Source organism: Burkholderia sp. MSMB617WGS, from assembly GCF_001532025.2.
Classification (GTDB): domain Bacteria; phylum Pseudomonadota; class Gammaproteobacteria; order Burkholderiales; family Burkholderiaceae; genus Burkholderia; species Burkholderia savannae.
The window spans coordinates 2,804,708-2,861,264 of record NZ_CP013457.1 but is presented as its reverse complement, the minus strand read 5'-3'; the positions used below and the strand labels follow the sequence as shown (position 1 = coordinate 2,861,264).

At 64.6% G+C, this 56,557-nt stretch carries 48 protein-coding genes, 3 tRNA genes, 3 rRNA genes and 2 pseudogenes (2 of these 56 cut by a window edge); 41 read left to right on the top strand and 15 right to left on the bottom strand.

Translation table 11 applies throughout. The annotated features are described in order from the left end of the window. From WT60_RS14090 to WT60_RS14080, 3 genes are all read left to right on the top strand, one after another. Window positions 1-17: the end of a phosphatidylserine decarboxylase gene (locus WT60_RS14090; protein ID WP_038747292.1), read on the top strand. It extends 634 nt beyond the left edge of the window; only the last 17 of its 651 coding nucleotides appear in the window; the start codon falls outside the window, past its left edge; the stop codon is at window positions 15-17. A gap of 16 nt (window positions 18-33) precedes the next feature. Next, the gene (pssA, locus tag WT60_RS14085; RefSeq protein WP_038747289.1) at window positions 34-906 is read left to right on the top strand and encodes a CDP-diacylglycerol--serine O-phosphatidyltransferase; all 873 of its coding nucleotides are present in this window, start codon (window positions 34-36) and stop codon (window positions 904-906) included. Window positions 907-1,277: 371 nt separating this feature from the next. Then, window positions 1,278-2,825 (top strand): 2-isopropylmalate synthase, encoded by a 1,548-nt coding sequence (locus WT60_RS14080; protein ID WP_038747284.1) that lies wholly within the window; start codon window positions 1,278-1,280, stop codon window positions 2,823-2,825. Window positions 2,826-2,953: 128 nt separating this feature from the next. Here the strand turns inward: WT60_RS14080 and WT60_RS14075 are convergent, their stop codons facing one another. The 3 genes from WT60_RS14075 to WT60_RS14065 all read right to left on the bottom strand — a co-directional run bounded on the left by WT60_RS14075 (window position 2,954) and on the right by WT60_RS14065 (window position 6,129). Continuing rightward, entirely contained in the window at window positions 2,954-4,489 is a 1,536-nt protein-coding gene (locus WT60_RS14075; RefSeq protein ID WP_038747282.1) for a SulP family inorganic anion transporter, read from the bottom strand. Window positions 4,490-4,543: 54 nt separating this feature from the next. Beyond that, entirely contained in the window at window positions 4,544-5,179 is a 636-nt protein-coding gene (locus tag WT60_RS14070; protein WP_038747279.1) for a carbonic anhydrase, read from the bottom strand. A 437-nt stretch (window positions 5,180-5,616) separates the two neighbouring features. After that, the gene (locus WT60_RS14065) at window positions 5,617-6,129 is read right to left on the bottom strand and encodes a hypothetical protein (protein WP_038747277.1); all 513 of its coding nucleotides are present in this window, start codon (window positions 6,127-6,129) and stop codon (window positions 5,617-5,619) included. Between the two features lie 303 nt (window positions 6,130-6,432). Between WT60_RS14065 and WT60_RS14055 the strand changes: the two genes are divergently transcribed. From WT60_RS14055 to WT60_RS13910, 29 genes are all read left to right on the top strand, one after another. Continuing rightward, window positions 6,433-7,707 (top strand): branched-chain amino acid ABC transporter substrate-binding protein, encoded by a 1,275-nt coding sequence (locus tag WT60_RS14055; RefSeq protein WP_060355255.1) that lies wholly within the window; start codon window positions 6,433-6,435, stop codon window positions 7,705-7,707. 106 nt (window positions 7,708-7,813) lie between these two features. Then, on the top strand, window positions 7,814-8,083 hold the full coding sequence (gene rpsO / locus WT60_RS14050) for a 30S ribosomal protein S15 (protein WP_038747271.1): 270 nt from the start codon (window positions 7,814-7,816) through the stop codon (window positions 8,081-8,083). 299 nt (window positions 8,084-8,382) lie between these two features. After that, a complete protein-coding gene (pnp, locus tag WT60_RS14040; RefSeq protein ID WP_038747269.1) occupies window positions 8,383-10,524 on the top strand; it encodes a polyribonucleotide nucleotidyltransferase in 2,142 nt (713 codons plus the stop codon). A gap of 115 nt (window positions 10,525-10,639) precedes the next feature. Beyond that, complete coding sequence (locus WT60_RS14035; RefSeq protein ID WP_038747266.1) at window positions 10,640-11,659, top strand: NAD(P)H-quinone oxidoreductase; 1,020 nt, start codon at window positions 10,640-10,642, stop codon at window positions 11,657-11,659. A 59-nt stretch (window positions 11,660-11,718) separates the two neighbouring features. After that, the gene (gene tpiA, locus WT60_RS14030; protein WP_186448538.1) at window positions 11,719-12,519 is read left to right on the top strand and encodes a triose-phosphate isomerase; all 801 of its coding nucleotides are present in this window, start codon (window positions 11,719-11,721) and stop codon (window positions 12,517-12,519) included. 84 nt (window positions 12,520-12,603) lie between these two features. After that, complete coding sequence (secG, locus tag WT60_RS14025; RefSeq protein WP_038747374.1) at window positions 12,604-12,981, top strand: preprotein translocase subunit SecG; 378 nt, start codon at window positions 12,604-12,606, stop codon at window positions 12,979-12,981. A gap of 107 nt (window positions 12,982-13,088) precedes the next feature. Then, a tRNA-Leu gene (locus WT60_RS14020) sits at window positions 13,089-13,173 on the top strand. 155 nt (window positions 13,174-13,328) lie between these two features. Further along, complete coding sequence (locus tag WT60_RS14015; RefSeq protein WP_004186624.1) at window positions 13,329-13,688, top strand: NADH-quinone oxidoreductase subunit A; 360 nt, start codon at window positions 13,329-13,331, stop codon at window positions 13,686-13,688. A gap of 62 nt (window positions 13,689-13,750) precedes the next feature. Continuing rightward, on the top strand, window positions 13,751-14,230 hold the full coding sequence (locus tag WT60_RS14010; RefSeq protein WP_004186402.1) for an NADH-quinone oxidoreductase subunit B: 480 nt from the start codon (window positions 13,751-13,753) through the stop codon (window positions 14,228-14,230). Between the two features lie 20 nt (window positions 14,231-14,250). Further along, window positions 14,251-14,853: an NADH-quinone oxidoreductase subunit C gene (locus tag WT60_RS14005; protein WP_038747263.1), complete on the top strand. Its 603-nt coding sequence runs from the start codon at window positions 14,251-14,253 to the stop codon at window positions 14,851-14,853. A gap of 9 nt (window positions 14,854-14,862) precedes the next feature. Next, a complete protein-coding gene (locus tag WT60_RS14000) occupies window positions 14,863-16,116 on the top strand; it encodes an NADH-quinone oxidoreductase subunit D (RefSeq protein WP_060355254.1) in 1,254 nt (417 codons plus the stop codon). A 168-nt stretch (window positions 16,117-16,284) separates the two neighbouring features. Further along, window positions 16,285-16,770, top strand: a complete 486-nt coding sequence (nuoE, locus tag WT60_RS13995; RefSeq protein WP_038747259.1) for an NADH-quinone oxidoreductase subunit NuoE — start codon at window positions 16,285-16,287, stop codon at window positions 16,768-16,770. Further along, window positions 16,767-18,077 carry an NADH-quinone oxidoreductase subunit NuoF gene (nuoF, locus tag WT60_RS13990; RefSeq protein ID WP_038747256.1) on the top strand — a complete coding sequence of 437 codons (1,311 nt, stop codon included), beginning with the start codon at window positions 16,767-16,769 and terminating at the stop codon, window positions 18,075-18,077. The genes nuoE and nuoF overlap by 4 nt, the downstream gene beginning before the upstream one ends. Before the next feature lie 82 nt (window positions 18,078-18,159). Continuing rightward, window positions 18,160-20,490, top strand: a complete 2,331-nt coding sequence (gene nuoG, locus WT60_RS13985; RefSeq protein ID WP_038747253.1) for an NADH-quinone oxidoreductase subunit NuoG — start codon at window positions 18,160-18,162, stop codon at window positions 20,488-20,490. Further along, the gene (gene nuoH / locus WT60_RS13980) at window positions 20,491-21,555 is read left to right on the top strand and encodes an NADH-quinone oxidoreductase subunit NuoH (protein ID WP_038747250.1); all 1,065 of its coding nucleotides are present in this window, start codon (window positions 20,491-20,493) and stop codon (window positions 21,553-21,555) included. It abuts the gene before it with no gap. Window positions 21,556-21,570: 15 nt separating this feature from the next. Beyond that, the gene (gene nuoI / locus WT60_RS13975) at window positions 21,571-22,059 is read left to right on the top strand and encodes an NADH-quinone oxidoreductase subunit NuoI (protein WP_038747248.1); all 489 of its coding nucleotides are present in this window, start codon (window positions 21,571-21,573) and stop codon (window positions 22,057-22,059) included. Window positions 22,060-22,168: 109 nt separating this feature from the next. After that, window positions 22,169-22,825 (top strand): NADH-quinone oxidoreductase subunit J, encoded by a 657-nt coding sequence (locus tag WT60_RS13970; RefSeq protein ID WP_038747247.1) that lies wholly within the window; start codon window positions 22,169-22,171, stop codon window positions 22,823-22,825. Between the two features lie 17 nt (window positions 22,826-22,842). After that, the gene (nuoK, locus tag WT60_RS13965) at window positions 22,843-23,148 is read left to right on the top strand and encodes an NADH-quinone oxidoreductase subunit NuoK (RefSeq protein WP_004185739.1); all 306 of its coding nucleotides are present in this window, start codon (window positions 22,843-22,845) and stop codon (window positions 23,146-23,148) included. 17 nt (window positions 23,149-23,165) lie between these two features. Beyond that, window positions 23,166-25,214 (top strand): NADH-quinone oxidoreductase subunit L, encoded by a 2,049-nt coding sequence (gene nuoL, locus WT60_RS13960; protein WP_038747245.1) that lies wholly within the window; start codon window positions 23,166-23,168, stop codon window positions 25,212-25,214. Between the two features lie 14 nt (window positions 25,215-25,228). Next, window positions 25,229-26,719 (top strand): NADH-quinone oxidoreductase subunit M, encoded by a 1,491-nt coding sequence (locus tag WT60_RS13955; protein WP_038747244.1) that lies wholly within the window; start codon window positions 25,229-25,231, stop codon window positions 26,717-26,719. A 39-nt stretch (window positions 26,720-26,758) separates the two neighbouring features. Continuing rightward, window positions 26,759-28,216, top strand: coding sequence for an NADH-quinone oxidoreductase subunit NuoN (gene nuoN / locus WT60_RS13950; RefSeq protein ID WP_059669563.1), 1,458 nt, complete (start codon window positions 26,759-26,761; stop codon window positions 28,214-28,216). Beyond that, window positions 28,216-28,521, top strand: coding sequence for a DUF2818 family protein (locus tag WT60_RS13945; protein ID WP_059574616.1), 306 nt, complete (start codon window positions 28,216-28,218; stop codon window positions 28,519-28,521). Before nuoN ends, WT60_RS13945 begins: the two co-directional genes overlap by 1 nt. A 36-nt stretch (window positions 28,522-28,557) precedes the next feature. Next, window positions 28,558-29,148, top strand: a complete 591-nt coding sequence (locus tag WT60_RS13940; protein WP_038747238.1) for an NUDIX hydrolase — start codon at window positions 28,558-28,560, stop codon at window positions 29,146-29,148. Between the two features lie 142 nt (window positions 29,149-29,290). Next, window positions 29,291-29,713 (top strand): DUF1178 family protein, encoded by a 423-nt coding sequence (locus tag WT60_RS13935; RefSeq protein WP_038747235.1) that lies wholly within the window; start codon window positions 29,291-29,293, stop codon window positions 29,711-29,713. A gap of 62 nt (window positions 29,714-29,775) precedes the next feature. After that, the gene (locus WT60_RS13930; RefSeq protein ID WP_038747232.1) at window positions 29,776-30,972 is read left to right on the top strand and encodes an acyl-CoA dehydrogenase family protein; all 1,197 of its coding nucleotides are present in this window, start codon (window positions 29,776-29,778) and stop codon (window positions 30,970-30,972) included. Window positions 30,973-30,983: 11 nt separating this feature from the next. Beyond that, window positions 30,984-32,117 carry an acyl-CoA dehydrogenase gene (locus WT60_RS13925; RefSeq protein ID WP_038747229.1) on the top strand — a complete coding sequence of 378 codons (1,134 nt, stop codon included), beginning with the start codon at window positions 30,984-30,986 and terminating at the stop codon, window positions 32,115-32,117. A 43-nt stretch (window positions 32,118-32,160) separates the two neighbouring features. Next, window positions 32,161-32,619 (top strand): MaoC family dehydratase, encoded by a 459-nt coding sequence (locus tag WT60_RS13920; RefSeq protein ID WP_038747227.1) that lies wholly within the window; start codon window positions 32,161-32,163, stop codon window positions 32,617-32,619. Next, window positions 32,616-33,098 carry a MaoC family dehydratase gene (locus tag WT60_RS13915; protein WP_059574612.1) on the top strand — a complete coding sequence of 161 codons (483 nt, stop codon included), beginning with the start codon at window positions 32,616-32,618 and terminating at the stop codon, window positions 33,096-33,098. The genes WT60_RS13920 and WT60_RS13915 overlap by 4 nt, the downstream gene beginning before the upstream one ends. A 96-nt stretch (window positions 33,099-33,194) precedes the next feature. After that, the gene (locus tag WT60_RS13910) at window positions 33,195-34,472 is read left to right on the top strand and encodes a right-handed parallel beta-helix repeat-containing protein (protein ID WP_060355253.1); all 1,278 of its coding nucleotides are present in this window, start codon (window positions 33,195-33,197) and stop codon (window positions 34,470-34,472) included. A gap of 200 nt (window positions 34,473-34,672) precedes the next feature. Here the strand turns inward: WT60_RS13910 and WT60_RS13905 are convergent, their stop codons facing one another. From WT60_RS13905 to WT60_RS13890, 4 genes are read right to left on the bottom strand one after another with little or no spacing between them, the layout of a single operon-like run. Beyond that, the gene (locus tag WT60_RS13905; protein WP_038747221.1) at window positions 34,673-35,899 is read right to left on the bottom strand and encodes an acyl-CoA dehydrogenase family protein; all 1,227 of its coding nucleotides are present in this window, start codon (window positions 35,897-35,899) and stop codon (window positions 34,673-34,675) included. Between the two features lie 45 nt (window positions 35,900-35,944). After that, entirely contained in the window at window positions 35,945-37,051 is a 1,107-nt protein-coding gene (locus WT60_RS13900) for a phosphotransferase (protein WP_038747218.1), read from the bottom strand. 27 nt (window positions 37,052-37,078) lie between these two features. Then, entirely contained in the window at window positions 37,079-37,792 is a 714-nt protein-coding gene (locus WT60_RS13895) for a histidine phosphatase family protein (protein WP_038747216.1), read from the bottom strand. Between the two features lie 9 nt (window positions 37,793-37,801). After that, window positions 37,802-38,593: an enoyl-CoA hydratase gene (locus WT60_RS13890; RefSeq protein WP_038747368.1), complete on the bottom strand. Its 792-nt coding sequence runs from the start codon at window positions 38,591-38,593 to the stop codon at window positions 37,802-37,804. Between the two features lie 221 nt (window positions 38,594-38,814). Between WT60_RS13890 and WT60_RS13885 the strand changes: the two genes are divergently transcribed. Then, window positions 38,815-39,468 (top strand): glutathione S-transferase, encoded by a 654-nt coding sequence (locus tag WT60_RS13885; protein ID WP_060355264.1) that lies wholly within the window; start codon window positions 38,815-38,817, stop codon window positions 39,466-39,468. A gap of 189 nt (window positions 39,469-39,657) precedes the next feature. Here the strand turns inward: WT60_RS13885 and WT60_RS13880 are convergent, their stop codons facing one another. Beyond that, window positions 39,658-40,830 (bottom strand): pyridoxal phosphate-dependent aminotransferase, encoded by a 1,173-nt coding sequence (locus WT60_RS13880; RefSeq protein ID WP_059669562.1) that lies wholly within the window; start codon window positions 40,828-40,830, stop codon window positions 39,658-39,660. A 37-nt stretch (window positions 40,831-40,867) separates the two neighbouring features. Next, complete coding sequence (locus WT60_RS13875; protein ID WP_060821963.1) at window positions 40,868-41,545, bottom strand: PIN domain-containing protein; 678 nt, start codon at window positions 41,543-41,545, stop codon at window positions 40,868-40,870. 57 nt (window positions 41,546-41,602) lie between these two features. Here WT60_RS13875 and yaaA point away from each other — a divergent pair, with 57 nt between their 5' ends. Continuing rightward, window positions 41,603-42,385 carry a peroxide stress protein YaaA gene (yaaA, locus tag WT60_RS13870; RefSeq protein WP_059574600.1) on the top strand — a complete coding sequence of 261 codons (783 nt, stop codon included), beginning with the start codon at window positions 41,603-41,605 and terminating at the stop codon, window positions 42,383-42,385. Between the two features lie 75 nt (window positions 42,386-42,460). Beyond that, window positions 42,461-43,615, top strand: a complete 1,155-nt coding sequence (locus WT60_RS13865) for a M14-type cytosolic carboxypeptidase (RefSeq protein WP_060355252.1) — start codon at window positions 42,461-42,463, stop codon at window positions 43,613-43,615. Window positions 43,616-43,817: 202 nt separating this feature from the next. On the opposite strand, the gene WT60_RS13860 is transcribed toward WT60_RS13865, so the two are convergent. The 4 genes from WT60_RS13860 to WT60_RS13845 all read right to left on the bottom strand — a co-directional run bounded on the left by WT60_RS13860 (window position 43,818) and on the right by WT60_RS13845 (window position 47,595). Next, window positions 43,818-44,441 carry a hypothetical protein gene (locus tag WT60_RS13860; RefSeq protein ID WP_038747201.1) on the bottom strand — a complete coding sequence of 208 codons (624 nt, stop codon included), beginning with the start codon at window positions 44,439-44,441 and terminating at the stop codon, window positions 43,818-43,820. Between the two features lie 161 nt (window positions 44,442-44,602). Further along, window positions 44,603-45,277: an energy-coupling factor ABC transporter permease gene (locus WT60_RS13855; protein ID WP_060355251.1), complete on the bottom strand. Its 675-nt coding sequence runs from the start codon at window positions 45,275-45,277 to the stop codon at window positions 44,603-44,605. Between the two features lie 66 nt (window positions 45,278-45,343). Beyond that, entirely contained in the window at window positions 45,344-46,183 is an 840-nt protein-coding gene (locus WT60_RS13850; RefSeq protein WP_038747197.1) for a response regulator transcription factor, read from the bottom strand. 194 nt (window positions 46,184-46,377) lie between these two features. Continuing rightward, window positions 46,378-47,595: a DUF2863 family protein gene (locus WT60_RS13845; protein ID WP_038747194.1), complete on the bottom strand. Its 1,218-nt coding sequence runs from the start codon at window positions 47,593-47,595 to the stop codon at window positions 46,378-46,380. A 613-nt stretch (window positions 47,596-48,208) separates the two neighbouring features. On the opposite strand from WT60_RS13845, the gene WT60_RS13830 reads away from it, so the two are divergent. From WT60_RS13830 to rrf, 5 genes are all read left to right on the top strand, one after another. Continuing rightward, window positions 48,209-49,741 (top strand): 16S ribosomal RNA (locus WT60_RS13830). Window positions 49,742-49,804: 63 nt separating this feature from the next. Next, window positions 49,805-49,881 (top strand) — tRNA-Ile (locus tag WT60_RS13825). A gap of 38 nt (window positions 49,882-49,919) precedes the next feature. After that, window positions 49,920-49,995 (top strand) — tRNA-Ala (locus WT60_RS13820). Between the two features lie 408 nt (window positions 49,996-50,403). Then, window positions 50,404-53,283 (top strand): 23S ribosomal RNA (locus WT60_RS13815). Between the two features lie 189 nt (window positions 53,284-53,472). Continuing rightward, window positions 53,473-53,586: ribosomal RNA gene (rrf, locus tag WT60_RS13810) — 5S ribosomal RNA — on the top strand. Together the 16S, 23S and 5S rRNA genes with 2 tRNA genes alongside form the textbook arrangement of a ribosomal RNA operon. A gap of 257 nt (window positions 53,587-53,843) precedes the next feature. Here rrf and WT60_RS34490 read toward each other — a convergent pair. Both WT60_RS34490 and WT60_RS34485 read right to left on the bottom strand, forming a co-directional pair. Then, window positions 53,844-54,566, bottom strand: a pseudogene (locus WT60_RS34490) (IS3 family transposase); the annotation flags it as partial. Next, a pseudogene (locus WT60_RS34485) lies at window positions 54,567-55,280 on the bottom strand (IS3 family transposase); the annotation flags it as partial. It abuts the pseudogene before it with no gap. Window positions 55,281-55,959: 679 nt separating this feature from the next. Here WT60_RS34485 and WT60_RS13800 point away from each other — a divergent pair. Next, on the top strand, window positions 55,960-56,557 hold the beginning of the coding sequence (locus tag WT60_RS13800; RefSeq protein ID WP_269435060.1) for a Xaa-Pro peptidase family protein. 689 nt of this gene lie beyond the right edge of the window; 598 of the gene's 1,287 nt are visible here — the first part of the coding sequence; the start codon lies at window positions 55,960-55,962; its stop codon lies beyond the right edge, outside the window.

Below are 56,557 nucleotides of genomic sequence, written 5' to 3'. Positions count from 1 at the left end.
TGCCCGAACAACAGTAATCGGGAAGGCGTATCGATGGCCGCATTCAAACCGCGCCGGCCGCGCAACGGCAACGCTCCGTGGCCGAGGTCGTTTCGTCACAACAAATCGGTCGCGCAGGACGTCGCGCCCGTCGAGAGCCGGCGCGCCGCGCGCCAGCAGTTCCTGAGGACGCGCGGCATCTATCTGCTGCCGAACGCGTTCACGACGGCCGCGCTCTTCTGCGGCTTCTTCGCCGTCGTGCAGGCGATGAACGTGCGCTTCGAAACCGCGGCGATCGCGATCTTCGCCGCGATGGTGCTCGACGGGATGGACGGCCGCGTCGCGCGCATGACGCACACGCAGAGCGCGTTCGGCGAGCAGTTCGACAGCCTGTCCGACATGGTGTCGTTCGGCGTCGCGCCCGCGCTCGTGATGTACGAGTGGGTGCTGAAGGATCTGGGCCGCTGGGGCTGGCTCGCCGCGTTCGTCTACTGCTCGGGCGCCGCGCTGCGCCTCGCGCGCTTCAACACGAACATCGGCGTCGTCGACAAGCGCTTCTTCCAGGGGCTGCCGAGCCCGGCCGCCGCGGCGCTGATCGCGGGCTTCGTGTGGCTCGCGACCGACAACCGCGTGCCGATGAAGCTCGGCTGGCTGCCGTGGGTCGCGTTCGCGCTGACGGTCTACGCGGGCGTGACGATGGTGTCGAACGCGCCGTTCTACAGCGGCAAGGCGCTCGACGTGAGGCACCGGGTGCCGTTCGCGGCGATCCTGCTCGTCGTCGTCGCGTTCGTGCTCGTGTCGTCCGATCCGCCGCTGATGCTGTTCGGCCTGTTCGTGCTGTACGGATTGTCCGGCTACGTGTTCTGGGCCTATATGGCCGTGCGCGGCCGCGCCAATCCGGCGCGCTCGTCGCAGCGGGAGCACTGACGCGCGCTTGCGCGCCGGAATGAGCCCGGTTCGCGCCCGGTTCTTGCCGGAAGCGCACCCGAGACGGCGGCCCGCGGGGCCGCCGTTTTGTTGCGCGAGTCTTGCCCGGGCGGCGCGCGGCGCGGTGTTCCGGCCCTCGGAAAGCCGCCGATTGCGCGCGGCCGGGAATGCCGCTATATTCGACGCCATGACCGCATTTTCCCGCCTCTCCCTTCTTCTAGCCGGTGCGCCGCTACGCGCGCTAGCGCTAGCGCGCCTGCCGCGCTGACCGTTTTCGCCCTCCGTCGAGCTTCGTCTGTTGTCTAGCGTCGCCTGCGGTGGCGGCGCGAGCTTCATCACGTGTGTTTCCCCATTCGACACCTGGAGTCCCCATGACAGACAAGCTGATCATTTTCGACACGACGCTGCGCGACGGCGAGCAATCGCCCGGTGCGTCGATGACGAAGGAAGAGAAAATCCGCATCGCGAAGCAGCTCGAGCGCATGAAGGTCGACGTGATCGAAGCCGGCTTCGCGGCCAGCTCGAACGGCGATTTCGACGCGATCCAAGCGATCGCGTCGCAAGTGAAGGACAGCACGATCTGCTCGCTCGCGCGCGCGAACGACAAGGACATCCAGCGCGCGGCCGACGCGCTCAAGCCTGCGGACAGCTTCCGGATTCACACGTTCATCGCGACGTCGCCGCTGCACATGGAGAAGAAGCTGCGGATGACGCCCGACCAGGTGTACGAGCAGGCGCGTCTCGCGGTGCGCTTCGCGCGCAAGTTCACCGACAACATCGAGTTCTCGCCGGAAGACGGCAGCCGCTCCGACATGGATTTCCTCTGCCGCGTGCTCGAAGCGGTGATCGCCGAGGGCGCGACGACGATCAACATCGCGGATACGGTCGGCTACGGCGTGCCGGAGCTGTACGGCAACCTCGTGAAGACGCTGCGCGAGCGCATCCCGAACTCGGACAAGGCGATCTTCTCGGTGCACTGCCACAACGATCTGGGGATGGCGGTCGCGAACTCGCTCGCCGGCGTGAAGATCGGCGGCGCGCGCCAGGTCGAATGCACGATCAACGGCCTCGGCGAGCGCGCGGGCAACACGTCGCTCGAGGAAATCGTGATGGCCGTGAAGACCCGCAAGGACTATTTCGGTCTCGAGCTCGGCATCGACACGACGCAGATCGTGCCGGCGTCGAAGCTCGTGTCGCAGATCACCGGTTTCGTCGTGCAACCGAACAAGGCGGTCGTCGGCGCGAACGCGTTCGCGCACGCGTCGGGCATCCACCAGGACGGCGTGCTGAAGGCGCGCGACACGTACGAGATCATGCGTGCGGAAGACGTCGGCTGGACCGCGAACAAGATCGTGCTCGGCAAGCTGTCGGGCCGCAACGCGTTCAAGCAGCGCCTGCAGGAGCTCGGCGTGTCGCTCGACAGCGAAACCGAGTTGAACGCCGCGTTCGCCCGCTTCAAGGATCTCGCCGACCGCAAGGCCGAGATCTTCGACGAGGACATCATCGCGATCGTCACCGAGGAGGAATCGGCGCTCGCGCACGAGCACGAGCACTACAAGTTCGTGTCGCTCGCGCAGCGCTCGGAGACGGGCGAGCGGCCGCAGGCGAAGGTCGTGTTCGCGGTCGACGGCGACGAAGTGGCGGGCGAGGCGAGCGGCAACGGTCCCGTCGACGCGACGTTCAACGCGATCGAGACCGAAGTCGGCAGCGGCGCCGAGCTGCTGCTGTATTCGGTCAACGCGATCACGACGGGCACGCAGGCGCAGGGCGAAGTGACGGTGCGCCTGTCGAAGAGCGGGCGGATCGTCAACGGCGTCGGCACCGATCCGGACATCGTCGCGGCGTCGGCGAAGGCGTACATCGCCGCGCTCAACAAGCTGTATTCGAACGTCGACAAGCTGAATCCGCAGCGCGCGTGACGCGCGATACGCGAGCGCGGCGGCATCGCCGCCGTGCCGCGAACGAACGACGCCCCGCGGGCCGATGGCCTCGCGGGGCGTTTTTTTTACTGCGCGACGGGCCGGCGCATGCCGGCCGGCCCAGGCGCTTACTGCGTCGTCGGGCTGCGGAAGAACGAGCGCAAGCCGCCGCCGCGCGCGTGCTGAACCTGGCGCCGGTAATCGACCGTGATCTCGCGCAGCGGCGCTTCCGCAACGAACGCGTCGATCATCTCGCGCACGTCGTGGTCGATGTAGTCGGCGCGGGTCGCGTCGATGATGACGACCGCGCGATCCGGAATCTGCGCGAGATATTGCTTGATCTGCACCTTGCCGAGGAACGACACGTCCTTGCGGAACGACAGCAGATAGTGGTCGTCGTGCTGCGCGAGCGTCGCCGGGCTGCGCAGATTCGCGCACGCGACGGCCAGCACGCAGCACGCGAGGCCGAGCGCGATGCCGGCGAGGAGGTCGATCGCGAGCACGCCCGCGATCGTCACCGCGAAGGGCAGGAATGCACCCGGGCCCTGCTTCGCGACCGACGTGAAGAGCGCTGGCTTCGCGAGCTTGAAGCCCGTGTGGATCAGGATCGCCGCGAGGCTCGCGAGCGGGATCAGGTTCAGCAGCCCGGTGAGCGCGAACACGCTGACGACGAGCATCACGCCGTGCACGATCGCGGACATCCGGCTTTGCGCGCCTGCATTCACGTTGACCGAGCTGCGCACGATCACCGACGTGATCGGCAGGCCGCCGATCGCGCCCGCGACGAGGTTGCCGATGCCTTGCGCCTTCAGCTCGCGATTCGGCTGCGACGGCCGGCGTTTCGGATCGATCTGCTCGACCGCTTCGAGGCTGAGCAGCGTCTCGAGGCTTGCGACGACGGCAATCGTGATCGCGATGCGCCACACGTCCGGGCTCAGCAGGTACGCGAAGTTCGGGCCGAGGTCGACGGTCTTCAGCGCATTGCCGAGCGCGGCGAACGAAGCGAGCTCGGGCAGCGCGACCCGGTGCTCGGCGGGCGGCGCGAAATTCGGCGAGACGAAGCCGAGCAGAACCGTGGCGCCGATGCCGAGGATCACGACGGCGAGCGGCGCGGGCACAAGGCGCACGAACGCGAAGCGGCGCATCGCGCGGGTCTCCCACACGGCGAGGAGCGCGAGCGACGCGAACGCGATCGCGCTCGACGCGAGCACCGCGTGGCCCGGTGAGTCGCCGTCGCCCGACAGGCCGAGCGCGAACGGCATCTGCTTGACGATGAGCAGGATGCCGATGGCGGCGAGCATGCCTTTGATCACGGGCGACGGCACGTATGCGGCGAACCGGCCGGCCTTCAGGAGACCGAAGCCGAACTGGATCACGCCCGACAGCAGCACGGCGAGCAGGAACGCCTGGAAGCTGCCGAGCTGCGCGATGCCGTCGACGACGATCACGACGAGGCCCGCGGCGGGGCCGCTGACGGATAGCGGCGAGCCGCTCAGCACGGCGACGATGAGGCCGCCGACGATGCCGGACACGAGGCCCGCGAACGGCTCGACGCCGGATGCGTTGGCGATTCCGAGACAGAGCGGCAGCGCGACGAGGAACACGACGGTGCCGGCCACGAAGTCGCGCGGAAACGTGGAAAAGTAAGCGCGTAGATTCTTCATAGTGAACGGAGAAAAACGGGTTGAGGCTTGAGTGCGTGCGGCGGTGCGGGCCTATCAGGCGGCCGCCGCTTCTGCGCGTTCGGCTTGCGGCGCCGGTTCGGCGGCCGCGTAGCCGGACGCGAGTTCCTTGAGACGCCCGTCGGCGAGCGAGAAGATCCAGCCGTGCACGAGCGGGGCGGGATCGGCGTCGCGGATGATCGGCGAGCTGCGCAGCAGGCGGACCTGCTCGAGCACGTTGAGCTCGGCGAGCCGGTCGGCGGCCTGGTCGGGCGGCACGCCGTCGAGCTCCGCGCGATGGCGGCCGGCGAGCGCGCACAGCGGCGCGATCCGGCGGTTCACGTGCGGCAGCTCGTGCGACGGCGGCAGCAGCGACGCGCGCACGCCGCCGCAGCCGTAGTGCCCGCAGACGATCACGTGATCGACCTTCAGCACCTTGACCGCGTACTCGAGCACGCTCGCGCAGTTGTCGTCGTCGGGCTGGAAGATGTTCGCGATGTTTCGGTGAACGAATAGTTCGCCTGGCGCGCTCTGCGTGATGGTTTCGGCCGGCACGCGGCTGTCGGCGCAGCCGATCCACAGCACGCGCGGATTCTGGCCGCGCGACAGCGTGTCGAAGAAGTCGGGCGAGCGCTCGGACGTCTCGCTGGCCCAGGCGATATTGGCGACGAGCATGCTTTTCGGGCGATTCATTGAGGATTCCTTCTTATGCGTGCGGTAGCGGCGACGCAAACATGCATCGGCGCGGAACCATTGGCTTTCTAAATTGAAAGGTTGTTGTGTGTGATATTAGGGGGAACTTGTAATCGGAAGTTCAATTTGAAATATTCTGTTGCAATTTATTTTCAGGGATAGGGCGATTGCACCAACCGTGAAAAGCAAACGGCTGGAAAGAGTGCATGTCGCACCGAAATGGGCGTGAGACGCCCGTCCAGCGGGGATGGGGCGGCAGGGGATTTTTGGGATTTTGATTTCATCGACGCGATAACCACGATATTGCCGCGTCATGAAAGATGACAAAAATTTTAAAAAGCTAATCTGAAAATGATAAAAAAGTCATTTAAGAGCCCGCGTGCATTAAATGACTTCCCGAAAGGGGGGGCGCCGGCCGGGCGGCCGGCGGCGGGGGATCAGAACAGCGAGCGGCGGTCGGGATCGTGCAGCGGATCGGGCGTCTTCTGCGTGAGGCGCAGGATGCCGTTGTCGTCGAAGTAGAAGCTGTAGAGCATGTACCAGACGTTGTCTTCGAGGTAGCGATAGGTCCAGACTTCGCGCTTCATCAGCGGAAAGTACGACGTCTCGACCGGACGGCCGAAGTTCACGAGCACGTCGGTCTTGGTCCACTTGCCGATCTCGGCGCGGTAGAACTCGAGCGGTTGCAGCACCTGCCGAACGTTGACGATCCTGCCGTGAGCGTCGATGTCGGCGGCCGTCGTGACCTCGCCCATCGGCTGGGTCGGCCACATCAGGCGTTTGCCGCCGTTCGGCAGATCGTAGACTTCGCGCGGCGGCCCCATCCGAGCGACGATCGCCGACGAATCCTCTCCGGCGCGAAACTGCTGCCACGGCTGCGCGCAGCCGGCGAGAAGCGCCGCCGCGCAAGCGAACAGAACCGGGAGACGAGCGAGCATACGTTTCTCCATGAGGCGGGGATGGCGACGTTTTATCACGGCGGGCCACCGCGTGCGCGTACCGGCCCGGAAAAGTTTGCGCGGCCCGGCATCCGCGGCGGAACGGCGCGGCGAAAGCGATGCCGCGGTTTCGGGCGGCCTCCGGAGCCGAGGGCGGGCGCGGCGGGCCGCGGCCGAGGCGTTGTCCAGCCGACCGTTCGGACGGTCGATGTCCGCCGGCATTCCTCGCGTCGTGCGCTCGTGCGGCTTGCCGGCCCGCCGGGCGCTCGCCTATGATCCAGCGCTCGACGAACCGACTGCGCAGGAAATCACGCAATGTCTTCCTATTGGATGCGTTTTGCCGCCGCCGCCTCGGCGGCGCTTTCATTGGCGATGCCGTTGCCCGCGTCGGCCGGCGCGACGGGCGAGCCGATCCGGATCGCGCTCGTCGAGGGGGTGTCGGGACCGTTCGCGAACGCGGGCGCGGCGGTCGAGCGCAATCTGCGCTTCGGCGTCGAACGCGTCAACGCGCAAGGCGGCGTGCGGCTGCGCGACGGCGTCCATCCGCTCGAGCTCGTCGTGCTGGACAGCAAGGGCGGCGTCGAGGAAGCGCTCGTCCAGCTGCGCGCCGCGACCGACAAGGGGATCGGTTTCGTCGCGCAGGGCAACGGCTCGGCCGTCGCGGCGGCGCTCGTCGCCGCGCTCGATAAGCACAACGCCCGCGATCCCGGGCATCGCGCGCTGTTCCTCGACTATTCGGCTGACGATCCCGCGCTGACGGGGCGCGATTGCAGCTTCTGGCACTTCCGCTTCGACGCGCATGCCGGTATGCGAATGGATGCGCTTGCCGACGTGCTCGCGCGCGACCGCGCGGTGGGGAAGGTTTATCTGCTGAATCAGGACTACAGTTTCGGGCGCGACGTCAGCGCGCTCGCGCGTGCCGCGTTGAGCGCGCGGCGTCCGGACATCGCGATCGTCGGCGACGAGTTTCATCCGATCGGGCGCGTGAAGGATTTTTCGCCGTACGTCGCGAAGATTCGTGCGAGCGGCGCGGACGCGGTCGTCACGGGCAACTGGGGCAACGATCTGACGCTGCTCGTGCGCGCGGCGCGCGAGCAGGGGCTCGCGACGAAGTTCTACACGTTCTACGGCAACAGCCTCGATGCGCCGGCCGCGCTCGGCGACGCGGGCGTGAAGCGCGTGCTCGCCGTGGCCGATTGGCACCCGAATGCGGGCGGCGCGCAGTCCGACGCGTTCTACCGGGCGTTCCGCGCGCGTTTCCCGGCGCCGCGGGACGACTATCCGGTGCGGCGGATGAGCGAGATGATCGAGATGCTGGCCGCGGCGATGACGCGCGCGGGCTCGGCCGATCCGGTCGCCGTCGCGAAGGCGCTCGAGGGAATGCGGTACGACGACGGATTCCATCCGGCGCAGATGCGCGCGGCCGATCATCAATTGATTCAACCCCTTTATGTGATCGAAATGGACCGCGTCGGCGCGCCGGGCGCGCGTTTCGACAACGCGGGCTCGGGCTACGGCTTCCGGACGGTGCTCGAGCTGCCGCCCACGCGGGGCGCGGCGTCCGCCGCATGCCGTATGAAACGCCCGTGAAAGGCGGGCTTCGCCGGCCGAGCGACCTGTGCTACAATTTGCGCCGGTTGTAAATCACGGCACGGCCTTTCTTCCGTGTCCGCCTGTTCAGTCGAAAGGAAATCAAATGTCTGTTGCTGATATCAAGAAGTCGGAAGTCGTTGCTCAGTTCGCGCGCGGCACCAACGATACGGGCTCGCCCGAAGTGCAGGTCGCGCTGTTGACGGCGCGCATCACGGAACTGACGGGTCACTTCAAGACCCACGCGAAGGATCACCACAGCCGCCGCGGCCTGCTGCGCATGGTGAGCCGCCGTCGCAAGCTGCTCGACTACCTCAAGGGCAAGGATGCCGACCGTTACCGCGCGCTGATCGAGAAGCTGGGTCTGCGTAAGTAATCGGGGCGTTGCTCGCCTCAGCAAGATGCCTGTGTCAGTCTGCTGATACAGGCATTTTGTTTTTTCGCGGCATGCACGATGCTTGCCGCCGGGCTGTCGAAGCCCACAACCGGCCAGGCGCACAAGGGTTGAGCTTTGTGTCATTCCAGCGCGCTGTTCGCGTCCCGCTCGACGCCGGGCGGCGAGCACGGCGCTGGAATGGCATAAAAAACACACCTCTTCCCATGTGGCCCGGTCGCGCTGCCGCCGTGCCGGCTTTGTCCGCGCACGGCGTCCGATAACGAACGAAAGGAGCGACCATGTCTCTGTTCAACAAAGTCGTGAAGGAATTCCAATGGGGCCAGCACAAGGTGCGCCTCGAAACCGGCGAGATCGCGCGCCAGGCTAGCGGCGCCGTGCTCGTCGATATCGAGGACACCGTCGTCCTCGCGACCGTCGTCGGCGCGAAGTCGGCGAAGCCGGGCCAGGATTTCTTCCCGCTCACCGTCGACTACATCGAGAAGACCTACTCGGCAGGCAAGATCCCGGGCGGCTTCTTCCGCCGCGAAGGCCGTCCTTCGGAGCACGAAACGCTGACCTCGCGCCTCATCGACCGTCCGCTGCGCCCGCTCTTCCCGGAAGGCTTCTATAACGAAGTGCAGGTCGTGATTCACGTGCTGTCGGTGAACCCGGAAATCCCGGCCGACATCCCGGCGCTGATCGGCGCATCGGCCGCGCTCGCCGTGTCCGGCCTGCCGTTCAACGGCCCGGTCGGCGCCGCGCGCGTCGCATACGTGAACAACGAATACGTGCTGAACCCGACGCGCGAGCAGATCAAGGCGTCGCGCCTCGACCTCGTCGTGGCGGGCACGGAGCGTGCGGTGCTGATGGTCGAATCGGAAGCGGAGCAACTGCCTGAAGACGTGATGCTCGGCGCGGTCGTGTTCGGCCATGAGCAGATGCAAACCGCGATCGACGCGATCCACGAGCTCGTGCGCGAAGGCGGCAAGGCCGAGTGGGACTGGCAGCCGGTGCCGAAGGACGAGGCGCTCAACGCACGCGTGACCGAGCTCGCCCAGCCGGAACTGCTCGCCGCTTACCAGATCCGCGACAAGCAGGCGCGTTCGACGAAGCTGAAGGAAGTGTACGCAGCGACGTCGGCGAAGCTGGAAGAAGAAGCGACGGCGGCCGGCACGGTCGCGGCCGACAAGGCAACGGTCGGCAACATCCTGTTCGACCTCGAGGCGAAGATCGTTCGCGGCCAGATCCTGAGCGGCGAGCCGCGCATCGACGGCCGCGACACGCGCACCGTGCGCCCGATCGAGATCCGCACGGGCGTGCTGCCGCGCACGCACGGCTCGGCGCTGTTCACGCGCGGCGAGACGCAGGCGCTCGTCGTCGCTACGCTCGGCACGAAGGGTGACGAGCAGATCATCGACGCGCTCGAAGGCGAGTATCGCGAGCGCTTCATGCTCCACTACAACATGCCCCCGTTCGCGACCGGCGAAACGGGCCGCGTCGGCTCGCCGAAGCGCCGCGAAATCGGCCACGGCCGCCTCGCGAAGCGCGCGCTCGTCGCGTGTCTGCCGAGCGCCGACGAATTCGGCTACTCGATCCGCGTCGTGTCGGAAATCACCGAATCGAACGGTTCGTCGTCGATGGCGTCGGTGTGCGGCGGCTGCCTCGCGCTGATGGACGCCGGCGTGCCGATGAAGGCGCACGTCGCGGGCATCGCGATGGGCCTGATCCTCGAAGGCAACAAGTTCGCGGTGCTCACCGACATCCTCGGCGACGAAGATCACCTCGGCGACATGGACTTCAAGGTGGCCGGCACGGCCGACGGCGTGACCGCGCTGCAGATGGACATCAAGATCCAGGGCATCACGAAGGAAATCATGCAGGTCGCGCTCGCGCAGGCGAAGGAAGGCCGCATGCACATCCTCGGCAAGATGAAGGAAGCGGTCGCCGGAGCGAACACGCAGCTGTCGGAATTCGCGCCGCGCATGATCACGATCAAGATCAACCCGGAAAAGATCCGCGACGTGATCGGCAAGGGCGGCTCGGTGATCCGCGCGCTGACCGAAGAGACCGGCACGACGATCGACATCTCGGATGACGGCGTCGTGACGATCGCGAGCACGAACAGCGAAGGCATGGCCGAAGCGAAGAAGCGCATCGAGAACATCACGGCCGAGATCGAAGTCGGTCAGGTGTACGAAGGCACCGTGCTGAAGCTGCTCGATTTCGGCGCGATCGTGAACCTGCTGCCGGGCAAGGACGGTCTGCTGCACATCTCGGAGATCGTCAACGAGCGCGTGAAGGACATCAACGACTACCTGAAGGAAGGCCAGCAGGTGAAGGTCAAGGTGATCCAGACGGACGAAAAGGGTCGCGTGCGTCTGTCGGCCAAGGCGCTGCTGAACGAGGCGGCGGCTCAGACGGACACGCCGCCGCAGCAGTAAGCGGCGACGCAACGGCCGGCAGCGCGAAGGCGCGCCGGCCGTTTTTCATAGGATGGACCGGTTTGCGGAGCGCGCATCGCGTGCGCAAACCCGTCACGATCTTGGAGCGACGTGCATGAAAGCGATCGAAATCACCGAATTCGGCGCGCCCGACGTGCTGAAGCTGACGGAGCGGCCGCAGCCGGAGCCGAGGCGCGGCGAGGTGCTGATCAAGGTGGCGGCGTCCGGCGTCAACCGTCCGGACGTGTTCCAGAGAAAGGGCGCTTATGCGCCGCCTCCCGGCGCATCGGATCTGCCGGGCCTCGAGGTCGCCGGCGAGATCGTCGGCGGCGATCTTTCCGACCCCGCGGCGAACCCGTTCGGCCTGAAGCTCGGCGACCGCGTTTGCGCGCTGCTCGCGGGCGGCGGCTACGCGCAATACGTGGCCGCGCCGCTCGCGCAGTGCCTGCCGGTGCCGAGCGGATTGACCGACGTCGAGGCCGCCTCGTTGCCGGAAACGTTCTTCACCGTGTGGAGCAACGTGTTCGATCGCGCGCAACTGGGTGCGGGCGAAGGCGGCGCGCAGGAGACGCTTCTCGTGCAGGGCGGCTCGAGCGGCATCGGCGTGACGGCGATCCAGATCGCGCATGCGCGCGGTTTTCGCGTGTTCGCGACGGCGGGCACCGACGACAAGTGCCGCGCATGCGAGAAGCTCGGCGCGGAGCGCGCGATCAACTACAAGACCGAGGATTTCGTCGAGGTCGTGAAGTCGCTCACGCACGATCGGGGCGTCGACGTGATCCTCGACATGGTCGCGGGCGCGTACGTGCCGCGCGAGCTGACGGCGCTTGCCGACGGCGGCCGGCTCGTCGTGATCGCGCTCCTCGGCGGGGCGAAGTCGGAGATCAACCTCGCCGAGATCCTGCGGCGGCGCTTGACGATCACGGGCTCGACGCTGCGGCCGAGGCCCGTCGAATTCAAGGCGCGCATCGCCGCGCAGCTGAAGGCGCATGTGTGGCCGCTCATCGAGGACGGGCGCGTGAAGCCCGTCGTCTATCGAGTGCTGCCGGCCGCGCAGGCCGCGGACGCGCATGCGCTGATGGAGAGCAGCGAGCACGTCGGCAAGATCGTGCTCGATTGGGGTGCGAACGCTTGACATCGGTCGTTTGACCGGTTCTCGAGCGCCGCAGTAAAATCGCGGGTTCGCTTCGCCAGATGAACACGACGCCCGGCTTCGGTGCGTCCACGACGAGACAAACGATGTCGAAACAAAGAATCAAGCGGGTGATCGGCAACTGGAAGATGCACGGTCGCCTGAGCGGCAACCAGGCGTTGCTGAACGAAGTCGCGCAGGGCGCGCAAGCGGTGGGCGATAACGTCGGCATCGGCGTGTGCGTGCCGTTCCCGTACCTCGCGCAAGCGCGGGCGCAGCTTCAGGGCGGCCGCGTCGCGTGGGGCGCGCAGGACGTGTCCGCGCACGAGCAGGGCGCCTACACCGGCGAAGTCGCGGCAGGCATGGTGGCGGAGTTCGGTGCGGCTTACGCGATCGTCGGGCACTCGGAGCGCCGTGCGTATCACGGTGAATCGAACGAGACCGTCGCGGCGAAGACGCAGCGCGCGCTCGCTGCGGGTCTGACGCCCATCGTGTGCGTCGGCGAGACGCTCGCCGAGCGCGAGGCGGGCGCGACCGAGCCGGTCGTCGGCGCGCAACTCGACGCGGTGCTCGCGGCGCTGTCCTCGGACGAGGCGGCGCGCATCGTCGTCGCGTACGAGCCCGTCTGGGCGATCGGCACGGGCAAGAGCGCGACGGCCGAGCAGGCGCAGCAGGTGCACGCGTTCCTGCGCGCACGGCTCGCGGCGAAGGGGGCGGAGCACGTGTCGCTGCTGTACGGCGGTAGCGTGAAGGCCGACAACGCGGTCGAACTGTTCGGCCAGCCCGATATCGACGGCGGCCTGATCGGCGGCGCGTCGTTGAAGAGCGGCGATTTTCTGGCGATCTGCCAGGCAGCGCAGTAAGCGTTCGCACGACGCGGGCGCGCGAAGAATAGCGGGGCGGCCGGCGGGTGCGCCGATTGCTTGAAACCAAACAGGTGAATGTATATGCCGTACTTGAAAGTCTTGATTATCGTGGTCCAACTGCTGTCCGCGCTCGGCGTGATCGGCCTCGTGCTGCTGCAGCATGGCAAGGGCGCGGATATGGGTGCCGCGTTCGGCAGCGGGGCGTCGGGCAGTCTCTTTGGTGCGACGGGCTCGGCGAACTTCCTGTCGCGCACGACGGCCGTTCTGGCGACGATCTTCTTCGTCGCGACGCTCGCGCTGACGTACCTCGGCTCGTACAAGTCGGCGCCGTCGGTCGGTGTGCTCGGTGCGGCTCCCGCGCCCGCGGCGTCGTCGGTTGCGGCATCGCAGGCGCCCGCGGCATCCGCGCCGGCCGCCGTGTCGGCCGCGTCCGCGCCTGGTCAGGACGTGCCGAAATAAATTCAAAAAATTCGCGCTTGTGCGTTGAACAATTTGAGGAAGCGGGTTAGAATTTAAATCTTGAAGCGATTCGCGGGATACAAAGTTCTTCCCGGGTTGCATGCAGTGCCGACGTGGTGAAATTGGTAGACACGCTATCTTGAGGGGGTAGTGGCGAAAGCTGTGCGAGTTCGAGTCTCGCCGTCGGCACCAAAGTTACTCAATGCCAGCCGCTTCGTGTGGCTGGCATTTTTCATTTCTGGGCTACCCTTGCGCTCGGCTTGGGTTCTCCGGTAGTCCGAAATGATCCTTTCCCCGGAACGGTGTTATTCTCCGGAACGCTCGGAACCAACCAATAGAGGATAGCCTTGAACCTCGCAGCCTATTACCCCGTCTTGTTGTTCCTCCTGGTGGGCACTGGTTTAGGTATAGCGCTGGTCAGCATCGGCAAGATCCTCGGTCCCAACAAGCCCGACAGCGAGAAGAACGCGCCCTACGAGTGCGGCTTCGAGGCGTTCGAGGACGCGCGCATGAAGTTCGACGTGCGCTACTACCTCGTTGCGATTCTGTTCATCATCTTCGATCTCGAAACCGCGTTCCTGTTTCCGTGGGGCGTTGCCCTGCGCGAGATCGGCTGGCCCGGTTTCATCGCAATGATGATTTTCCTGCTCGAATTCCTGCTCGGCTTTGCCTATATCTGGAAGAAGGGCGGCCTCGACTGGGAGTGACGGGCTAATCGCCGGTTTGCATGGGCGGCCACGCGTCGCCGCCTGTCTGGAGTGGAAAGCAAATGAGTATCGAAGGGGTCTTGAAGGAAGGGTTTGTCACCACGACGGCTGACAAGCTGATCAACTGGACGCGTACCGGCTCGCTGTGGCCGATGACGTTCGGGCTCGCGTGCTGCGCAGTGGAAATGATGCATGCGGGCGCCGCCCGCTACGACCTCGACCGGTTCGGCGTCGTGTTTCGTCCGAGCCCGCGTCAATCCGACGTGATGATCGTCGCGGGTACGCTCTGCAACAAGATGGCGCCCGCGCTGCGTCGCGTCTACGACCAGATGGCCGAGCCGCGCTGGGTGATCTCGATGGGGTCGTGCGCGAACGGCGGCGGCTACTACCACTACTCGTATTCGGTGGTGCGCGGCTGCGATCGGATCGTGCCCGTCGACGTCTACGTGCCGGGCTGTCCGCCGACCGCCGAGGCGCTCGTCTACGGTGTGATCCAGCTGCAGGCGAAGATCCGCCGCACGAGCACCATCGCCCGTCAATAAAGCATCGAGCACCCCACAACATGGCAAGCAAAATCGAGACCCTCAAGGCGAACCTCGAAGCCGCGCTCGGCGCGCGCGTGGTGAGCCTCGTAGAAGCGGTTGGCGAGCTCACGCTCGTCGTGAAGGCGAACGATTATTTCGAAGTCGCGAAGCAGCTGCGCGACGATCGCTCGCTCGGCTTCGAGCAACTGATCGACCTCTGCGGCGTCGACTATCAAACCTACGGCGACGGGGCCTACGAAGGGCTGCGTTTTGCCGCCGTCCTGCACCTGCTGTCGGTCGCGAACAACTGGCGCCTGCGCGTGCGCGTGTTCGCGCCCGACGACGATCTGCCGATCGTGTCGTCGGTCGTCGATGTCTGGAGTTCGGCGAACTGGTACGAGCGCGAAGCGTTCGACCTCTACGGCATCGTGTTCGAAGGCCACCCGGACTTGCGCCGCATCCTCACCGACTACGGCTTCATCGGTCACCCGTTCCGCAAGGATTTCCCGGTTTCCGGCTACGTCGAAATGCGTTACGACCCGGAAGAGAAGCGCGTCGTGTACCAGCCGGTGACGATCGAGCCGCGCGAAATCACACCGCGCGTGATCCGCGAGGATCGCTATGGCGGTCTGAAACATTGAGAGGGCGTCATGGCTGAAATCAAGAACTACACGCTCAACTTCGGTCCGCAACACCCGGCGGCGCACGGCGTGCTGCGCCTCGTGCTCGAGCTCGACGGCGAAGTGATCCAGCGCGCCGATCCGCACATCGGCCTGTTGCATCGGGCGACCGAGAAGCTTGCCGAAAACAAGACGTTCATCCAGTCCGTGCCGTACATGGATCGTCTCGACTACGTGTCGATGATGGTGAACGAACACGGCTACGTGCTCGCGATCGAGAAGCTGCTCGGCATCGACGTGCCGGAGCGCGCGCAGTACATTCGCGTGCTGTTCGACGAAATCACGCGCGTGCTGAACCACCTGATGTGGATCGGCGCGCACGCGCTCGACGTGGGCGCGATGGCGGTATTCCTCTATGCGTTCCGCGAGCGCGAAGATCTGATGGACGTGTACGAGGCCGTGTCCGGCGCGCGCATGCACGCGGCGTACTATCGTCCGGGCGGCGTCTATCGCGATCTGCCGGACACGATGCCGCAGTACAAGGCGTCGAAGATCCGCAACGAGAAGGCGCTTGCGAGGATGAACGAAGCGCGCCAGGGCTCGGTGCTCGACTTCATCGACGACTTCTTCACGCGCTTCCCGAAGTGCGTCGACGAATACGAAACGCTCCTGACCGACAACCGGATCTGGAAGCAGCGTCTCGTTGGCATCGGCGTCGTGACGCCGGAACGTGCGCTGCAGCTCGGCCTGACGGGTCCGATGATCCGCGGCTCCGGCATTGCATGGGATCTGCGCAAGAAGCAGCCGTATGAAGTGTACGACCGCCTCGACTTCGATATCCCGGTCGGCGTGAACGGCGATTGCTACGACCGTTATCTCGTGCGTGTCGAGGAAATGCGCCAGTCGACGCGTATCGCGAAACAGTGTATTGAGTGGCTTCGTAAGAATCCCGGTCCAGTGATCACCGACAATCACAAGATCGCGCCGCCGTCGCGTGTCGGCATGAAGACGAACATGGAGGATCTGATCCACCATTTCAAGCTCTTCACGGAAGGTTTTCACGTGCCCGAAGGCGAGACGTATGCGGCCGTCGAGCACCCGAAGGGCGAGTTCGGCATCTATCTCGTGTCGGACGGCGCAAACAAGCCGTATCGCCTCAAGATCCGTGCACCGGGCTACGCCCATCTGTCCGCGCTCGACGAAATGGCGCGCGGGCACATGATCGCCGACGCCGTCACGATCATCGGTACGCAGGACATCGTGTTCGGCGAAGTCGACCGCTGACGGTCGCGCCGCTCGCGGGCCCGGCCGGGCCGCGCGCGGCGAGTCACACGCGGCGCGCGCCTCGGGCTCGCCGTCGCAACAAGCTGTCAACAGTGAGCGCCAGGTCTGCCGCATCGGTCATGCGGCAGGTTGTTCGTGCGGTAGGAATTGAAAGAGTCGTGTCTGAAAATGATCTCAGCTGAAGGCCTGAAAGAAATCGATCGAGCGATCGCGAAGTACCCCGCCGATCAGAAACAGTCCGCTGTGATGTCGGCGTTGGCCGTCGCTCAGGAAGAGCATGGCTGGCTGTCGTCCGAACTGATGCAGTTCGTCGCGGACTATCTCGGCATGCCGGCCATTGCGGTCCAGGAAGTCGCGACGTTCTACACGATGTACGAGCTCGCGCCCGTCGGCAAGCACAAGATCACGCTCTGCACGAACCTGCCGTGCCAGCTCGGGCCGCACGGCGGCGCCGAAGCGACGGCCGACTATCTGAAGCAGAAGCTCGGCATCGATTTCGGCGAGACGACGCCTGACGGCAAGTTCACGCTGAAGGAAGGCGAGTGCTTCGGCGCGTGCGGCGATGCGCCGGTGCTGCTGCTCAACAACCACAAAATGTGCAGCTTCATGAGCCGCGAGAAGATCGACCAGCTGCTTGAGGAGCTCTCGAAATGACGTCCCTCCACGATCGTCACATCAAACCGCTGATCCTCGCCGGCCTCGACGGCGAGAACTGGCATCTCGAAGACTACGTCGCGCGCGGCGGCTACAAGCAGCTGCGCCGCATCCTCGAAGAAAAGATTCCGCCCGAGCAGGTGATTGCCGACGTGAAGGCGTCGGGGCTGCGCGGCCGCGGCGGCGCGGGTTTCCCGACCGGCCTGAAGTGGAGCTTCATGCCGCGTCAGTTCCCGGGCCAGAAGTATCTCGTCTGCAATTCGGACGAAGGCGAGCCGGGCACGTTCAAGGATCGCGACATCCTGCGCTGGAATCCGCACGCGCTGATCGAAGGCATGGCCATCGGCGCATACGCGATGGGCATCACCGTCGGCTACAACTACATCCACGGCGAGATCTTCGAAGTGTATCGGCGCTTCGAAGCGGCGCTCGAGGAAGCGCGCCGCGCGGGCTTCCTCGGCGAGAAGATCATGGGCTCGGATTTCTCGTTCCAGCTGCACGCGCACCATGGTTACGGCGCGTACATCTGCGGCGAGGAAACCGCGCTCCTCGAATCGCTCGAAGGCAAGAAGGGCCAGCCGCGCTTCAAGCCGCCGTTCCCGGCGAGCTTCGGCGTCTATGGCAAGCCGACCACGATCAACAACACCGAGACGTTCGCCGCGGTGCCGTTCCTGCTCGCAGTCGGTCCGCAGAATTATCTCGAGATGGGCAAGCCGAACAACGGCGGCACGAAGATCTTCTCGGTATCGGGCGACGTCGAGCGTCCGGGCAACTATGAAGTTCCGCTCGGCACGCCGTTCGCGACGCTGATGGAGCTCGCGGGCGGCATGCGCGGCGGCAAGAAGATCAAGGCGGTGATTCCGGGCGGCTCGTCGGCGCCGGTGATTCCGGGCGACATCATGATGCAGACCGATCTGGACTACGACTCGATCGCGAAGGCGGGCTCGATGCTCGGCTCCGGCGCGGTGATCGTGATGGACGAGACGCGCTGCATGGTGCGTTCGCTCCTGCGCCTGTCGTACTTCTATTACGAAGAGTCGTGCGGCCAGTGCACGCCGTGCCGCGAAGGCACGGGCTGGCTGTACCGCGTCGTGAACCGCATCGAGCACGGCGAAGGCCGCCAGGAAGACCTGGATCTGCTGAATTCGGTCGCGGAGAACATCATGGGCCGCACGATCTGCGCGCTCGGCGACGCGGCGGCGATGCCGGTGCGCGGGATGCTCAAGCACTACTGGGACGAGTTCGCGTACCACGTCGAGCATAAGCGCTGCATGGTCGGCGGCCACGCGCACGCGGCCGCGGCCTGACGGCGCAACCCGATTGCAGAATTCGAGCGCCCGGTCGAGCGGACGCGGGCGAGCGGTAATAGGTTAAGGACCATTCACCATCATGGTTGAACTTGAAATAGACGGCAAGAAGGTCGAGGTGCCCGAAGGCAGCATGGTGATCCAGGCTGCGCACAAGGCGGACACGTACATTCCTCACTTCTGCTATCACAAGAAGCTGTCGGTTGCGGCCAACTGCCGGATGTGTCTCGTCGAAGTCGAGAAGATGCCGAAGGCCGTGCCCGCGTGCGCGACGCCCGTCTCGGCCGGCATGATCGTCCATACGCAATCCGACAAGGCCGTGAAGGCGCAGCAGTCGGTGATGGAGTTCCTGCTCATCAACCATCCGCTCGACTGCCCGATCTGCGATCAGGGCGGCGAATGCCAGCTGCAGGATCTCGCGGTCGGCTACGGCAAGTCGACGTCGCGTTATGCGGAAGAAAAGCGCGTCGTGTTCCACAAGGACGTCGGCCCGCTCATCTCGATGGAAGAGATGTCGCGCTGCATCCATTGCACGCGCTGCGTGCGCTTCGGCCAGGAAATCGCCGGCGTGATGGAGTTCGGCATGCTGGGCCGCGGCGAGCATTCGGAAATCACGACGTTCGTCGGCAAGACGGTCGACTCCGAGCTGTCGGGCAACATGATCGACCTGTGCCCGGTCGGCGCGCTGACGAGCAAGCCGTTCCGCTACAGCGCCCGCACGTGGGAGCTGTCGCGCCGCAAATCGGTGAGCCCGCACGATTCCGTCGGCGCGAACCTCGTCGTGCAAGTGAAGAACAACCGCGTGATGCGCGTGCTGCCGTTCGAGAACGAAGCCGTCAACGAGTGCTGGATCTCGGACAAGGACCGCTTCTCGTACGAAAGCCTGAACAGCGACGAGCGCCTGACCAAGCCGATGATCAAGCAGGGCGGCGAGTGGCGCGAAGTCGACTGGCAGACCGCGCTCGAATACGTCGCGCGCGGCCTGAAGGGCATCAGCGACGACCACGGCGCGTCCGCGCTCGCCACGCTCGCGAGCCCGCACAGCACGGTCGAGGAACTGTTCCTGCTCAAGCAGCTCGCGCACGAGCTGAAGACGCCGAACGTCGACTTCCGTCTGCGTCAGACCGATTTCTCCGCGGCCGCGCAAGGCGCGCCGTGGCTCGGCATGCCGATCGCCGATCTGTCGGATGTCGATGCCGCGCTCGTCGTCGGCTCGTTCCTGCGTCGCGATCATCCGCTCTTCGCGGCGCGTCTGCGCCAGGCGGCGAAGAGCGGCGCGAAGCTGCACCTGCTGCACGCGACGGGCGACGACGCGCTGATCCCCACCGCGCAACGCATCGTCGCCGCGCCGTCGGCATGGCTCGACACGCTTGCGGGCATCGCGGCCGCCGTCGCGCAGGCGCGCGGCGTCGCGCTGCCGGACGCGCTCGCGGGCGTCGACGCGTCGGCCGCGGCGCAAGCGGTCGCGCAATCGCTCGTCAACGGCGAGCGCCGCGTCGTGCTGCTTGGCAACAGCGCGGTCCAGCATCCGCAATTCGCGCAGATCCACGCGATCGCGCAGTGGATCGCGGACAACACGGGCGCGACGCTCGGCTTCCTGACGGAAGCGGCGAACACGGTCGGCGCGCACCTCGTCGGCGCGCTGCCGGGCGCGAACGGCCTGAACGCGCGCGACGCGTTCGCGCAGCCGCGCAAGGGCTACGTGCTCCTGAACGTCGAACCCGAATTCGACACCGCCGATCCGGCGCAGGCGATCGCCGCGCTGAAGCAGGCGGAGACGGTCGTCGTGCTGTCGCCGTTCAAGTACGGCCTCGATTACGCGGACGTGCTGCTGCCGATCGCGCCGTTCACCGAGACGGCCGGCACGTACGTGAACGCGGAGGGCCGCGCGCAGTCGTTCAACGGCGTCGTGCGTCCGCTCGGCGACACGCGCCCCGCGTGGAAGGTGCTGCGCGTGCTCGGCAGCCTGCTCGGCCTGCCGAACTTCGAATACGAGACGTCGGAAGAAGTGCGCCTCGCCGCGCTCGGCGACGGCGAGATCGCGCCGCGCCTGTCGAACAAGACCGCGGCGGCGCCGGCGCGCGCGGCCGCGAAGGCGGCCAACGGGGGCCTCGAGCGCCTCGCCGACGTGCCGATCTATCATGCCGACGCGCTGTCGCGCCGCGCGGGCGCGCTGCACCTGACGGCCGCCGCGAAGACGGCGCACAAGGTGGGCCTGCCCGCCGCGCTGTTCGACAAGCTCGGTCTGAAGAACGGCGACGCGGTGCGCGTGCGCCAGGGCGATCGCACGGTGCAGTTGCCGGCCGTGCGCGACGAGAATCTTGCGGAAGCCGTCGTTCGCGTGTCGGCGGCCACGCCTGCCGGCGCAGCGCTCGGCAGCCTGTCCGGTGAACTGGTGGTGGAGAAGGCGTAAATGAGCTTGTTCGATACGATCAACTCGGGCGGAGCCCAGCTTCTCGGCGTCGCATGGCCGACGGTGTGGGCGCTCGTGCGCATCCTCGTCGTCGCCGTCGCGATCCTGCTGAGCGTCGCGTACCTGATTCTGTGGGAGCGCAAGCTGATCGGTTGGATGCACGTGCGTCTCGGTCCGAACCGCGTCGGCCCTGCGGGCCTCTTGCAGCCGATCGCCGACGTGCTGAAGCTGCTGCTGAAGGAAGTGATTCATCCGACGGCCGCGAGCCGTTGGCTGTATCTGATCGCGCCCGTCATGACGGTCGTGCCGGCGTTCGCCGTGTGGGCGGTGATCCCGTTCCAGGCGGGCGCGGTGCTCGCGAACGTCAACGCGGGGCTGCTGTACGCGATGGCGATCTCGTCGATCGGCGTCTACGCGGTGATTCTCGCCGGCTGGGCGTCGAACTCGAAGTACGCGTTCCTCGGCGCGATGCGCGCGGCCGCGCAGATGGTGTCGTACGAAATCTCGATGGGCTTCGCGCTCGTGCTCGTGCTGATGACGGCGGGCAGCCTGAACCTGTCGGAGATCGTCGGCTCGCAGCAACACGGCTTCTTCGCGGGCCACGGCGTCAACTTCCTGTCGTGGAACTGGCTGCCGCTGCTGCCCGTCTTCGTCATCTATTTCATCTCGGGCATCGCCGAGACGAACCGCCACCCGTTCGACGTGGTGGAAGGCGAGTCGGAAATCGTCGCGGGTCACATGATCGACTACTCGGGGATGGCGTTCGCGCTGTTCTTCCTCGCCGAGTACATCAACATGATCGTGATCTCGGCGCTTGCGGCGACGCTGTTCCTCGGCGGCTGGGATGCGCCGTTCGAATTCCTGTCGTTCATTCCGGGCATCTTCTGGCTGGTGCTGAAAGTCTTCGCGCTGCTGTCGGTGTTCATTTGGGCCCGTGCGACGTTCCCGCGCTACCGCTACGACCAGATCATGCGCCTCGGCTGGAAGGTATTCCTGCCGGTCTGCGTGATCTGGGTGATCGTGGTCGGTTTCTGGATGATGTCGCCGCTGAATATCTGGAAATAAGGGGCGGACGAAATCATGACGGCAATCCAACATTTTTTTAAGACCTTCTTCCTGACCGAGCTGCTGAAGGGGCTCGCGCTGACGGGGCGCTACACGTTCAAGCGCAAGTTCACCGTGCAGTTCCCCGAGGAGAAGACGCCGATTTCGCCGCGCTTTCGCGGGCTGCACGCGCTGCGCCGCTACGAGAACGGCGAGGAGCGGTGCATCGCGTGCAAGCTGTGCGAAGCGGTGTGCCCGGCCATGGCGATCACGATCGAATCGGAGACGCGCGCGGACAACACCCGCCGCACGACGCGCTACGACATCGACCTGACGAAGTGCATCTTCTGCGGTTTCTGCGAGGAGAGCTGCCCGGTCGATTCGATCGTCGAGACGCAGATCCTCGAATACCACGGCGAGAAGCGCGGCGATCTGTACTTCACGAAGGAAATGCTGCTCGCGGTGGGTGATCGCTACGAGAAGGAGATCGCGGCCGCGAAGGCCGCCGATGCGCGGTATCGCTAATCCGATGCGCCGGCCCGGGAGCGGGCCGGCAAGCTGCGGCGAAGCCGCGGCACGCCCGGCGGTGCCAGCCAACCGCGCCTGACAATGGCCTAATGATGAACCGGTAATCATGGACTTCACGACCGTACTCTTCTACATCTTCTCGCTGCTCCTCGTGGTGTCGGGGCTGAAGGTGATCACTTCGCGCAACCCGGTGGCGTCTGCGCTCTTCCTCGTGCTCGCGTTCTTCAACGCGGCCGCGATCTGGATGCTGCTCGAGGCCGAGTTCCTCGCGATCCTGCTGGTGCTCGTCTACGTGGGCGCGGTGATGGTGCTGTTCCTCTTCGTCGTGATGATGCTCGACATCAACGTCGACGTGCTGCGCCGAGACTTCAAGCGCTTCGTGCCGATGGCGACCGTGATCGGCGCGATCATCGTCGTCGAGACGGCGCTGATCCTCTGGCGCGGCTACGGGGCGACGGCCTCGCCCGTGCGCGACATGGCCGCGGGCGCGCTCGCCGGCATGCCGAACACGAAGCTGATCGGCAAGGTCATCTACACCGACTACATCTTCGCGTTCGAAATCGCGGGGCTCGTGCTGCTCGTCGCGATCATCGCCGCAGTCGCGCTGACCGCGCAGAAGGGCAAGGACAGCAAGCGCCAGCGCGTGTCCGAGCAGGTGAAGGTGCGCCGCGAGGATCGCGTGCGCCTCGTGAAGATGCAAGCCGACAAGCCGCAGCCGGAAACCGCCGCGAGCGACGCCGCGTCGGGCGGGAACAACGGCTAAGCGGAGGAGAAGAATCTATGTTGACCTTGGCTCATTACCTCGTGCTCGGCGCGATCCTGTTCGCGATCGCGATCGTCGGGATTTTCCTGAACCGCCGCAACATCATCATCATCCTGATGGCGATCGAACTGATGCTGCTCGCGGTGAACACCAACTTCGTCGCGTTCTCGCACTACCTGGGCGACGTGCACGGCCAGATCTTCGTGTTCTTCGTGCTGACCGTCGCCGCAGCGGAAGCCGCGATCGGCCTCGCGATTCTGGTGACTCTGTTCCGTAAGCTCGACACGATCAATGTCGAGGATCTCGATCAGCTCAAAGGTTAATTTCAGGCAACGCTGTTATGTCAACGACACTCAATGAAAACCTGCTGCTGGCGATTCCGCTCGCTCCGCTGGCCGGCTCGCTGATTGCGGGGCTGTTCGGCAACGCGGTGGGCCGCAAAGGCGCGCACCGCGTGACGATTCTCGGCGTCGCGATCTCGTTCATCCTTTCCGCGATGGTGTTCTTCCAGGTGCTGGACGGCGCGAGCTACAACGCGACCGTCTACGAATGGATGAACGTCGGCTCGCTGAAGCTCGAGGTAGGCTTCCTCGTCGACACGCTGACCGCGATGATGATGGTGGTCGTCACGTTCGTGTCGCTGATGGTGCACGTCTACACGATCGGCTACATGTCGGAAGAGGACGGCTATCAGCGCTTCTTCTCGTACATTTCGCTCTTCACGTTCTCGATGCTGATGCTCGTGATGAGCAACAACTTCCTGCAGCTGTTCTTCGGCTGGGAAGCGGTGGGGCTCGTGTCGTACCTGCTGATCGGCTTCTACTTCACGCGTGAGAGCGCGATCTACGCGAACATGAAGGCGTTCCTCGTGAACCGCGTCGGCGACTTCGGCTTTTTGCTCGGCATCGGCCTCATCCTCGCGTACGCGGGCTCGATGAACTACGGCGAAGTGTTCGCGAAGCGCGCGGAACTCGCGGCGCTGCATTTTCCGGGCACCCAGTGGGGCCTGCTGACCGTCGCGTGCATTTGCCTCTTCATCGGCGCGATGGGTAAATCCGCGCAGTTCCCGCTGCACGTGTGGCTGCCCGACTCGATGGAAGGCCCGACGCCGATCTCCGCGCTGATTCACGCGGCGACGATGGTGACGGCCGGCATCTTCATGGTCACGCGCATGTCGCCGCTCTTCGAGCTGTCCGACGCCGCGCTGTCGTTCATCACGGTGATCGGCGCGATCACGGCGCTCTTCATGGGCTTCCTCGGCATCGTCCAGAACGACATCAAGCGCGTCGTCGCTTACTCGACGCTGTCGCAGCTCGGCTACATGACGGTCGCGCTCGGCGTGTCCGCGTACCCGGTCGCCGTGTTCCACCTGATGACGCACGCGTTCTTCAAGGCGCTCCTGTTCCTCGGCGCGGGCTCGGTGATCATCGGCATGCACCACGATCAGGACATGCGCAACATGGGCGGCCTGCGCAAATACATGCCGATCACGTGGATCACGTCGCTCGTCGGCTCGCTCGCGCTGATCGGCACGCCGTTCTTCTCGGGCTTCTACTCGAAGGACTCGATCATCGACGCGGTGAAGCTGTCGCACCTGCCGGGCTCGGGCTTCGCGTATTTCGCGGTCGTCGCGAGCGTGTTCGTCACCGCGCTGTATTCGTTCCGGATGTACTTCCTCGTCTTCCACGGCGAAGAGCGCTTCCGTCATCCGAAGGAATTCGGCAACAACCACGGCGCCGAATCGGCCGCGCATCACGGCCATGATGATGACCATGGTCACGGCCACGCGCACGAACCGCACGAAACGCCTTGGGTTGTCTGGCTGCCGCTCGTGCTGCTCGCGATTCCGTCGGTCGTCATCGGTGCGATCGCGATCGGCCCGATGCTGTACGGCGACTTCTTCCAGCACGGCGTCGCGTTCGACAAGGTGATCTTCATCGGCCAGAACCACCCGGCGCTCGCCGAGATGGCGGAGGAGTTCCACGGCTGGGCGGCGCTCGGTCTGCATTCGATCTCGTCGCTGCCGCTCTGGTTCGCGCTCGCGGGCGTCGTCGTCGCGTGGTTCCTGTACCTGAAGCGCCCGGATCTGCCGGCCGCGATCCGTCGCGCGTTCGGTCCGATCTACACGCTGCTCGACAACAAGTACTACATGGACAAGATCAACGAGGTCGTGTTCGCGAAGGGTTCGGTCGCGATCGGCCGCGGTCTGTGGAAGGAAGGCGACGTCGTGGTGATCGACGGCCTCGTCAACGGCAGCGCGCGCTTCATCGGCTGGTTCGCCGGCGTGATCCGCTTCCTCCAATCCGGTTACATCTATCACTACGCGTTCGCCATGATCATCGGCATGCTGGGGCTCCTGACCCTGTTTGTAACGCTCGGCGGCAAATAAGGCGGGGACGACTAATGCACTCTTTTCCGATTCTCAGTACCGCGATCTGGTTGCCGATCGTCTTCGGCCTCATCGTGCTCGCGGTCGGCTCCGACAAGAATCCGGGCGCGGCGCGCTGGATCGCGCTGATCGGCTCGCTCGCCGGCCTCGCCGTCACGATCCCGCTGATCACGGGCTTCGACTCGAGCACCGCCGCGCTGCAGTTCGTCGAGCAAACGAGCTGGATCGAACGTTTCAACATCACGTATCACCTGGGCGTCGACGGCATCTCGATGTGGTTCGTCGTGCTGACCGCGCTCATCACGGTGATCGTCGTGATCGCCGGCTGGGAGGTGATCACCGAGCACGTGTCGCAGTATCTCGCCGCGTTCCTGATCCTCTCGGGGATCATGATCGGCGTGTTCTCGTCGGCTGACGGCCTGCTGTTCTACGTGTTCTTCGAGGCGACGCTGATTCCGATGTACATCATCATCGGCGTGTGGGGCGGCCCGAACCGCGTGTACGCGGCGTTCAAGTTCTTCCTGTACACGCTCGCCGGCTCGCTGCTGATGCTGGTCGCGCTGATCTACCTGTACACGGAAACGCATTCGTTCGACCTGGCTACGTGGCAGAACGCGAAGATCGCGATGACGCCGCAGGTGCTGCTCTTCATCGCGTTCTTCCTCGCGTTCGCGGTGAAGGTGCCGATGTGGCCGGTGCACACCTGGCTGCCGGACGCGCACGTGGAAGCGCCGACGGGCGGCTCGGTCGTGCTGGCCGCGATCATGCTGAAGCTCGGCGCATACGGTTTCCTGCGCTTCTCCCTGCCTATTACGCCGGACGCAAGCCACTTCTTCGCGCCCGTCGTGATCGCGCTGTCGCTGATTGCGGTGATCTACATCGGCCTCGTCGCGATGGTGCAGGCGGACATGAAGAAGCTCGTCGCATATTCGTCGATCGCGCACATGGGCTTCGTCACGCTCGGCTTCTTCATCTTCAACCAGCTTGGCGTCGAAGGCGCGATCGTCCAGATGATCTCGCACGGCTTCGTGTCGGGCGCGATGTTCCTTTGCATCGGCGTGCTGTACGACCGCGTGCACTCGCGCCAGATCGCCGATTACGGCGGCGTCGTCAACGTGATGCCGAAGTTCGCCGCGTTCGCGATGCTGTTCTCGATGGCCAACTGCGGCCTGCCGGGCACGTCGGGTTTCGTCGGCGAGTTCATGGTGATCCTCGCCGCCGTCCAGTTCAATTTCTGGATCGCGTTCGGCGCGGCGTTCACGCTGATTCTCGGTGCGGCGTACACGCTGTGGATGTACAAGCGCGTGTACTTCGGCGCGGTGGCGAACGATCACGTTGCGAAGCTGAAGGACATCAGCCGCCGCGAATTCACGATGCTCGCCGTGCTCGCCGCGTTCACGCTGCTGATGGGCCTTTATCCGAAGCCCTTTACCGACGTGATGCACGTTTCCGTGGAAAACCTCCTCTCCCACGTCGCGCAGTCGAAACTGCCGCTGGCCCAGTAAGCCCGAGCGGAGGATACAAAGATCATGCAAAACGCACCTATGAATGTCCTGTTGCCTGATGCGCTGGTGATGGTCGCCATCGTCGTCGCGTGGCTGAACGACACCTTCGTCGGCGCGGCCGGCCGCCGCCTCACGTATCTGATCGCGGTCGTCGCGTCGGCCGCGGCGGGCGTGTGGTTCGCGCTGCAAGCGCTCGACCCGCAGCAGTACTACTTCTTCTCGCGGATGGTCGTCGTCGATTCGTTCGCGAGCGCGATGAAGGCGGTGGTGTCGATCGGCTTCGCCGTGACGCTCGTCTACTCGCGCAGGTATCTCGAGGATCGCGACCTGTTCCGCGGCGACGTGTTCCTGCTCGGCATGTTCTCGCTGCTCGGCCAGCTCGTGATGATCTCGGGCAACAACTTCCTGACGCTGTACCTCGGCCTCGAGCTGATGTCGCTGTCGCTGTACGCGGTGATCGCGCTGCGCCGCGACGCGGCGCAATCGAGCGAAGCGGCGATGAAGTACTACGTGCTCGGCGCGCTCGCCTCGGGTTTCGTGCTGTACGGGATCTCGATGCTGTACGGCGCGACGGGTTCGCTCGAGCTGAACGAAGTGCTGAAGGCGGTCGCATCGGGCCGCATCAACGACGCGGTGCTGCTGTTCGGCGTGATCTTCATCGTCGCGGGCGTTGCGTTCAAGCTCGGCGCGGTGCCGTTCCACATGTGGGTGCCGGACGTCTACCAGGGCGCGCCGACCGCGATGACGCTCTTCGTCGGCGGCGGCCCGAAGGTCGCGGCGTTCGCGTGGGGCCTGCGCTTCCTCGTGATGGGCCTGTTGCCGCTCGCGGTCGATTGGCAGGAAATGCTCGTGATTCTCGCGGCGCTGTCGCTCATCGTCGGCAACATCACCGGCATCGTCCAGCGCAACATCAAGCGGATGCTCGCGTACTCGGCGATCTCGAACATGGGCTTCGTGCTGCTCGGCCTGCTCGCGGGCGTCGTCAACGGCAATCCGGCGTCGGCGGCGAGCGCGTACAGCTCGGCGATGTTCTACATGATCGTCTACCTCGTGACGACGCTCGGCTCGTTCGGCGTCGTGATGCTGCTCGCCCGTCGCGACTTCGAAGCCGAAACGCTCGACGACTTCAAGGGCCTCAACAAGCGCAGCCCGGTGTTCGCGTTCGTGATGATGGTGATGATGTTCTCGCTCGCCGGCATTCCGCCGGCGGTCGGCTTCTACGCGAAGCTCGCAGTCCTCGAGGCGACGGTCAACGCCGGCCTCACGTGGCTCGCCGTGCTTGCCGTCATCACGTCGCTGTTCGGTGCGTTCTACTATCTGCGCGTCGTCAAGCTGATGTACTTCGACGCGCCGCAGGACACGACGCCGATCGCGGGCGACGCGTGCAAGCGCACGATCCTCGTGCTGAACGGCCTCGCCGTCGTCGTGCTCGGCATCGTGCCGGGCCCGCTGATGACGGTCTGCCTGCAGGCGATCAGCCACACGCTGCCGCTGTAATGTCGGCGGCCGGCTGGTTCATCGTGCTGTTGGCGCTCGCCGGCGCCAACTTGCCGTTCCTGAATCAGCGCCTGTTCGCCGTCGTGCCGCTCAAGAGCGGGGCGACGGCGAAAAAGAGCGCATGGCTGCGGATCGGCGAACTGATCGTGCTGTATTTCGTCGTCGGCGCGCTGGGCTTCTGGCTCGAATCGCGCGCCGGCAACCGCTTCGAACAGGGCTGGCAGTTCTACGCGATCACCCTCAGTCTTTTCGTGGTGTTCGCGTTTCCCGGCTTCACGTTCCAGTATCTCGTCAAACGGCGCTGACGGCGTAGGCCGTCGCGCCCCACTGCGGAGCCGCCGATGGCCGACTTGCCGAATCACGACGCCACCCTCACCGAGACTTGCATCGAAAGCGAAGCCGTCTACGACGGCTCGTTCCTGAAGGTCAGGCGCGATACCGTGCGCCTGCCCGACGGCAAGCATGCGACCCGCGAATACGTGACGCATCCGGGCGCCGTGATGGTCATTCCGCTCTTCGACGACGGCCGTGTGCTGATGGAGAGCCAGTACCGCTATCCGATCGGCAAGGTGATGGCCGAATTTCCGGCGGGCAAGCTCGATCCGGACGAAGGCGCGCTCGCATGCGCGGTTCGCGAGCTGCGCGAGGAAACCGGCTATAGCGCGCGCGAGTACGTGTTCCTCACGCGAATTCATCCGATCATTTCGTATTCGACGGAATTCATCGACGTCTATCTCGCGCGCGGCCTGACGGCGGGCGAGCGCAAGCTCGACGACGGCGAGTTCCTCGAGACGTTCACGGCGACGTTGCCGGATCTGCTCGAATGGGTGCGCACCGGCCGGATCAGCGACGTCAAGACGATCATCGGCACGATGTGGCTGGAGAAGGCGATGTCCGGCGCGTGGCCGCTCGGCGACGCGATCCGGCCATAAAGTCGGGCCGAGCGGGACATTTTGCGAAGGGATACAATCGGTGCGACGGTTCGCTCGATCGCGTCCTTTTTCGGACTGAATTTAGCACGATCGTTCAAAAAATTTCCATTTGCGATACACTGGCAGCACGCCCTGATTCAGCATGAAGGTCCTCGATTTACAGTGCCCGCAAGGCCATCGGTTCGAAGGCTGGTTCGCGTCGGCCGATGAGTTCGAAGCGCAGTTGTCCCGCAAGCTGGTCGAATGTCCGGCTTGCGGTGCGACCGAGGTCAGCCGCATGCCGTCCGCGCCGCGCCTGAATTTGTCGGGTGCGACGCAGGCGCAGCCGGTCGATCCGCGCGAACTGCAGGCGCAGGCGATGCGTGCGCTGCGCGAGGTGCTCGCGAAGACCGAGAACGTGGGCGAGCGCTTCGCCGAGGAAGCGCGGCGCATTCATTACAACGAAGCGCCCGCGCGCAACATTCGCGGCGTGACCACGCCCGAAGACGCGCAAGCCTTGGCCGAAGAGGGCATCGACGTGATGCCGCTGCCGGTTCCCGCCGCGCTGAAAGAGCCTCTGCAGTGATCGATCGCTGATCGCTGCGCGGCCGCAGGCGGCCGCCGGCGCGGTCAGAGGAGACACTGCGCATGGATCTCGATTATTCCCCCGCCGACGACGCGTTCCGCGCCGAAGTCCGCGCCTGGCTCGAGGCGAATCTGCCTCGCGCGCTGCGCGACAAGGTTCTCAACCACAAGCGTCTGAATCGCGACGATTTCGCGAGCTGGCACCGGCTGCTCGGCGCGCGAGGCTGGTCCGCTTCCGCGTGGCCCGCCGAGTACGGCGGTCCCGGCTGGAACGCGACGCAGCGCCACATCTGGGATGAGGAGTGCGCGCGAATCGGCGCGCCGCCCGTGCTGCCGTTCGGCGTGTCGATGGTCGCGCCGGTACTGATGAAGTACGGCAGCGAAGCGCAAAAGCGCCACTATCTGCCGCGAATTCTCGACGGCACCGACTGGTGGTGCCAGGGCTACTCGGAGCCCGGCTCGGGCTCGGATCTCGCGTCGCTGCGCACGCGCGCCGAACGCCGCGGCGATCATTACGTCGTCAACGGCCAGAAGACCTGGACGACGCTCGGCCAGTACGCCGACATGATGTTTTGCCTCGTGCGCACCGATCCCGAAGCGAAGAAGCAGGAAGGGATCTCGTTCCTGCTGATCGACATGAAATCGCCCGGCATCACCGTGCGCCCGATCATCACGCTAGACGAGGATCACGAAGTCAACGAAGTGTTCTTCGAGGACGTGAAGGTGCCCGTCGAGAATCTCGTCGGCGAGGAAAATCGCGGCTGGACCTATGCGAAGTATCTGCTCGGGCACGAGCGCAGCGGGATCGCGCGCGTCGGCGCGTCGAAGCGCGAGCTCGATTTCCTCAAGCGCATCGCGTCGCGCGAGCGCAAGAACGGCAAGCCGCTCATCGCCGATCCCGTGTTCGCCGCGAAGATCGCCGCGCTCGAGATCGAGCTGATGGCGCTGGAAGTGACGGTGCTGCGCGTCGTCAGCAGCGAGGCGAGCGGGCGCGGGCCGGGGCCCGAGGCGTCGATGCTGAAGATCAAGGGCACCGAGATCCAGCAGGCGCTGACCGAGCTGATGGTCGACGCGATCGGGCCGCTCGCCGCGCCGTTCGACGCGCCGTTCCTCGAAGGCGAGCGCGAGCACAGCGTCGCGGGCGACGACGACGCGGCGCCGCTCGCCGCGTATTACTTCAACTACCGCAAGACGTCGATCTACGGCGGTTCGAACGAAATCCAGAAGAACATCATCGCGCAGATGATTCTCGGACTGTGAGGAGCGCCGCCATGAACTTCACCTTCAGCGAAGAACAACAGCAATTCGCGGACGCGCTGCGCCGGTATCTCGACGAGCGCTACGGCTTCGACGCGCGGCGCGCGATCGTCCATTCGGACGCGGGCGTATCCGCCGACCAGTGGCGCGCGTTCGCCGAGCTCGGCCTTACCGCGCTGCCCGTGCCCGAAGCGCACGGCGGCTTCGGCGGCGGCGCCGTCGACATGCTCGTCGCGACGCAGGAGCTCGGGCGCGCGCTCGTCGTCGAGCCCTATTGGGCGACGGCGGTCGGGATCGAGGCGGTGCGCGTCGCGGGCTCGGGCGGCGGCGAGGACGCCGCGCTCCTCGAGCGTGTCGCGCAGGGCGACGCGAAGCTCGCGGTCGCGTTCCACGAGCCGCACGCGCGCCATGATCTGTTCGCGATCGAGACGACCGCGCGGCCCGACGGCGAAGCATTCGTGCTGAGCGGCGTCAAGTCGGTCGTCCGGCACGGCGCGCAGGCGGACGTGCTGATCGCGCCCGCGCGGCTGCCGAACGGCGCGATCGGTCTGTTCGCCATCGCACGCGGCGCGGCGGGCGCGGACGTCGTCGACTACCGGACGATCGACGGCCAGCGCGCGGCGACGATCCGCCTGTCGAACACGCCCGCGCGCGCGCTCGCGGGCGGCGAGCGCGACGCGGCCGCACTCGAGCGGATCGCGGATTACGGGATCGTGCTGTTGTGCGGCGAAGCGATCGGCGCGCTCGACGCGCTCAACCGCGCGACGCTCGACTATACGAAGACGCGCCAGCAGTTCGGCGTGCCGATCGCGCGCTTCCAGGCGCTGCAGCACCGGATGGTCGACATGCTGATCCACGCCGAGCAGGCGCGCTCGCTCACGTATCTCGCGGCGGTGCGCTACGCGAGCGACGATGCGAACGCGCGCCGCAAGGCGGTGTCGGCGGCGAAGGTCCGCGTCGGCCAGGCCGCGCGCTTCGTCGGCCAGCAGGCAGTGCAACTGCACGGCGGGATGGGCGTCACCGATGAAGTCGCGGCCGCGCATCTGTTCAAGCGCCTGTCGATCATCGAAACGACGCTCGGCGACGTCGATCATCACCTCGCACGCTTTGCGTCGCTGCCGGATTTCGCGGCGCTGCAGGATGCCTGAGCGGGCGGCGCCCCCCGCCCGTTTCATTTCACGGAGAAGCTCGATGGGTATCAGTTACGAAGACCTGGAAGTCGGCGGCAGCACTGAAGTCGGCAAGCATCGATTCACGGACGACGAGATCGTCACGTTCGCTCAGGCGTACGATCCGCAACCTTTTCACGTCGACTCGGAAGCGGCGAAGGCGTCGATGTTCGGCGGGCTCGTCGCGAGCGGCTGGCACACGTGCTCGGTGTTCATGGGCATGCTCGTGCGCAACGTGCTGCAGGGCTCGACGAGCATGGGCTCGCCCGGCATCGAGGAGATCCGCTGGATCAAGCCGGTGCGCGCGGGCGACACGATCACGATGTACAGCAAGGTCCTCGACAAGCGGCTGTCCGCGAGCCGGCCGGATCGCGGGATCGTGACGACCGAATGGGAGGGCGTCAACGAAGCGGGCGAGACCGTCATCACCGTGCGCTCGAAGGTGATCTTCGGGTTGCGTTCGCCGCAGGGGGGCGCATGACGGCGGGCGCGAGCGATCCGCCGCTCGTCGCGTCGGCCGATGCGCTGCGCGCGCGGGTCGGCGGGGCGCCGCTCGCGAGCGGCTGGATCGACGTCGGCCAGGCGCGCGTCGACCGGTTCGCCGCCGCGACGGACGATCATCAGTGGATCCACGTCGATCCCGAGCGCGCCGCGCGCGAGTCGCCGTTCGGCGGCCCGATCGCGCACGGCTTCCTTACGCTGTCGCTGATTCCGGCGCTGATGACGGACACGCTGCGCTTCGAGCAGCGGATGGGCGTGAACTACGGCCTGAATCGCGTGCGCTTCCTGAAGCCGGTGCCGGTCGGCTCGCGCGTGCGTGCGCTCTTCGCGCTGAAGGAGACGGGGCCGGCGAAGCAGGGCGGCGTGCAGGCGGTCTGGGCGGTGTCGGTGGAGGTCGAGCTGGGCGGCGAGCCGGTGCCGGCCTGCGCGGCCGAGTTCATCACGCTGCATTATTTCTGAGCGGGGTTCGCGCGGCGCAGGCGAGTGTGGTTTGACGCACGGACATGCGACCTTTCGAAAACATATCGTGCCCTTACAACGATCAGGAAGGGGACGATGATGAACCGATCACAGCGAGTTCTCGCCGTATTCGCCGCCGCGTGGGCGCTCGCCGCCGGCGGCACGGCGCGGGCATGGGCCGCGCCCGCCGACGTCACCGTCTATCCGGCGGGCAATGGCGGCGACCAGGCCGACGCGCTGCAACGGGCGCTCGATGCGTTGCAGACCGGCCAGCGCCTCGTGCTCGCGCCGGGGCAGTACGCCGTCGGGCGTTCGCTGATCGTGAGGAACACGCAGGTCGTGGTGTCCGGCTACGGCGCGACGCTCGTCGCGACGAACGACGCCGACCAGACCATCGAGATGCGCGGCCAGAATTCGACGCTCGTCGGCGTCACGCTGGTCGGCACGGGTGCGACGCGGCTGTCGACGCCGGAATCGGCGAAGGTGGACGTGACGGGCGCGGGCGTTCAGGTGCTCGACGTCACGGTGCGCGGCGGCGCGAGCGCGGGCATTTTCGTGTTCGGCGGCGCGGACGTCGCCATTGTCGGCAACACCGTCCAGGACACGCTGGCCGACGGCATCCACGCCACGTACGGTTCGCGCAACGTGCTGGTGCGCGACAACACGGTGCGCAACACCGGCGACGACATGGTCGCGGTCGTCAGCTACCAGGCGGACGGCAAGCTCAGCAGCAACGTGCTGATCCAGAACAACAAGCTGCTCGGCAACTACTGGGGGCGCGGCGCGACCGTGGTCGGCGGAGCGGACGTGACGATCACCGGCAACACGGTGCAGAACGTGCAGAAGGCCGCCGGAATCCTCGTGGGGCAGGAGGACGGCTGGAACACCTACGATGCGCGCAACGTCATCGTGTCGAACAACACGGTGTCGGAGATCGAATTGCCCGATCCGAACAACACGCGCTCGCCGGCCTACATGGCCGCGATCGACGTCAACACCTGGTCGGGCAAGGCGACGGGCGTGTCCGTGACCGACAACCGGATTTCCCGAGTCCAGTACGCCGGCATACGAGCGCTCGGCAACGTCTGCCAGTTGCGCGTGTCGCGCAATGCGCTCGCGTCGATCGGCGACACGCCGATCGCGTTGCAGCAGGCGCCGGGCTGCGCGGCGGGCCAGATCGTGTGCGTGGCGAATACGCTCGACGGCGCCGCACTCGCGTCGCCGGCAGGGTGCTCGGCGACGGACGGCTTGACGATCACCGGAGCGAACGTCGCGCGCCTGCCGCAGGTGCGCGAGTACTTGCGGCAGGCGCCGACGTCGTCCGCGGCGAAGGCGGGCGCCGTCGCATCGGGCGTGCGAGGGGCCGGCGCTTAGCGGCTTCGGTCCGCGCGTGGATTGCCGCCCATTCGCGGTGGCGCATCGCGGTTCTTTCCGCGACGGACGTGTGGGGCCGCGCGTTGCGTCGGCGCGGGAGCCGGAGTGGACGCGGCGCGTCGCGGCGGCGTCGAGGGACGGTGGCGGGGCGGCCGCGCGCATGGCCCGCCGGGTGTTCGCTTCGCGGCGCGAAGCCCGCCTCAGGCGGGCGGCGGCGCGTGACGTGCGAGCTCGAGCTTCGCGATCGCGTTGCGATGGACCTCGTCCGGCCCGTCCGCGAAACGCAGCGTGCGGGCCGACGCGTACGCATACGCAAGCGGGAAGTCGTCGCTGACGCCGCCGCCGCCGTGCGCCTGGATCGCCCAGTCGATCACCTGGCACGCCATGTTCGGCGCAACCACCTTGATCATCGCGATCTCGCCGCGCGCGCCCTTGTTGCCGACGGTGTCCATCATGTACGCGGTCTTCAGCGTGAGGAGCCGCGCCTGTTCGATCATGCAGCGCGCTTCGGCGATCCGCTCCTGCGTGACCGTCTGCGCGGCGACCGGCTTGCCGAACGCGATCCGCTCCGACGCACGCCGGCACATCAGCTCGAGCGCGCGCTCCGCGAGCCCGATGAGCCGCATGCAGTGATGGATGCGGCCCGGCCCGAGCCGGCCCTGCGCGATCTCGAAGCCGCGTCCTTCGCCGAGCAGCAGGTTCGACGCCGGCACGCGCACGTTCTCGAGCGTGATCTCCATGTGGCCGTGCGGCGCGTCGTCGTAGCCGAACACGTTGAGCGGCCGATGCACGGTGACGCCGGGCGCCTCCGACGGCACGAGGATCATCGATTGCTGCGCGTGGCGGGGCGCGTCGGGGTCCGTCTTGCCCATCACGATATAGAGCTTGCAGCGCGGATCGCCCGCGCCCGACGACCACCACTTGTGACCGTTGATCACGTAGTCGCCGCCGTCGCGCTCGATGCGGGTCCGGATGTTCGTCGCATCCGACGACGCGACTTCGGGCTCCGTCATCAGGAACGCCGAGCGGATCGCGCCGTCGAGGAGCGGCTCGAGCCACGCCGCCTTGTGCGCGTCGGTGCCGTAACGCTCGAGCGTCTCCATGTTGCCGGTGTCGGGCGCGTTGCAGTTGAAGACTTCGGGCGCCCACGGCACACGGCCCATGATTTCGCAAAGCGGCGCGTACTCGAGATTCGTGAGACCCGCGCCGCGCGTCGAAGCGGGGAGGAACAGGTTCCACAAGCCCGCCGCGCGCGCCTTCGGCTTCAGCGTCTCGATCAGCTCCACCGGCTGCCATGCGTTGCCGGCGCGCCGGTTGCGCGCGATCTCTTCGTGGAACGCGCGCTCGTTCGGAAAGATGTGCTCGTCGAAGAACGCGTTGAGCCGCGCGCGCAGCGCGTCGACTTTCGGGGAGTAATCGAAATGCATGGCTGCCTCGCTGGTCGGTCGGTTCGGTGAGGGAAGGGCGCGCCGCTAACGCGTGCGCTGCGCGTAGCGCCACGCAAGCTCGGCCATCGGCCGCGCGCGCCGGCCGGCATCGAGCGCCTGCGCGCTCGATGCGGTGCCGTCGACGACGCGCTTCATGATGCCTTGCAGGATCGCCGCGATCCGGAACATGTTGTATGCGAGATAGAAGTTCCAGTTCTCGGGAATCGTGAGGCCCGTGCGCTCGCAGTAACGCGCGACGTAATGCGTTTCGTCGGGAATCCCGAGCGCCGGCAGATCGAGCCCCGCGATGCCGCGAAAACTCTCCGGCGCGACGTGCCACGCCATGCAGTGATACGCGAAATCGGCGAGCGGATCGCCGAGCGTCGACAGTTCCCAGTCGAGCACGGCGAGCACGCGCGGCGCGTGCGGATCGAAGATCAGGTTGTCGAGCCGATAGTCGCCGTGCACGATCGACACGCGCGCGTCGGTTTCGGCTTCCGGGCGCAGATGCCGCGGCAGCCAGTCGATCAGCCGGTGCATCGCGTCGATCGGCTCGGTCTCCGACGCGAGGTACTGCTTGCTCCAGCGCGCGATCTGGCGCGCGAGATAGTTGCCGGCCTTGCCGTAGTCGGCGAGCCCGACCGTGTGCGGATCGATCGAATGCAGCGCGGCGATCACGCGGTTCATTTCGTCGTAATGGCGGCCGCGCTCGGCGGGCGTCATGCCGGGCAGCGACGGGTCCCACAGCACGCGGCCGTCGACGAACGCCATCACGTAGAACGCGCGGCCGATCACGCTTTCGTCGTCGCAAAGCGCGAGCATCCGCGCGACGGGCACGTCCGTGCCCGCGAGCGCGGCCATTACCCGATACTCGCGCTCGATCGCGTGCGCGGACGGCAGCAGCTTCGCCGCGGGCGCGGGTTTCGCGCGCAGCACGTAGCTGCGCGCGGGCGTGACGAGCTTGAACGTCGGATTCGACTGGCCGCCCTTGAACTGCTCGACGGAAAGCGGGCCGGCGAAGCCGTCGACGTGCTTCGCGAGCCACGCGGCGAGCGCGTCGGCGTCGAAGCGCTGCGCGTCGCCGACAGGGCGCGTGCCTTCGAATGCGGCGTAATCGGTCGGCTTGGACTGCGGATCGTGCTCGGCTGCCATCGTCTCCTCCGGGGCCGTTCGACGCGCCTACTCGCGCGTGCTCTGCAAGAACTGGTGGTACAGCACTTCCATCGTCGTGTTGCGCATGTCGCGGTGCAGCGCCTCGGGCGGCGAATAGTTGACGAGCCGCACGACCCAGTCGTCGTCGCGCTCGCCGACGTCGAGCGCGTTGATGCAGCCCGCCGACTGTGACAGCGTGCCGATGAAGAGCCGATGCCCGGGCACCGTCGCATGCGAGAGCAGCGCGCAATTCACGCCGCCGTGCAGCACGAGCAGCACCGTGTCCCACGACGGATTCGCGCGCAGTGCGGCGAGCGGCGGCAGCACGCGGTCGATCAGCTCGCCGATCGTCTCGCCGCCGAGAAAGCGCGTGTGCTCGGCGACGATGCCGTCGAGCACGCGCAGGAACGCGGCTTCCTGTTCCTCGGGCGGGATGTCGGCGAGAAAGCCGCCGCGGATCTCTCGCCACGCGGGCTCGATATCGATGTCGAGCTGCTGGCCGGCCTCGGCGAGCACGCGCTGCGCGGTCTCGATCGTGCGCGGCAGGCCGCTCGTGATCACGCGGTCGAAACGCACGTTCTGCTCGGCGAACACGCGCCCGGCGGCGCGCGCCTGCATGCGGCCGCGCTCGTTGAGCGGCACGGCGTCCTGGTCGAACGGGCGGCCGCTCGCATCGAAATAGGTGACGTCGCCGTGGCGCATCAGATAGATGCGGCGGCGCTTCGGCAATTGATAGGGCATGGGTGGACGTTAGCGTTTGTAGATAGGAGCGCGCTTGTCGAGGAACGCGGTGATGCCTTCGAGTGCGTCCGCATGGTGCAGCGACGCGACGAAGTGATCGCGCTCGGCGGCGAGATGCGCGGCGAGCGGCTGCGTCTGCGCGTCGGCGATCAGCGATTTGATCCGCGCGAGCGCGTTCGGCGACATCCTGCCGAGCTCGTCGGCCCACGCGATCGCCTCGTCGCGCGCGGCGCCCGGCTTCGTCAGGCGGTTCACGACGCCGAGCGCATGCAGCCGCGTTGCGGCGGCCGGCTTGCCCTCGAACAGGATCTCGGCCGCGAGCGCGCGGGGCAGCGCGCGCGCGAGGAACCACGAGCCCCCGCCGTCGGGCGTGAGCGCGACGCGTGCGTACGACATCACGAACTTCGCGTCGTCGGCGGCGACGAGGAGATCGCACGCGAGCGCGAGCGAGAAGCCCGCGCCGGCCGCCGCGCCCTCCACGGCGGCGATCACGGGCTTCGTCACCGTGTTGATCGCGGTGACCCATTCGCCGAGCAGATCGATGCTCGCCGCCTGCACGGCGGGCTCCTTCGCGCGATTGTCGAGCAGCCGGTTCAGGTTGCCGCCCGCGCAGAAAAAGCGGTCCGCGCCGGTCAGCACGACCGCGCGGATCGACGGATCGCGCTCGGCGGTATTGAGCGCCTCGAGGCCGGCCGCGTACATGTCGGGGTGAAGCGCGTTGCGCGCGCCGGGGTTGGACAGCGTGAGGACGAGCGTCGATTCGCTTTCCGGCGGGCGCGACGCGAGCAGTTCTGCGCTCATGCGGTGAGTCTCCTTGAATGCGACAGGCGTCGGGCGCGATGCGCCGCGCGGGCGGACATCGTCCCGGCCGGCTTGGCCGGCATGTTTTGAAGCGGCGCTCGAAACGCGCGGCGCGTTTCGAAGTTGCTTTAGACTAGCATGAACGTGCTTTTCGGCGTCACGCCGACCGACGCGCGGGATACATCGCGCGCGGCCCTTTTCCCATGAAGAAGGAGACTTCGATGCTGCGGCTCTGTGGCTTACCGTTGTCCAACTATTACAACAAGGTCAAGTTCGTACTGCTCGAGCACGACATTTCGTTCGACGAAACGCTCGTCAAGCTGCCGATCGATGATCCCGCGCTGTTCGTCGACACGCCGCTCGGCAAGGTGCCGTATCTGCTCACCGAGCACGGCGCGATCAGCGAATCGCAGGCGATCGTCGAATACCTCGCCGCGATCCATCCCGACAAGCGCATCTTTCCGGCCGATCCGTTCGCGGCGGCGAAGGCGCGCGAGATCACGGCCGTGCTCGAGCTGTATCTCGAATGGAACGTGCGCGAGCTGTTTCCGCAGGCGTTCTTCGGCGGCCAGGTGAGCGACGGCACGAAGGCGCACGTCGAGAAGCGCATGCCGCGCGCGCTGGACGGTTTCAAGCGGCTCGCGAAATTCTCGCCTGTGCTCGGCGACGCGTTCTGCATCGCCGATATCGCCGCGTTCATCCATTTGCCGGTCGTCGCGCTCGCGACGAAGGCTGTCTACGGCCGCGATTTCGTCGCCGACGCGGGGATCGACTGGAAGTCGTACGTGAAGCGCATCGAGGAGGAGCGGCCGGCCGCGAAGCGCGTGAGCGAAGAGCGCAAGGCGTTCATCGCGGGGCTCGCGAAGGATAGCTGACGCGACGACGGGCGTGATGCTGGCGTGATGCGGGCGCGACGCGCGAAGGCGGTTCGCCGTCGCGCGCGTCGCGTGTCCTTGCCGCGTCGCGCGCGGCGGCGCGAGCCGTTGGGCCGCTCGAGCGCGCGCGGAGCACGGACGATTGCGGCGACGCGCGCGAAAGTCGCGCACGCGCCGGATCGTCGTGACTTACAAGCGTGCGAGCCGTTCGAGCGCGGTCGCGAGCGTTGCCTCGCGCTTCGCGAAGCAAAAGCGCACGACGCCCGATTCGTGCGGCTCGTGATAGAACGCCGACACCGGAATCGCGGCGACGCCGATCTCGGCTGTCAGCCATTTCGCGAATTCCGCCTCGGGCAAATCGCTGATCGCCGAATAATCGACGCACTGGAAATACGTGCCCGCGCACGGCAGCAACTTGAAGCGCGTGTTCGCGAGCCCGGCCCGGAAGAAGTCGCGTTTTTTCTGATAGAACGCGGGCAGCGTCAGGTACGGCTCGGGGTCGCGCAGGTATTCGGCGATGCCGAACTGCATCGGCGTGTTCACCGTGAACACGTTGAACTGGTGCACCTTGCGGAACTCGGCCATCAGCGGCGCGGGCGCGGCGACGTAGCCGATCTTCCAGCCCGTCACGTGGAACGTCTTGCCGAAGCTCGACACGACGATGCTGCGCGCCGCGAGCTCCGGATGGCGGGCGACGCTTTCGTGTCGCGCGCCGTCGTAGACCATGTGCTCGTAGACCTCGTCGGACACGATCAGCAGATTGGTGCCGCGCACGATGTCCTCGAGCGCGCGCATGTCCGCTTCGCGCCACACGGTGCCCGTCGGATTGTGCGGCGTGTTGATCAGGATCGCGCGCGTCTTCGGCGTGATCGCCGCGGCGAGCTTGTCGAACGGAATCGCATAGTCGGGCGCGTCGAGCGTGACGAACACGGGCGTCGCGCCCGCGAGCGCGATCGACGGCAGATAGCTGTCGTAGGTCGGCTCGACCACGATCACTTCGTCGCCCGGATGCACGGCGCAAAGGATCGCGGTCAGGAGCGCCTGCGTCGCGCCCGCCGTCACGGTGATTTCGGTCGCGGCGTCGTAGCGGCGGCCGTAGAGCCGCTCGATCTTGTCCGCGATCGCCTCGCGCAGCGGCGCGACGCCCGCCATCGGCGGATACTGGTTGTGGCCGTCGCGCATCGCGCGCGCGACCGCGTCGACGATGCGCGGATCGCAATCGAAATCGGGGAAGCCCTGGCCGAGGTTGACCGCGCCTTTTTCGGCGGCGAGCGCGCTCATGACCGTGAAGATCGTCGTGCCGACGTCGGGCAGGCGGGAGAGGAGAGTGGGCGTAGTAGGCATGTCGTGCGGTGCGTTCATCGTGGCTTGCGCGAAAAGTGTCGGGGCGGCGCGTCGCTCATGCCGGCTCGGATGCGTCGGCTGCGAGCGCGCTGGCCGCGAACGGCGCGGGCTGCGCGATCCGGAATCCGAAATCGCGCTCGGTGCGGCGTGCGAGCTTCAGAAGCGCGCGGTCCTTCGATATGAGCCAGTCGGCGCGCGCCGCGTAGGCGAGTTCGAGGAATTTCTGGTCGTCGCGATCCTTGCACTTCGGCAGCGGGCGCGGCGGCGCGTCTTCGGCGGGCGATGCCGCCGCCGCGTCGCCTGACGGCGGCGCGCTCGCGCGGCCCGTTTGCGCGTCCGGCGCGTGCCGGCCGTCCGGTCCGCCCGGCGCATTCCCGGCATCGGGCGCGTGCGCGGGCGATGCGGCCGCCGACGCGCCGTCGGCGTTCGTCGCGGCTGACCCGCGCGATTCGCGCGATTCGCCGCGATCGGGCCCCGCGACGCGCTCCGACAGGCGCGCGAGCGCCGCGAGCGCGGCCGCCTTGTCGACCGCGCGCGCCTTGAACTGCGGGTAGTCGAGCACGCGTTCGAGCTCGACCAGGCAGCGGACGTCGATGAGCGCCGTGATGGCGCCCGTTTCAAGGGCATCGCGGATCGGGCGGGCGGCGGGGTCGTCGAACACGAGGATGTCGATCCAGACATTCGAATCGAGCACCACGCGACGACCGGCGCGGGAAGCGTCGGGGCTGGGCATTCGTTACAATCGGTGGTTTTCGTCTGATTGCGCGGCACGGCGTGCCGGCGAGCCCCTATGATAATCGTTCTCTCCCCGGCGAAATCGCTCGACTACGAAACCCCGCCTCACGTTCGCACCCACACGCTGCCCCAGTTCGCCGACGACGCGGCCGAGCTGATCGGCGAGCTGCGCCGCCTGTCGCCGCAGCAGATCGGGACGCTGATGAGCATTTCCGATCCGCTCGCGCGCCTGAATTTCCAGCGCTACGCGGAGTGGTCGCGCACGTCGACGCCCGCTAACGCGAAGCAGGCGGTGCTCGCGTTCAACGGCGACGTCTACGAAGGCTTCGACGCGCGCTCGCTGTCGGCCGACGATCTCGACTACGCGCAGCGGCACGTGCGTGTGCTGTCGGGGCTCTACGGGCTGTTGCGGCCGCTCGACCTGCTGCAGCCGTACCGGCTCGAAATGGGCACGCGCTTCGCGAACGCGCGCGGCAAGGATCTGTACGCGTTCTGGGGCGGGCGGATCACGCAGGCGCTGAACGCCGAGCTGAAGTCGCGCGACGGCGCGTCGCGCGTGCTCGTCAATTGCGCGTCGGCCGAGTACTTCAAGTCGGTGAGGCCGAAGCTGCTCGATGCGCGCGTCGTCACGCCGGTGTTCGAGGACTGGAAGGACGGCCGCTACAAGATCATCAGCTTCCACGCGAAGCGCGCGCGCGGGCTGATGGCGCGCTACATCGTCGAAGGGCGGATCGGCGCGCCCGACGCGCTGAAGGATTTCGCGTCGGAAGGCTATGCGTTCGACGAAGCCGCGTCGAACGACGACACCTACGTGTTTCGCCGGCGCGTCGGCGCTTGAATTCTCGGCGGCCGGGCAAGCTGGCCGCGACGCACATCCGGCGGCCCGGCGCGGCCGCCGCAACCAGGAGATGCCATGACTCTCTCGATCACGAGCAATTTCGACGCGGGCGCGATCGATGTCCTGTCGTGCGAGCGCGCGGATGCGATCCGGCTGCGCGTGCGCGGCGACAATCGCGCCGAGTTCGCGCAGTGGTTCTATTTCCGCCTGACGGGCGCGCGCGGCGAGCGCTGCGTGATGACGTTCGAGAACGCGGACGCGTGCGCGTATCCGGCCGGCTGGCGCAACTATCGCGCGGTCGCGAGCTACGACCGGGTCAACTGGTTTCGCGTGCCGACTTCGTTTGACGGCCAGGTGCTGACGATCGACCATACGCCCGATTTCGACAGCGTCTATTACGCGTACTTCGAGCCGTACAGCGAAGAGCGGCATTCGGAATTTCTCGGCGCGGTTCAGCAGATGCCGCACGCGAACGTCGTCGAGCTGGGCCGCACCGTCGAAGGGCGGCCGATGTCGCTCGTCGTGCTCGGCACGCCCGACGAAGCGGGCGTCGCGAAGAAGAAGGTGTGGATCATCGCGCGCCAGCATCCGGGCGAATCGATGGCGGAATGGTTCGTCGAAGGGCTCGTGAAGCGGCTTGTCGGCTGGGGCGACTGGTCGGGCGATCCGGTCGCGCGCAAGCTCTCCGATCGCGCGACGTTCTACATCGTGTCGAACATGAATCCGGACGGCAGCGTGCGCGGCAACCTGCGCACGAACGCCGCGGGCGCGAACCTGAATCGCGAATGGATGGAGCCCGACGCCGAGCGCAGCCCCGAGGTGCTCGTCGTGCGCGACGCGATTCATGCGATCGGCTGCGATCTCTTCTTCGATATCCACGGCGACGAAGATCTGCCGTACGTGTTCGCGGCCGGCTCGGAGATGCTGCCGGGCTTCACCGAGCAGCAGCGTGTCGAGCAGTGCGCGTTCATCGGCGCGTTCAAGCGCGCGAGCCCCGATTTCCAGGACGAGCACGGCTATCCGCCCGGCAAGTACAAGGAAGATGCGCTCAAGCTCGCGTCGAAGTACATCGGCCATCGGTTCGGCTGCCTGTCGCTCACGCTCGAGATGCCGTTCAAGGACAATGTGAACCTGCCCGACGAGCACGTCGGCTGGAACGGCGCGCGCAGCGCGTCGCTCGGTGCGGCGATGCTGGGCGCGATTCTCGAGCACGTGCAGACGTTCGCCTGAGCGCGCGCTTGCGCGTGTGAGGGGCGCGCGTTCGAGCGGATTCGGGCGCGCATGAAAAAGCCGGAGCGCGACGCCGCACTCCGGCTTTTTTGTCGGGCCGATGGCGGCCGAGCGCGACGCGGCGCCAGACGCCTCTATCGGCCGTGCGGTCGTCCGTGGGGGCGTCCGTGCGGTCGCGCGGCCCGACCTCCGATCGGAGGCTTCACGACTTTCGCGTCGACCGCTTCTTCACGGTTTTCTTCGTCGCGCCGGACTTCTTCGTCGACGCCGACCGTTTGCCGCTCTTGCCCGTGGCTTTCGCCTTGATCTTGCCTTTGCCCGAGTGCGCGCGAAGCTTTTTCTTCGACGACGTCGCGCGCTCGACGCGCGGCTTCGCGGGCGGCACGGGATCGTTCCAGCTGAACGCGAGCATCTGCGTGCCGACGTAGCCGCAGCGGAACTTCAGGTGCTCCGGCTCGCCGCCGCTGCTGCGCACGCCGAGGCCCTCGACGGTCACGATGTTGTCGACCTTCACGCGCTGCTTGCCTTCGTCGAACGAATCGTTCCAGGGCGTGATCGATGCGTTGCCGCTGTCGAACGCGTTCGGCGGAAATTCGACATGGTCGAAGGCGCTTGACGTGCCGGCGATGAAGTTGCCGTGCGCGGCGCAGTCCGCGACGAGCGGATCGGCATGCATTTCGTTGACGTACTTGTTGATGAGTTCGGCGCGTTGATCGAGCAAGTCGGCGAACGCGGGCGCGGCAAACGTGAGCGACAGGCCCGCGACACAGGCCGTCAGCTTGCCGAGCGCGCCGAGCAGGCGATGCGAGGCGGGAAAGCTGTCCATCTAGAAGGTATGAGATAAGCGCGATAGAGACACCAGGCACATGAGATGCCCGATGAAGAGCAGGGTTCCATCTTAGCGTAATTTTCCGGCGCGGCAGTAGAGCGGTTGTCCGCATGGCCGAGCGCGCACGCGTCGGCGCGCCTGCCGTCAGACGGCCAAGCTCATGCGCGCGGCCCGCCGAGCCGATAGCGGCGCACGTCGGAGGTCGTGACCCACGCGGGCCGGTAGACCGCGATCAGCGCGGTCGCCATGCCGGTGAACCACGCTTCGCCGAGCGCGAGCAGCAATGCGTTGAGCGCATAGCCGGATGGCACGACGACGAGCGTGCCTTCGGCTAGCGCGATCTGCACCCCGGCCGCCGCGGCCGCGACGACGCCCACGACGATCGCCGGCGATACGAAGCCCTGGCCGACGATGAGCGCGGGCAGGTTGTGCGGCAGCCACGCGAGCGCGGCGCGCTGCAGCAGCGTCGACACCGCGACGGGCAGCGCGCCGTATACGAGATAGGTGAGTCCGACGCCTTGCCACGTCGCGTCGAACACGACGGCCGCGACGCCGATCACGGCGGCCATCCCGACGAGCGCGAGGGTCCAGTCGAACAGCGTGACGAGCAGCGTCGCGCCGAGCAGATGCATGACGAGGCCGTCGTCGAGCCACGCATTGGATGCCCATAGCACCGCGATCGTGGTCACGAGCGCGAGCCACACGTGCTGCAGCGTCGCATCCTGCAAACGGCCGAACGGGCGCTTCCACAGCGCGAGGGCGAGCAGGGCCACGGCGGCGATCCAGCCACCGACAGCGACCCAGAACGGAAGCGGCGTGTAGAGGAAACCCATGTTTTTATATTACTCGTTGAATACGAAAGATGGGAATGGATTCACCCTCTACACGGGTTTTACCGGCTATTCGTTCGCTTTGAACGGCGCGGGCGGTTCGGCCGCGACGAGCGGCTCGGCAGACGATTCGTTTTCTGCGACAAGCGGGTACTTGTGCTGCGGTTTCGCCACGCGCAGCGGCACGGGGCCGGCCGCGCCGTGCACGGGCTTCGGCGAGCTGTCGCGCGCGGACAGCAGCACTTCGAGATGCGGCGGTAGCCAGCCGTTGTAGATCGCGACCGCGGCGGCGCGATTTGTCGCACCCAGTTGCTGGAAGATGCTGGCCAGATGAATCTTGACGGTGCCTTCGCTGATGCCTAGCGTGCGCGCGATCATTTTGTTCGTGCTGCCCATGTGGACGAAACGCATGATCTGCGCCTGGCGCGGCGACAGCAGGCTGCACGGCGAGCGCTTCCTGCGCGGGAGCTGGCTCACGATCGCATCGACGCGGCCGTCCCTCGCACGTGAGGCCGGCTCGGTGAGGTTGAGCGCGCTCGGCGGGACGTAGCGCCCGCCGAGCAGCACCATTTCCAGCGCGAGAACGATGAGGTGCGGGCGCGTCGAACGTGGAATGACGCCGAGCACGCCGGCGTCGAAGAGCGCCTGCGCGTGCTCGGGTGACGCGTCGTCGGTGAGCGCGGCGACGGGCGTCGGCGCGCAGGCCTGACAAAGCGCGTGCAGGTCGCCGAGCCGCTTGATGTCCTGCCAGTCGACCGCGATCAAGTCGAAGCCCTGTTGTTTGATGAGCTGCTGTGCCTGCCGCCAGTCCTTGGCGTCGTTGTAGCCGGCATGCCGGTCGATTTGACGCAGCAGGGTTTTCAAGCCGTCACGACGCTCAGCGTCAGAATTAAGCACCAGAAACCTCATGTAATGCCTCCGCTTATCCGATTGATCGAGAAAACGACGAGTGCCATCTCCGCAATAATGACAAATACATTACAAAATGTCGGCCTAGCTGAAAGTCATAAGAAAAATTCAGACAAGCAAAAACGCGAAGGCCGCCTCGAGCGGGTGCTCGAGGCGGCCTTCGGCTGACTTTTCGCGCCGGTCGGCGCGGCGCTTTAGTGGAAATGCGGCTGCGCGGGCGTCGCGTCCTCCGGCATCTCCGCGTGGACGATTTCGCCGAGCGGGTCCGCGTACAGCGGGACGCCGCAATCGTCGCAGTATTCGGGTTCGAAACGGCCGGCGTGGCGCCTGATGTCGGTCACGCCCGCTTCCTTCAGCAGCGAAGCGATTTCTTCGAGCGGCCCGTCGGCGGGCGATTCGGCTTCGAGCGTCGCTTCGTCGACCGGCGTCTCGCCGTTCTCGCGGCCATAGAGCGGCCAGACGACGCCATAGATGACATCGTTGCTGCCGCGGCGAGTGAATGCGACGCGATATTCGTCGATCCGGCGCTCGCCGAAGCCGGCGATCACGGCGCGCAGTTCCTGCGGCGCGGCGCCGATCGTGTCGAACAGATAGCGGATCGCGGTGCGCACGGTATGCGGACGGATTCGCTCGTCTGCGTCGCGGCACGCGGAGTAGTACGCGTCGGGCAGCAGGCTCTCGAATTCGCAGCCGGGCAGCGCGGCGGACAGGTTGACGCCGCCTTGCGCGGCCCATTGCTCGAGGCATTGGCCGCGCTCGATGCGCGAACCGTGCTCTTCCTCCTGCCAGCGGAAGAGCGGGGCGCCGGCGGGCGCGGCCACGACGGCGAGCAGGAAGCGCGGATCGGCGAGAATCGGCGACGTTTCGGGCAGGTCGCCGAAGCTCAGCTTGACCGGATGGTTGCCGAGCGCCGCGTGCGCGAGTTGCTGGGCGAGGCGATAAGTCTCGACGTGATGGCGCGGCAACTGGTCGATGCTGTAGAGAAAGGGAGCCATCGCGACGAGCGTGTCTTGCGCGAGCACGTGCGCTTGCAAATGGGTGCGCAACACGTCGGCGATCTCGGTCTTGAGCGAGCCCGACGGAATCATGTAGCGGGTCCACGCGAGCACTGGGACGGCGACGAGGAGCGCTTCGTACGGCTTGCCGTCGTGCTCGACGGACAGCGATTCGCTGTGCGTCTCGGCCATGTCGGCGAGAGCGCCGTAGGCGTCCGGATGATTCTGCTGGAGATGATCGAGCGCGGCATCGAGCGTGGTCTGATTGCCGTTGCGGACGATCTTTGCGAGCAAGGCGTCGAGCTTGGCTTCCCAGAAGCGATCTTCGACGCGGCTGCCGGACGCAAACAGCGCGAGCGACAGACCGACCAGTTTGTCGGCATCGGGAGGGAGGCGTTTAGCGGTTCGCTGGCGCATAGATTGACATGGTTGGATGCGAGGAACCTGTCATTTTAGTCCGTTCCGCGTTTGTTCTGCGGTTTGCCGGCCTTCTGGCAGTCTTCTGTATAGAAAATATGCGAGGGCGCTCGGAGTGTGAATCTATGAGGGACAAAAAATTTATCGAAACCCCCTTGCGGGGTACGGAGCTTATGCCTACAATCACGCCTCTTTCGCGCCAAGCCGAACGCGGCGCGAGAGGGGAAGCGGGAAGTTCCGATGCCGAGGTGGTACGGTCGAAGCGGTAGCCGGCCGGCGGCACGGAAAGGTGATCAGGGCGGAGCGCGACGCGGTAGTAAAAAAGTTGTTGACGCGCTGCGAATAAGTGATCATAATCTCGTTTCTCTGCTGCAGACAACGCAGCGCTGCTGAGAAGGCGGCAGAAAGTAGTGAAGTCTTCTCGCAGATGTGCTCTTTAACAATGAACAGCCGATAAGTGTGGGCGCTTGATGGAAGCGGGCGATCCTTGGATCGCAAGCAAAAGTATCAAGAGTCTCACACTAAAGTAAGTCAGGTTTATGGAGCAATTCATATACCTGTCAGCTTTGAGTGAGCGACCGGTTGGAAACAACCGAAAACAGTAACAGGAATTGAACTGAAGAGTTTGATCCTGGCTCAGATTGAACGCTGGCGGCATGCCTTACACATGCAAGTCGAACGGCAGCACGGGTGCTTGCACCTGGTGGCGAGTGGCGAACGGGTGAGTAAAACATCGGAACATGTCCTGTAGTGGGGGATAGCCCGGCGAAAGCCGGATTAATACCGCATACGATCTACGGATGAAAGCGGGGGACCTTCGGGCCTCGCGCTATAGGGTTGGCCGATGGCTGATTAGCTAGTTGGTGGGGTAAAGGCCTACCAAGGCGACGATCAGTAGCTGGTCTGAGAGGACGACCAGCCACACTGGGACTGAGACACGGCCCAGACTCCTACGGGAGGCAGCAGTGGGGAATTTTGGACAATGGGCGAAAGCCTGATCCAGCAATGCCGCGTGTGTGAAGAAGGCCTTCGGGTTGTAAAGCACTTTTGTCCGGAAAGAAAACCTTTGGGCTAATACCCTAGGGGGATGACGGTACCGGAAGAATAAGCACCGGCTAACTACGTGCCAGCAGCCGCGGTAATACGTAGGGTGCGAGCGTTAATCGGAATTACTGGGCGTAAAGCGTGCGCAGGCGGTTTGCTAAGACCGATGTGAAATCCCCGGGCTCAACCTGGGAACTGCATTGGTGACTGGCAGGCTAGAGTATGGCAGAGGGGGGTAGAATTCCACGTGTAGCAGTGAAATGCGTAGAGATGTGGAGGAATACCGATGGCGAAGGCAGCCCCCTGGGCCAATACTGACGCTCATGCACGAAAGCGTGGGGAGCAAACAGGATTAGATACCCTGGTAGTCCACGCCCTAAACGATGTCAACTAGTTGTTGGGGATTCATTTCCTTAGTAACGTAGCTAACGCGTGAAGTTGACCGCCTGGGGAGTACGGTCGCAAGATTAAAACTCAAAGGAATTGACGGGGACCCGCACAAGCGGTGGATGATGTGGATTAATTCGATGCAACGCGAAAAACCTTACCTACCCTTGACATGGTCGGAATCCTGCTGAGAGGCGGGAGTGCTCGAAAGAGAACCGGCGCACAGGTGCTGCATGGCTGTCGTCAGCTCGTGTCGTGAGATGTTGGGTTAAGTCCCGCAACGAGCGCAACCCTTGTCCTTAGTTGCTACGCAAGAGCACTCTAAGGAGACTGCCGGTGACAAACCGGAGGAAGGTGGGGATGACGTCAAGTCCTCATGGCCCTTATGGGTAGGGCTTCACACGTCATACAATGGTCGGAACAGAGGGTCGCCAACCCGCGAGGGGGAGCCAATCCCAGAAAACCGATCGTAGTCCGGATTGCACTCTGCAACTCGAGTGCATGAAGCTGGAATCGCTAGTAATCGCGGATCAGCATGCCGCGGTGAATACGTTCCCGGGTCTTGTACACACCGCCCGTCACACCATGGGAGTGGGTTTTACCAGAAGTGGCTAGTCTAACCGCAAGGAGGACGGTCACCACGGTAGGATTCATGACTGGGGTGAAGTCGTAACAAGGTAGCCGTATCGGAAGGTGCGGCTGGATCACCTCCTTTCTCGAGCTTATTTCCGCGAAGTTGAGCGCTCACGCTTATCGGCTGTAATCAAGACAGACTCAGGGGTCTGTAGCTCAGTCGGTTAGAGCACCGTCTTGATAAGGCGGGGGTCGTTGGTTCGAATCCAACCAGACCCACCAAGTTGTCTGGCGCAGGAAACCTGGGTGAAGTCTCTGTAGGGGGCATAGCTCAGCTGGGAGAGCACCTGCTTTGCAAGCAGGGGGTCGTCGGTTCGATCCCGTCTGCCTCCACCAATTGCGGTGCTCGTTAGTGCTTCAGCGCTTACGGGCATCTCACTCCCGAAGGGAGTCCCAATGGAGAATATTTGATTGGGTTCGAGAGAACGAATCGAGTATTCCCCATTGGCGATTGAGCCAGTCAGAGTGATACGTAGTACGTATCGGCTGTCGTTCTTTAACAATCTGGAAGAAGTAAGTAATTTGGATAGCGGAAGCGTCTAATGAGATGGACGTGGAAACTATCCGGGTTGTGATTGTATCGATGTATCTCAAGATGATTCGGGTCTACTCCCTTCGGGAGTGGGGTCGGCGTAAGCGCTAAAGCGCTAACGCCGGACCGACATCAATTTTGGAATACGGCACAACGCGAGAACTCAACCTGTAGCGACTGTTGCGTCGAAAGATGAGACAGACTCGTTATAGGGTCAAGCGAACAAGTGCATGTGGTGGATGCCTTGGCGATCACAGGCGATGAAGGACGCGGTAGCCTGCGAAAAGCTACGGGGAGCTGGCAAACGAGCTTTGATCCGTAGATGTCCGAATGGGGAAACCCACTCCTTTTGGAGTATCCATGGCTGAATACATAGGTCATGTGAGGCGAACGCGGTGAACTGAAACATCTAAGTAACCGCAGGAAAAGAAATCAACCGAGATTCCCAAAGTAGTGGCGAGCGAAATGGGAAGAGCCTGTACTCTTTATCTGTATTGTTAGTCGAACGCTCTGGAAAGTGCGGCCATAGCAGGTGATAGCCCTGTAGACGAAAACAGTATGGAAGAACTAGGTGTACGACAAGTAGGGCGGGACACGTGAAATCCTGTCTGAAGATGGGGGGACCATCCTCCAAGGCTAAATACTCGTGATCGACCGATAGTGAACCAGTACCGTGAGGGAAAGGCGAAAAGAACCCCGGGAGGGGAGTGAAATAGATCCTGAAACCGCATGCATACAAACAGTCGGAGCCTCGTAAGGGGTGACGGCGTACCTTTTGTATAATGGGTCAGCGACTTACGTTCAGTAGCAAGCTTAACCGAATAGGGCAGGCGTAGCGAAAGCGAGTCCGAATAGGGCGTTCAGTTGCTGGGCGTAGACCCGAAACCAAGTGATCTATCCATGGCCAGGATGAAGGTGCGGTAACACGTACTGGAGGTCCGAACCCACTAACGTTGAAAAGTTAGGGGATGAGCTGTGGATAGGGGTGAAAGGCTAAACAAACTTGGAAATAGCTGGTTCTCTCCGAAAACTATTTAGGTAGTGCCTCGTGTCTCACCTTCGGGGGTAGAGCACTGTCATGGTTGGGGGTCTATTGCAGATTACCCCGCCATAGCAAACTCCGAATACCGAAGAGTGCAATCACGGGAGACAGACATCGGGTGCTAACGTCCGGTGTCAAGAGGGAAACAACCCAGACCGCCAGCTAAGGTCCCCAAATATGGCTAAGTGGGAAACGAAGTGGGAAGGCTAAAACAGTCAGGAGGTTGGCTTAGAAGCAGCCACCCTTTAAAGAAAGCGTAATAGCTCACTGATCGAGTCGTCCTGCGCGGAAGATGTAACGGGGCTAAGCCATATACCGAAGCTGCGGATGCGTGCTTTGCACGCATGGTAGGAGAGCGTTCCGTAAGCCTGCGAAGGTGCGTTGAAAAGCGTGCTGGAGGTATCGGAAGTGCGAATGCTGACATGAGTAGCGATAAAGGGGGTGAAAGGCCCCCTCGCCGTAAGCCCAAGGTTTCCTACGCAACGTTCATCGGCGTAGGGTGAGTCGGCCCCTAAGGCGAGGCAGAAATGCGTAGCTGATGGGAAGCAGGTCAATATTCCTGCACCATTGTTAAATGCGATGGGGGGACGGATCGCGGAAGGTTGTCCGGGTGTTGGAAGTCCCGGTCGCTGCATTGGAGAAGGCGCTTAGGCAAATCCGGGCGCGGAATTCAAGGGTGTGGCGCGAGCTCCTTAGGGAGCGAAGCAATTGGAAGTGGTTCCAAGAAAAGCCTCTAAGCTTCAGTTTAACAATGACCGTACCGCAAACCGACACAGGTGGGCGAGATGAGTATTCTAAGGCGCTTGAGAGAACTCGGGAGAAGGAACTCGGCAAATTGGTACCGTAACTTCGGGATAAGGTACGCCCTGGTAGCTTGATGCGCCTGCGCGCAAAGGGTGAAGGGGTTGCAATAAACTGGTGGCTGCGACTGTTTAATAAAAACACAGCACTCTGCAAACACGAAAGTGGACGTATAGGGTGTGACGCCTGCCCGGTGCCGGAAGATTAAATGATGGGGTGCAAGCTCTTGATTGAAGTCCCGGTAAACGGCGGCCGTAACTATAACGGTCCTAAGGTAGCGAAATTCCTTGTCGGGTAAGTTCCGACCTGCACGAATGGCGTAACGATGGCCACACTGTCTCCTCCCGAGACTCAGCGAAGTTGAAGTGTTTGTGATGATGCAATCTACCCGCGGCTAGACGGAAAGACCCCATGAACCTTTACTGTAGCTTTGCATTGGACTTTGAACCGATCTGTGTAGGATAGGTGGGAGGCTATGAAACCGGAACGCTAGTTTCGGTGGAGCCGTCCTTGAAATACCACCCTGGTTTGTTTGAGGTTCTAACCTTGGCCCGTGATCCGGGTCGGGGACAGTGCATGGTAGGCAGTTTGACTGGGGCGGTCTCCTCCCAAAGCGTAACGGAGGAGTACGAAGGTACGCTAGGTACGGTCGGAAATCGTGCTGATAGTGCAATGGCATAAGCGTGCTTAACTGCGAGACCGACAAGTCGAGCAGGTGCGAAAGCAGGTCATAGTGATCCGGTGGTTCTGTATGGAAGGGCCATCGCTCAACGGATAAAAGGTACTCTGGGGATAACAGGCTGATACCGCCCAAGAGTTCATATCGACGGCGGTGTTTGGCACCTCGATGTCGGCTCATCTCATCCTGGGGCTGTAGCCGGTCCCAAGGGTATGGCTGTTCGCCATTTAAAGAGGTACGTGAGCTGGGTTTAAAACGTCGTGAGACAGTTTGGTCCCTATCTGCCGTGGGCGTTGGATATTTGAAGGGGGCTGCTCCTAGTACGAGAGGACCGGAGTGGACGAACCTCTGGTGTACCGGTTGTGACGCCAGTCGCATCGCCGGGTAGCTATGTTCGGAAGAGATAACCGCTGAAAGCATCTAAGCGGGAAACTCGCCTTAAGATGAGATATCCCTGGGGACTTGATCCCCTTGAAGGGTCGTTCGAGACCAGGACGTTGATAGGTCAGGTGTGTAAGCGCAGTAATGCGTTCAGCTAACTGATACTAATTGCCCGTAAGGCTTGATCCTATAACAAGTCTGTCTCGGTAGTCGTTGGCGCGTCAGCGCTCACGGATATCGAGTGTCGAGTGCAAGGCGCTCGACGTACTGCGGTTGAAGTACCGCGTATGTGTGAGATACAACCTCACAACCCACCCAAGATTACTGCTTCTTCCCAGATTGGTTCTGTTGGCCGCGCCAGCAGAACAACCCTCTTTGCCTGATGACCATAGCGAGTCGGTCCCACCCCTTCCCATCCCGAACAGGACCGTGAAACGACTCCACGCCGATGATAGTGCGGATTGCCCGTGTGAAAGTAGGTAATCGTCAGGCTCCCCTCTGAAAACCCCCGCCCTCACCGGCGGGGGTTTTGCTTTTTACGCCTTCGCCAATCCCCTGAACGCCCTCGGCAGGAGCCTCGCGCTCCAGCTCCCGCCTCGACTCCCTTCTCGCTCGAGTGCGGGCGGGCCTCTCGGACGCTCCGCACGCGCTCTTGGGATTCGACCTGACCTGCCCCCTTCAATAGGGCCAATGGACTTCTAGCAAAGTCCCTTTATGAGCGGTACCGGCTTTCAGTGCCAGCAGCAATGTTAGTCTTCGGCTTTCTGTTGGTCCGTCAGTTGGGCCTGCAGGCCCAACTGACGGGCGTATTCGGCAGGCGCCACTTCACCGAGAGCCCTGTGAGGCCGACTCTCGTTGTACTCGACCCGCCATCGCTCAATCTGCGCCCTGGCATCGGTAAACCAGTGCGCGTTCAGGCATTCATCGCGCAGCGTGCCGTTGAACGACTCCACGAATGCGTTATCCGTTGGCTTGCCGGGCCGACTGAAGGCAATCTCGACCTTTTGATGGTAAGCCCACTGGTCCATCACCTGACTCGTAAATTCCGAGCCGTTATCACACAACAGTGTACGAGGCGCTTCGCGTTTGGCCTTCAGTTCACCCAACACGCGCACGACATCTGACGCGCCCAATCGCTGGCCAACGTCAATGGCGAGCGCTTCGCGGGTGAAGACATCAATGATGGTCAGTGCGCGGAACCTCTGGCCGCTCGAAAGCTGGTCGGCAACAAAGTCCAAACTCCACACCTGATTTGCCGCCGTCGACTTCGCGCGTGCCGGGCGGCTCATCTGGGCGCGTCGTTTGCGATTTGGTCTGTAGCGCAGCGACAAACCTTCCTCCCGATACAGACGGTACAGCCGATTCTTGCTGACCTGATAGCCCTCCCGCAGGAGCAGCACGCGTATCTTCCGATATCCATACCGTACCCGCGTAGCCGCGATTTCACACATGCGCTGCCGCAATGCAGTCTGGGCGAGCGTCGTGAACCAGTGCTCGTTAAGGCATTCATCGCGGAACTTGCCGTTGAACGACTCAATGTATGCATTCTGCGTTGGCTTGCCAGCTTGAATCAATTTCAACGTCACGCCGTTGGCGTATGCCCATCGGTCGAGCGCACGGCTCGTAAACTCGGAGCCCTGGTCCGTTCGCAGCGCTTTGGGATAGCCTCGGAAACGCGTTGCCATATCCAGCTCTCGAGCGACATACAAGCCCGAGATGCCGTGGTCCACGACGATATCGACAGCCTCCTTGGTGAAATCGTCGACGATGGTCAAGCACTTCAGACGCCACCCGTTCGAAAGCGCGTCCGTCACGAAGTCGATTGACCAAACCTCGTTGGGCCCATTCGGCAAAACCAGTTGCTCGCGTTCAATCATCACACCGCGGCGCCGGCGACGGCGCCGCGCGGCCAGTCCCGCTTCGCGGTAAAGGCGATGCACGCGCTTGTGGTTCGCGTGGATGTCGAGCATCGAATCGGCCGGTAGGTGCTTGAGCTTGTTGTTCTCCTGCCCCAACTCCTTTAGGCACTGCGCTTCGGAGACCGTCATCCCGCCGAACTTCGTTTTCCAGTTGTAGTAGGTCGCTTCCGAGATGCCGTACTTGCAGCACAGCTCCGCCGGCTTCAGGCCAGCCTCGGCTCCTTTCAAGATGCCGATGATTTGTTCTTCGTTAAATCGCTTCTTCATTGCCGTTCCTCTCTGGAACGGACTCTACAGCGTCACCGTACTAAACGCGGGGGATAGGTCAAGGCGCAAGTCGAGATACAATTTTTGCGCGGCTTAAATTTAAGCTTGACCAAAATTATGACGTAATCTAGATTCATTTCGGTAACAAGGAATGAGGTGGGGAATAAAGCGGATGCCTCGATCCAATCGGGTACTGAATGGGTCGACCTTGCGGGTATGAGTACTTCCGCGAATCGACGTGGAGCAGACTCAGGCGCCGCCGTTGGCAGCTTTATTAGCACGCCGCCGATTGAAAGTGAATCAGGCAGACTGTCTTTCGATGTCGATGAGATAGGGCGCTGCTGGTGTATCGGATCGACTACTGTTGAACGCTTCGGCACCGCCATCGATTCAGAGCGAATTCGGCAAGCCAGCCGATCGCAAGGCGGCATGGTGACGTCGTCGAATGAGTGCACGCGCATGTCTGCTATTCATTGCAGATTTACTTCGGAGAATTAAACAGTTGGTTCAACGCCTCTGATTCCGGAACGGATGCATTCCGTGTTGCGATCGGCATTCGCAGCAAGACATTGCCGTGCTGCCGGCGGGGAAGGGGCGGGCAGTGTACTCGGCGCGTGTTGTGTCGAGTGGTGTCCTTGTCTAACGCGCGGGACGTTCGTGCTGCAATGCGCAGTCAGACATGCCGGCGCGCCGATCGGACGCGCCACGCACGAGTTATCTTGAAATTCTTGAAACGATCGGGAAACGAACCATGGCAATCGGCATCGGCGGATCGAGTGCAGCGACGGAACTGGCGAAACTCGGCGACATGACGAGCGGCATCGCGCCGATCCAGCCCGCAGAGTATGCCGCGCGAATCGAGCGCGCACAGGCGCTGATGACGCAGTATGGCCTCGATGCGATCTATGTCGAATCGGGGACGAACCTGCTCTACTTCACGGGTGTCGCATGGCGCCGAAGCGAACGCCTGACGGGCGCGCTGATTCCGGCGTCGGGGCCGGTGCAATATGTCGTGCCGGCGTTCGAGCGCGGCACGTTCATCGGCATGATGCAGATTTCCGGCGACATCCACTGTTGGGACGAGGACGAGAATCCGTATCAACTGCTCGCGGATGTCGTCGAACGCCGTGGAATCGGCGCCGGTACGCTCGGATTCGACGAATCCGCGCCGTATTTTATGTATGAGGGCATTCGCGAACGAGCACCGGCATTGCGCATTCGCAGCGCAGCGGACGTCACGCGTGCGTGCCGGATTCGCAAATCGGCGACCGAACTCG

What these genes read in the sequence shown, in the direction of transcription:
- pssA (WP_038747289.1), top strand. Translation starts at nt 34, where the DNA reads ATGGCCGCATTCAAACCGCGCCGGCCGCGCAACGGCAACGCTCCGTGG.
- WT60_RS14080 (WP_038747284.1), top strand. Translation starts at nt 1,278, where the DNA reads ATGACAGACAAGCTGATCATTTTCGACACGACGCTGCGCGACGGCGAG.
- WT60_RS14075 (WP_038747282.1), bottom strand. Translation starts at nt 4,489, where the DNA reads ATGAAGAATCTACGCGCTTACTTTTCCACGTTTCCGCGCGACTTCGTG.
- WT60_RS14070 (WP_038747279.1), bottom strand. Translation starts at nt 5,179, where the DNA reads ATGAATCGCCCGAAAAGCATGCTCGTCGCCAATATCGCCTGGGCCAGC.
- WT60_RS14065 (WP_038747277.1), bottom strand. Translation starts at nt 6,129, where the DNA reads ATGGAGAAACGTATGCTCGCTCGTCTCCCGGTTCTGTTCGCTTGCGCG.
- WT60_RS14055 (WP_060355255.1), top strand. Translation starts at nt 6,433, where the DNA reads ATGTCTTCCTATTGGATGCGTTTTGCCGCCGCCGCCTCGGCGGCGCTT.
- rpsO (WP_038747271.1), top strand. Translation starts at nt 7,814, where the DNA reads ATGTCTGTTGCTGATATCAAGAAGTCGGAAGTCGTTGCTCAGTTCGCG.
- pnp (WP_038747269.1), top strand. Translation starts at nt 8,383, where the DNA reads ATGTCTCTGTTCAACAAAGTCGTGAAGGAATTCCAATGGGGCCAGCAC.
- WT60_RS14035 (WP_038747266.1), top strand. Translation starts at nt 10,640, where the DNA reads ATGAAAGCGATCGAAATCACCGAATTCGGCGCGCCCGACGTGCTGAAG.
- tpiA (WP_186448538.1), top strand. Translation starts at nt 11,719, where the DNA reads ATGAACACGACGCCCGGCTTCGGTGCGTCCACGACGAGACAAACGATG.
- secG (WP_038747374.1), top strand. Translation starts at nt 12,604, where the DNA reads ATGCCGTACTTGAAAGTCTTGATTATCGTGGTCCAACTGCTGTCCGCG.
- WT60_RS14010 (WP_004186402.1), top strand. Translation starts at nt 13,751, where the DNA reads ATGAGTATCGAAGGGGTCTTGAAGGAAGGGTTTGTCACCACGACGGCT.
- WT60_RS14005 (WP_038747263.1), top strand. Translation starts at nt 14,251, where the DNA reads ATGGCAAGCAAAATCGAGACCCTCAAGGCGAACCTCGAAGCCGCGCTC.
- WT60_RS14000 (WP_060355254.1), top strand. Translation starts at nt 14,863, where the DNA reads ATGGCTGAAATCAAGAACTACACGCTCAACTTCGGTCCGCAACACCCG.
- nuoE (WP_038747259.1), top strand. Translation starts at nt 16,285, where the DNA reads ATGATCTCAGCTGAAGGCCTGAAAGAAATCGATCGAGCGATCGCGAAG.
- nuoF (WP_038747256.1), top strand. Translation starts at nt 16,767, where the DNA reads ATGACGTCCCTCCACGATCGTCACATCAAACCGCTGATCCTCGCCGGC.
- nuoG (WP_038747253.1), top strand. Translation starts at nt 18,160, where the DNA reads ATGGTTGAACTTGAAATAGACGGCAAGAAGGTCGAGGTGCCCGAAGGC.
- nuoH (WP_038747250.1), top strand. Translation starts at nt 20,491, where the DNA reads ATGAGCTTGTTCGATACGATCAACTCGGGCGGAGCCCAGCTTCTCGGC.
- nuoI (WP_038747248.1), top strand. Translation starts at nt 21,571, where the DNA reads ATGACGGCAATCCAACATTTTTTTAAGACCTTCTTCCTGACCGAGCTG.
- WT60_RS13970 (WP_038747247.1), top strand. Translation starts at nt 22,169, where the DNA reads ATGGACTTCACGACCGTACTCTTCTACATCTTCTCGCTGCTCCTCGTG.
- nuoK (WP_004185739.1), top strand. Translation starts at nt 22,843, where the DNA reads ATGTTGACCTTGGCTCATTACCTCGTGCTCGGCGCGATCCTGTTCGCG.
- nuoL (WP_038747245.1), top strand. Translation starts at nt 23,166, where the DNA reads ATGTCAACGACACTCAATGAAAACCTGCTGCTGGCGATTCCGCTCGCT.
- WT60_RS13955 (WP_038747244.1), top strand. Translation starts at nt 25,229, where the DNA reads ATGCACTCTTTTCCGATTCTCAGTACCGCGATCTGGTTGCCGATCGTC.
- nuoN (WP_059669563.1), top strand. Translation starts at nt 26,759, where the DNA reads ATGAATGTCCTGTTGCCTGATGCGCTGGTGATGGTCGCCATCGTCGTC.
- WT60_RS13945 (WP_059574616.1), top strand. Translation starts at nt 28,216, where the DNA reads ATGTCGGCGGCCGGCTGGTTCATCGTGCTGTTGGCGCTCGCCGGCGCC.
- WT60_RS13940 (WP_038747238.1), top strand. Translation starts at nt 28,558, where the DNA reads ATGGCCGACTTGCCGAATCACGACGCCACCCTCACCGAGACTTGCATC.
- WT60_RS13935 (WP_038747235.1), top strand. Translation starts at nt 29,291, where the DNA reads ATGAAGGTCCTCGATTTACAGTGCCCGCAAGGCCATCGGTTCGAAGGC.
- WT60_RS13930 (WP_038747232.1), top strand. Translation starts at nt 29,776, where the DNA reads ATGGATCTCGATTATTCCCCCGCCGACGACGCGTTCCGCGCCGAAGTC.
- WT60_RS13925 (WP_038747229.1), top strand. Translation starts at nt 30,984, where the DNA reads ATGAACTTCACCTTCAGCGAAGAACAACAGCAATTCGCGGACGCGCTG.
- WT60_RS13920 (WP_038747227.1), top strand. Translation starts at nt 32,161, where the DNA reads ATGGGTATCAGTTACGAAGACCTGGAAGTCGGCGGCAGCACTGAAGTC.
- WT60_RS13915 (WP_059574612.1), top strand. Translation starts at nt 32,616, where the DNA reads ATGACGGCGGGCGCGAGCGATCCGCCGCTCGTCGCGTCGGCCGATGCG.
- WT60_RS13910 (WP_060355253.1), top strand. Translation starts at nt 33,195, where the DNA reads ATGATGAACCGATCACAGCGAGTTCTCGCCGTATTCGCCGCCGCGTGG.
- WT60_RS13905 (WP_038747221.1), bottom strand. Translation starts at nt 35,899, where the DNA reads ATGCATTTCGATTACTCCCCGAAAGTCGACGCGCTGCGCGCGCGGCTC.
- WT60_RS13900 (WP_038747218.1), bottom strand. Translation starts at nt 37,051, where the DNA reads ATGGCAGCCGAGCACGATCCGCAGTCCAAGCCGACCGATTACGCCGCA.
- WT60_RS13895 (WP_038747216.1), bottom strand. Translation starts at nt 37,792, where the DNA reads ATGCCCTATCAATTGCCGAAGCGCCGCCGCATCTATCTGATGCGCCAC.
- WT60_RS13890 (WP_038747368.1), bottom strand. Translation starts at nt 38,593, where the DNA reads ATGAGCGCAGAACTGCTCGCGTCGCGCCCGCCGGAAAGCGAATCGACG.
- WT60_RS13885 (WP_060355264.1), top strand. Translation starts at nt 38,815, where the DNA reads ATGCTGCGGCTCTGTGGCTTACCGTTGTCCAACTATTACAACAAGGTC.
- WT60_RS13880 (WP_059669562.1), bottom strand. Translation starts at nt 40,830, where the DNA reads ATGAACGCACCGCACGACATGCCTACTACGCCCACTCTCCTCTCCCGC.
- WT60_RS13875 (WP_060821963.1), bottom strand. Translation starts at nt 41,545, where the DNA reads ATGCCCAGCCCCGACGCTTCCCGCGCCGGTCGTCGCGTGGTGCTCGAT.
- yaaA (WP_059574600.1), top strand. Translation starts at nt 41,603, where the DNA reads ATGATAATCGTTCTCTCCCCGGCGAAATCGCTCGACTACGAAACCCCG.
- WT60_RS13865 (WP_060355252.1), top strand. Translation starts at nt 42,461, where the DNA reads ATGACTCTCTCGATCACGAGCAATTTCGACGCGGGCGCGATCGATGTC.
- WT60_RS13860 (WP_038747201.1), bottom strand. Translation starts at nt 44,441, where the DNA reads ATGGACAGCTTTCCCGCCTCGCATCGCCTGCTCGGCGCGCTCGGCAAG.
- WT60_RS13855 (WP_060355251.1), bottom strand. Translation starts at nt 45,277, where the DNA reads ATGGGTTTCCTCTACACGCCGCTTCCGTTCTGGGTCGCTGTCGGTGGC.
- WT60_RS13850 (WP_038747197.1), bottom strand. Translation starts at nt 46,183, where the DNA reads ATGAGGTTTCTGGTGCTTAATTCTGACGCTGAGCGTCGTGACGGCTTG.
- WT60_RS13845 (WP_038747194.1), bottom strand. Translation starts at nt 47,595, where the DNA reads ATGCGCCAGCGAACCGCTAAACGCCTCCCTCCCGATGCCGACAAACTG.